Origin of the sequence: Nocardiopsis sp. NPDC058631, assembly GCF_042716955.1 — a bacterium.
Classification (GTDB): Bacteria; Actinomycetota; Actinomycetes; order Streptosporangiales; family Streptosporangiaceae; genus Nocardiopsis.
In genome coordinates, this window is record NZ_JBHXQY010000030.1 from 1 (window position 1) to 57,671 (window position 57,671).

The following is a 57,671-nucleotide window of genomic DNA, read 5'->3' on the forward strand; positions in this document are numbered from 1 at the left end:
CTACCTGTCCGGCCTCGTCCTCATCGCGACCACCGACACCGATGACGAGGGCGGCCTGTCCAGGTACCTCCTCGGGGCGGCGGTCATGCTCATGGCCACCGGTGCGCTTCCCGTCCTGATGAAGCTCATGAGCTCGGGCAGCGTCTGGATGGTGGCCCTCGCAGCGGGTGGAGTCAGCTCCCTCGGTGGAGGAGGCGGCGGGGGCGGGGGCGGTGGTGGCGGCGGGAGCGGCAGTGGTGCCGACGCGTCCCCCTCGTCCGCGTCCGGCCCCTCGCCCGCGAGCACCGCCTCGTCCGCCAACGGCGGCGCCCAGGCCGCCGCGGCCGGGGCCAACGAGCGCGCCGCCGGAGTGGCGCGCAACCTCGACGAGGGCGGCGGAGGGCAGCCCGCCGGGGACGGGGCCTCGGTGGTGGCGGCGAGTGCGGCGGGCACGGGCGCCGTCGACACCGGCACCATGGGCACCCAGGGCGGGCCCAACGCCGGTGCGGGCGGCCTCATGGGCGGCGCGGACGGGTCGACGAGCGTCGACGGTGCGATGGGCGGCGGCCCGGAGGGCGGCGCGCAGGACGGCGCGGCGACGGCCGCCGCGGGCGCGACGGAATCGGTCAGCTCGACGACCGTCAGCGGTTCGGAGCAGGGGTACAGCCAGACGGTGGCGTCGGGCGCGGGTGGCGACGGCGGCTCCGATCCCGGGGCCGTCGGAGACGCACCCGCGGGGGCGGGAGCGGCCGACGCCGGAGCCCTCTCGGGCGGTGCCCCGGGCGCCGGGTACCCGGACGCCGGGTACTCGGGCGGCGCCGGAGCGGTGTCGCCGGAAGGCGCGTCCGGAGCGCAGTTCGCCGACGGAGCCGACGGAAGGATGGTCTAAGTGGTCCGCACGTACGGAGGGTGGCGCCGCCGCCGCAGCATCGGGCTGTTCGGCCTCGGCCTCACCGCGACCCTGATCCTCCTCGGAGGCCTGGTCGTCCTGATGCTGGCGGGCATGTTCGCGCCCGGTCTCGCCCTCTACCTCCTGCCGGTCATGGCGGTGGCCTTCGTGTTCGCCGCGGTACCGGTCCAGGGGGAGTCCCTGCTGAGCTTCCTGCTCACCCGCCTGCGGTGGTGGTGGGCCAAGATGCTCGGGCACACCCGCTACCGCGCGGGCGTCATGGTGGAGCACCCGCGGGCCTTCCAGCTGCCCGGCATCCTCGCCCCCGTCACCCTGCTCTCCTGCGAGGACGGCAAGGGCGGACGGTTCGGCCTCGCCTGGAACCGGCGGCTGGGGCACATGACCGCGACGGTCCTGGTGTCGTCCAACTCGGTGTGGCTCGCGGAACCGGCCGACGTCGACACCTGGGTGGCGAGCTGGCACCAGTGGCTGGCCTCCCTCGGCTACATGCCGTGGGTCCAGTGGGTCACTGTCACCGTCGAGTCGCGCCCCGACCCCGGGAGCGCGCTGCGGACCAACGTCGAGGCGGACATCGACCCGCAGTCCCCCGAGGCCGCCCGCAAGATCATGCGCGACCTCGTCCTCAACGCCCCCACGGTGAGCGCCCAGGTCGAGACCCGGATCAGCATCACCTACGACCCCCGCAAGTTCCCGGTGGCCCCCAAGGACCGCATGCAGGCGGCCGTGGAGATCAGCGGCTACCTCAACCAGATCGAGACGAGCCTCGCCACCACGGGGGTGTCCGTGCTGGGGCGCGCGACGCCCGAACAGCTCGTCGCCATGGTGCGCACCGCCTACGACCCGACCGCGCTCAACGACCTCAGCTCCCTGCTGCACTCGACGCCCGAGGACATCGGGACGCTCGACTGGACGGACGCGACACCCGTCGAGGCCGAGGCGCACCACGACCGCTACACCCACGACAGCGGCACCAGCGTCTCCTGGATCTGGCAGGAGGCGCCCAGGACCCACGTCACGAGCACGGTGCTCGCCGAACTCCTCTCCCCGACCCGCTGGGCCAAGCGGACCACGCTGCTGTTCCGCCCCTGGCCCGCGGCCGCGGCGGCGCGCGCGCTGGAGTCCCAGAACTCGGCGGCCCAGTACAAGAGCGAGCTGTCCTGGCGGGTCCGCCACAGGGTCAGCGCGAGGGACAGCCAGGACCTCGCCTACGCACGGCAGGCGGCCCAGGAGGAGACACGGGGAGCCGGCCTGGTGCAGGTGAGCCTGTACACGACGGCCACCGTCGACGACGAGCAGAGGCTCAAACAGGCCGTCGCGCACACGGAGTCGGCGGCGGAGACCTCCCGGATCCGGTTGCGCCGGGCCTGGGGCAGCCAGGACGTCGCCTTCGCCACGACCCTGCCCCTCGGCGTGTGCCCGCCGTTCCTCGTCCAGCGCGGTATGGGTTAGAAGGGGGCACCGATGGCGATCGTGGACCGGCAGAGCCGGCGGGAGGAGCGCCGCCAACAACGGGCGGAGCGCCAGCGCCTCAAGCAGAGGCAGGAGCAGAAGGAGAGGGCGGAGAGGCCGGACCGGTCGGCGGAGAGGGACAGGGAGGTCATCGCCCCCCTGCTCGGCTGGCGGCACCGCGGGGGCGGGGCCTCTCCGAACATCCCCAACGCGGTCGAGTACCAGGCCACCACCGCCCAGGCGTGCGGTCTGTTCCCGTTCGTCACCAGCAGCAAGCCGCCGTCGATCGGCACGCCGATCGGACGCGACCTGCTGTCGGGAGAGGTCGTGTGCCTGGACCCGATGGCGTGGCTGCGCGCGGGACTGATCACCAACCCCGGGTGCTTCGTACTGGGACAGCCGGGAACGGGCAAGTCCACGTTCGTCAAGCGGCTCGTCACCGGGGCGGTGGCCTTCGGCTCGCAGGCCATCATCCTCGGCGACACCAAGCCCGACTACACCGACCTGATCGGCCACCTCGGCGGGCAGGTGGTGCGGATCGGGCGCGGTCTCGACCGGATCAACCCCCTTGACGCGGGCCCCCTGGGCGGTGTCATGAAACGGCTCACCGAGGTGGAGCGGGAGAAGCTGCGCTGGGAGGTGCGCTCCCGCCGCATCTCCCTGCTGATGGCCCTGTGCACGCTGGTCCGCGAGGACCGGATCGCCAACGCCGAGGAGGTCGTCCTCGGCGCCGCGGTCGACCTCCTGGACGAGCGGCTGGCCGGGACGCGCCAGCCCAACGTCATCGACGTCCTCAAGGTCGTCGAGGAGGGCCCCGAGTCGCTGCGGTCGTTCGCCCGCGCCGACACCAGGGACCAGTACGACAAGCGCGTGGACGACCTCGTCTTCACCCTCCGACTGCTGTGCACCGGCTCCCTGGCCGGGGTCTTCGACGGCGAGACCACGAGCCCGCTCGACATGGAGGCGCCGGGCATCAGCGTCGACATCTCCCGTGTGGGTGCCGCCGGCGACAAGCTGCTGACCGCGGCGATGCTGTGCACGTGGAGCTACGGCTTCGGGATGGTCGACGCCGCGTCCGTACTCGCCGAGCACGGCCTCATCCGGCGCCGGTCCTACATCGGGGTGATGGACGAGCTGTGGCGGGCCCTGCGCGGGGCCCCCGGCCTGGTGGAGTTCGCCGACTCCCTCACCCGGCTCAACCGTTCCAAGGGCATGGCGTCCGTCATGGTGACGCACTCCCTCGGCGACCTGGAGGCGCTGGCAACCGAGGAGGACCGGGCCAAGGCCCGCGGCTTCGTGGACCGCTCCGCGATCACCGTTCTCGCCGGACTGCCACCGCGCGAACTGGCCTCGGTCAACAGGATCACGCCGATGACCGGTCCCGAACAGGGGCTGGTGGCGTCGTGGTCCTCTCCGGACTCCTGGCAGCCGGGCGCGCGCCACCCGGGACGCGGCAAGTACCTGATCAAGACGGGAGCCGAGCGGCTCGGCATCCCGGTGCAGATGACACTCACCCGTGACGAACTCACCCTGTACGACACCGACCAGGCCATCCGGAGGGAGTGAGGACGCCCATGTCACGTGAACGCCCGAAATACCAGGTCAAGGGCGGGGCCGCTGCGGCGGGGGCGCCACCCCTGCTGGTGTTGCTCGCCCTGTGGGGCACGGTGGGACTGTTCTTCCTCTTCTGGCTGGCGGCGCGGATCGTCGCCTCCCTGACCGGGGGGACCGTCGGTGGATTCGACATGACGTGGGTCGTCTCCCTGGTGGTCGGGGACACCGGGACGGTCTGGCCGGGTACGCCGACCCTCCCCGTCGTCCTGCTGTTCAGCGTCTTCGCCGCACTGTCGGCGGCGCTCCTCTGGTGGATCCTCCACCGGGTCCGAAACGCCCTGTACGGGCAGCCGGACGCGATCAGCACACTGAACAAGGACAACGAGACGATCGCCGAGTTGGCCCGGCCCGAGGCCGCAGACAAGGCGGTGCGGCTGCGCAGGAAATCGCTGGCCGGACGCAGGGGCAGAGGGCTCAAGGACGCCGACGTCGGCCTGACCATCGGCGACATGCGCGGCGACGGGAACCGGACGGGCTCCCGGCTGTTCGCGTCATGGGAGGACACCGTCCTCGCCTTCATGGCGCCCCGCGCGGGCAAGACCACCGCGATGGCCATCCCCTACGTCCTGGACGCGCCCGGGCCGGCGCTGGCCACGAGCAACAAGGCCGACGTGTGGTCGGCCACCGCGCGGATCCGCGAGCACACGACCGGCGAGCGCGTGTGGCTGTTCGACCCCCAGCAAGTGACCCACCAGGGCCAGGAGTTCTGGTGGAACCCGCTCACCGACGTCCGCGGCGTCGAGGAGGCCTACCGCCTCGCCGGGCACTTCGTCCTCACCATCGACGACGACTCGAAGAAGGACATGTGGGGCCCCGCGGCCCGCGCGCTGCTCTCCCAGCTCATCCTCGCCGCGGCGCTCGCGGGCAGGTCGCTGTCCGCGGTCGGGGAGTGGCTGCACGACACCAAGCTCCCACAACCGGTGGACATCCTCTTCGAGCACGGCTTCACCGCCTACGCCGAGGCCCTGCGCGAGACCCAGAACATCGTCGCGGAGACCCGCGACGGCATCTACACCACGGCCCGCACAGCCGCGCGCTGCCTCGACGACCCCCAGATCATGGAATGGGTGACCCCTCCGGGCGTCCGCCCGCTCCCCGAGTTCGAGCCGCGGTCGTTCGTGACCAGCAAGCAGACGCTCCACCTGCTCAGCAAGTCCCGCGCCGCCTCCGCGCCGCTCATCGCGGCCCTGACCGACGCGATCTTCCTGGCGGGGGAGGAGGCGTCCGAGGCGCAGGGCGGGCGGCTCGACCCGCCCCTGGTGGCAGTCCTGGACGAGGCCGCGAACATCTGCAAGATCGCCGACCTCCCCGACATGTACTCCCATCTGGGGTCCCGTGGAATCGTCCCGGTCACCATCCTCCAGAGCTACCGGCAGGGCGTGCGCGTCTGGACCGAGAACGGGATGGAGGCGATGTGGTCCGCGGCCACGGTGAAGGTGTTCGGCGCCGGGCTGGACGACCACAAGATCGTGGACGCCCTGTCCAAGCTGATCGGCCAGCACGACGTCTCCACCACGTCGTTCAGCTACGGCGAGGGCAAGGGCAACCACTCCGTGCAGCTCCGCAGGCAGGAGATCATGCAGGGCTCCGACATCCGCCAGATCAGCAAGGGCGAGTGCCTGCTCTTCGCCACGGCCGCCCAGCCCACGATCCTGCGCATGCGCCCCTGGTACAGGACGGACAAGGCCAGACTGGTCACCGCGGCGATCAAGGACGCAGAGGAGCAGATCACCGCCGGGGCCCGCGCGAGCTATGGCGCCTCCCGGGGCGCGTGAACGGGCGTCGACGACCGACGAGCCCCACCTGAACGGCGAGGCCCAGGAGAAGGACCATGGCGGACACCAGTCGTAGGACGAGAGTGCTGAACACGCTGCTACCGCACTCCCTCACCCCCCTCCAGAAGGACATCGCCCACCGGTTGGACGAGATCAGCGCCCATCGGGAGAGGGCGCGTCGCAGATGCGCCGAGGTGTGCGCCTCCGCCGTGCGGTACCAGGGCGACACGGGGAGGAACGGCAAGGCGGTCGCGGGTGCCGCCAGGAACCTGAGCAACCAGGTGATCGCGGAGGTGGAGAAGGCGCACACCCTCTTCTCACTGGATCTCTCCAGGAACCGGAACAGGATCACCGACCTCGAACTCGCGTGGAGGACCGGTCGGCGGGGCGCCGCGGCCGACCTCCACGCCGTCCTCCGAACGGACAGGGCCGAGGGGGAGAAGGCACTCACCGGGTTTCTCACCCTCCTCAGCCAGAAGGAGGGGCTCGTGAAACCGGCGCCGGCCACCGACCGGAGCACGGTGGACCCCCCCGCCGCCCGCGCGGCCGACGTCCCGGGAACGCCTGCCGCGCCCGCCCCCGCGCCCGCCCCCGCGCCGCGCCCCCGCACCGCGTTGCACGACGGGCCCGGCCGGGCATCTCCGGGAACCGCCGGCAGGGCCACCATCCGGCCCGCGACCCGGCGGAATCCGCGGGTTCCGGGCCGGCCCCGACGAGGGAGCGGGCCGAGTGCCTGAGCGCACGCCTTCCGCCGCGCGGACCAGAACCAGCGACCCAGCAGCCCCGACCGGCAAGGAGCGGGACCATGGCCTCCCAGACAGCTACCGCTGAACCCCCGCCCCCTCCACGGGTGGGAAACGAGTCCGCCGCCAAGCAGCCCACCGCCCACGATCGGCGGAACATGGCGGTCGAGTCGCCGGACACGCCCCAGAGCGTGAGCGGGGCGGGCGACGCGGCGTCGGAGACCCAGGCCGCGCTCTCCTCCATCACGAGGTTCGCCGCGTGGGTCCTCGACTACCTCGTGCGGATCTTCCAGGCGCTCCTCCAAGTGGTCCTGCGACCGACGAGGGCGGCGCTCCGTCTGGCGGCGAGGCTCACCGCCCGCTTCGTCCGGTGGCGCATCCGGACGGGCCTCATCCCCACCCGAACGCGGATCAGGTCACGCCTGCGGCAGGCCAGGCGTGCCCGGGCCGGAGCGGACGCACGTCTGAGGGAGGCCATCGTCCGCGCCGACGCGTATGTGGCGAGTGCGCGGTCACGCGGCGATGGCATGGTGCGGTCGGCGGGGCAGACGGGTCTGCTGATGGTCCACCGAGCGATGTCCCAGGCCAAGGCGGACGTGGCGGCCGCCCAGGGGAGGCGGAGCGCACGGATCGCGAACGCCCGGCAGCGGGCGGACCGTCTGGTGGCGCAGGCGCGGCGAACCGGTGAGGTGAACATCCGCAGGGCCACGTGGGAACGCGACAAGCTGGCCAGGGACGCCGCGGGCAAGGGTCCCACCGCTGTCAGGGATGCGCGGTCACAGGGAGACGCCCTCGTCCGGAGGGCCGAGGACCAGCACAACCGAAGGGTGCAGCGCGCCAGGGACCGGGGCAACCAGGCGGTCGCCGCCGCTGTGGGCAGCGGGGACGCGGACGTGCGGGCGACACGCCAGGCAGGCGCGGTGCGGGTCGTCGACGCGGCACGGCAGAGCGCCGTTCTGGTGCGGACAGCCGAACAGCAGCGGGACGGCCTGGTACGAGCAGCCGTCGACCGCAGGGATCGCGCCGTTGACGCCGCGAAGTCGGCGCACACCGCCTACACCTCCGGAATCGACGCCCGCGTGCAGGCACTCCAGAGCGTCGCCAAGGACAGGAAGGTGCCGAAGGCGGACGCGAAGCAGATCCTGCGTTGGGACGGGGCGAAGGCGTCCGGTCAGCGGAAGCAGTTCGAGAAGGAGATGAGGGCTGCCGACCCCGAGAGCCCGAACCTGCGGAGCACCAGGGTGAAACCGGCACAGGGGACCCGCGTGGGACGCCTCACTCCGTCCGCCGGGACGCAGAACTCCGGGGCCGCCCTGCGCGCCCGCAACCTCAGGGGGGTCGGACGAGGGCAGGCCCGTCCCACCGCGGCGGCACGCGCGCCCCACCACCTCCAGAGAGGGCACGCGGCCGGGCGGAACGGCGGGGCGACCCCGTGACCGGACCCGACAGGAGGGGCGTATGAGCCCGAACCGGCCGAAGGGCCAGATCAGCGGCAAGAAGGCCGACGAGCTGCGCCGCAACCGCGCGCGGCTCGCCGAACTCCTCAAGCCCTCGGGCCCGGAGTCCGGTGGTGGCGGTGACGCGGACATCCGCGAGGCCCTGTTCCTCGCCGCCATCAGCTCCTCCGTCGGCCCCGGCGGGATCAGCAACTCGGGGGCCCTCGCCAGGGGCTCCCTGTACCACTCCCTGAGGAAGCGGAGCAGGCAGAGCAGGGGGGAGCAGTTCTTCGCGGAGGGGCACGTCGGGTACTCGCCCGAGGTCGCGATGGGCGGCCTCGGCCTCATCCGGCAGGCCGACGCGCGCCTGGTCGCCGACGTCCTGGGCATCGACGTCCAGCGGGTCCGCGAGGTGCAGCGGAACACGGCGTTCCAGGACGTGGACGTGGTGCTGCGCGCCGACTACCACACCGGGCGGATCGAGCAGGCCGCGCGCGTCAGCGTGCAGAGCCAGCAACCGGACCCGGACACCCCCCCGGAACACCTGTGGCGGCGCGGGCTCGACGAGACCCTGGACACGGGCCGTATGAACCCCCGCGAGCTCGCGCTGCACTGGCTGAGCGCCGCCAACTCCAACGAGCCCGGGGCACGGGAGGCCCAGGAGAGGTTCTTCGGCGAGCTGACGAAGAAGCACAAGCAGCTCGCGGAGGCCATGAAACGTCACATGCTGCGGGACCCCGACTACACGGGCAGTGCCGCGTCCTCCCGGATCGACGCCAACTCCCTCATGGCGGGCGCGTCACCGCAGGCCGACGGGCGCCCGCTGGAGACCATGGAGCAGTACTGGGCGAAGGCGATCCCCTGGTTCAAGGACAACCGGGCCGACCTGAACAAGCTCCGCGACGACGCCGAGTCGCTGTCCGCGGCCGTCCTGAACGGCAGGGTCCCGGGTACCGTCCTGGCCGACGTGCGCGCCAACGCGGCCGCCAACAAGAACCTCCCCGGATTCGGCGAGGACCACGACAGGAACCTGGAGAAGGCGCGGGCGCGCGCGTCCGGGGGCGCGGCGGATGCCTTCCCGCCGGGGGACGCCCTGCTCGACACCTTCGACCAGGCCCGCGGCTTTCCGTCGAACAGCCTGCCCGACCGTGCCGGGTCCATCGCGGCGGGCAACGCGGTCAAGGCTGACCTGCGCGCGCACGACGCCGCCAGGGCCCTGGGGCCGAACCTGGTCCTGGGCGACTCCCGGCTCCCCGTGACCAGCGCCCAGCTGGGCCGGGCGCAGGACACCAACGGGCGCGCCGTCCTGCGCCCCGACGAGGTGCGCGCCCTCGGGGCGCAGGCCGGGGAGGGCGCCGCCCGGGGCCACGGCTCCGGGGCACGAGGACCCGGGGCCCGCGCGGCCGAGCAGAGCGAGCGGCGGCAAAAGCGCGATCGCGTCGCCCGGACCCGCGCGCAGGCCGCGCTGTACAGGCGGGGTGAGGCTGCCCGGGCCGCGGCCCGCGACGCGCCGCAGGGACTCCCCGTGGAACGTGACCAGCAGAAGCGCGCCGCCGGGCGGTTGGCGGCTGTGCACGAGGGGCAGCGCAGGCGCCACTCCGTCACCACCACGCACACACGGACCGCCCGTGCGAGGTGACCGGCGGAGCGGCCCGGCCGCTCCCCACGACCCCGAACGGTCCCACGGGCCCGACACGACCACGAACGCGAAGAGGGACGACGCCGACCATGAGTACCGAACCCGACGACCACGCAGCCGACCTCCGGGAGGAGGAGCCCCGGGAGAACACGCCCGTCGGCTGGAGCCTCACCACCGAGGCCCCTGACGTCACCTCGGCCGTCGCCGGGGTCGACGGCGGCGAGGAGGACGACGGCGAACCGGCGCCGGAACCGGTGTTCAAGAACGTCGAGGAGTTCGTGCGGCTGCGCTTCCTCCCGGTCTACGTGCGACCCGAGGGCGGCCAGTTCCGCTGGTGCAAGGAGTGGTGGCGGCATGCCGAGGCGGTGTCGCGCTTCCAGTCGCTGTGGCACGCCTGGGAGGTCCTGCGGTGGGAGGCGGGCACCGGGATGGCGGTCTGGTACCGGGACCACCTCGACTTCCAGATGAGCATCATCCTCGGCGACAGCGGGCCGTTCCGCGAGTGCACCTCGCGGCGGCACCAGGACCCGCGCCCGCTTCCGGCCGACCCCTCTCCCGAGGGATGGTTCGAGGACGAGTGGTGACCGCCGCCCGAACGTGGTGACGGAGCACGGAGGGGACCCGACCACGGGACCGGCGGGTCCCTCCGCGGAGTCTGCGGGGCACGGCCCCAGCCGTGGCCCCGTCAGAGAACCATGGAGATACCGAGGATCGGGCTGACCACCATCAGCACCGCGCCGATCACCACGAACACGGCATCCGCCACCCGCGCGAAGGACCTCAACCGCTCTTTGCGTGGAAGCTCCCCCCAGACGGCTTCGGCCGCGCGTTCGGCCTCGGCACGGTTGGAGGAGAATTCTGCGTCGATGCGCTTGCGCTCCTCGGCGGCGACCGCCTCCCCTCCCCGGTCCGGGCGCCGCTCCTCCCACGCGTCCAACAGGGCGTCCACGCGTTCCAGCCCGGCCAGTTCCGTACGGGCCCACCCGTGCTCCGCGGCGAGGGCGGTGTTCATGCGCGGTGCGTCGAGCTGGTGCTCCATGACTCTGCGCAGGGACGTCGAGAAGACGAACGCCCCGGCGAAGAAGCAGAGAACGAGAACCATCGTTGTCACCCAACCTGTCTAGGAACCCGTGGCCCGGCCGGGCGAGGGGGGCTGTGGGCGGTTGCCGGGCGCGGGCGCGGTACGGGGCGCGGGAGCCTGGCCCGACCTGTTCTGAAGCGCGGTGGAGATGCCCCGCCCGGGACCGAGTTCGGCCAGGAAGAGGGGAGGCAGGGCGCTCGTGCTGTCGGGATTCGCGAAACCGTGCTCCGTCCTGGCCTTGGCGACCTTGCCGGGGCGGATCTCCAGGCCTTCCCGCAGGGCGTCCTCGACGAAGGAATTGAGGTGGTTCCCCTCCTTGACGAGCCTTTCGAGCGTGGCCAGTTCCACGCCGGAGAGGGGGTTGCCCGGTTTCACCTCGTACTGTTCCACCACGAGCCCGGAGGCGGCTTTCTTCCGCAGTTCCCGGGTGGCCTCGGTGGTGTCGTCCCCCGCGGCGGCCAGCGCGGCGCGCTCGCCGATGGCTGTAGCGATCAGCCCGCTATCGGCGTCGGCTGCGGTCCCCTTGTCGGTGAGGAGGAAACCGATGGTGAGGGCCCCCGATTTCTCCATGAGATCGGCCAGGGGGAGGAATTCGTCCCGCTTGCGTGACGTCTCGTTCGCGTGGAGGTTGGCGCTGTTGACATTGATGGCCTGGTTGTCGAGGATCTCGACCCGCTTGTCGCGCTGGATCTCGGGTTCCCGCTGCAGGTCATCGATTTCTGCCAGCTTCTTCGTCTTCTCCGTCGCGCTCATCCTGGCCTTGAGGTGGTTGCCCCTCTGTTTGACCCGCGCACTCTTGATGGCGTCTCTGATCTGTGTCGAGATTCCCCACATGAGACCGCTGAAAGCGACCGTGAGGATGGAGGCGACCAAAATGGGTACCATGCGTGTTCCTCGCTGCTACCAGTTGAATACGGCGGACAGGGCGATCAGGAGCACCAGGGCGGGCCATATCAGCATGCCGGCCTGGAAGCCGGGCCGCGAGGGGGCCGGGCGGTCCCTGACGAGCGCGGCCCGGGCCCTGGCCTCCCCGAGCCGGGGGTCCCGTTCCCGCGGGGCGGTCGGCCGGTCTCCGGGCGCCCTCCCGGGAACGGGTCCGTCGCCGGGGGGCCCGCCGTCCCCGGTGAAGAGGCGGTGGAACCTCTCCCGGAGGAGGGACCGGTACTCCAGCAGAGCCCTCCGGTCGTCGGATGAATCCGGCTCCGGCTGAGCGCGGTCGGACAGGTACACCCCGGCCGCGGTCAGGAAGAGGTGGATCAGGCCTTGGGCGATCAGGATGAGAACCGCGACACCGGCGATGGCCAGCACCCGCTCATCGATCATGGGAAGAACCTTTTCTTCGGAATTGCGGTGGTCACGACATTCCTAGAGGGAGGGGCCTGAGCTCCTGTTCGGGGGGCGGTTTCTTCGTTCGCTGCGCACCACGACCAAGCCGGACGGGTGGGCCCTCGTCTGCCCGGCCGACGGTGTCGCGGCGCCTTCCGGGATGCTCGCGGATTCCTTGTCGCCGTCCACCCCCAGGGCCTTCAAAACCAGTCGCGAGTCCTTGAGTAGTCCGTCATACCTTTTCGAGGTCCCGTCGAGGAAGGTGGCGAGGCTCTTGGCCCTGTCGCCGTGGACCCCCATCTGGCGGGTCTCCTCCTGGGTCGCCCGCAGGCCGTCCCTGAGGTCGGCGCTCCGGATGTCGAGCGCGTTCAGTTCCTCCCTGGACGCGATGTTCAGTTCGCCGATTTTCTCCTTCGTCGACGGGAAGTTCTGATTCTCCTCGCCCGGAAGCGGTCCGCTCTGGAGCAGTCGATCGCTCTTCGTGTTGTTGATGTTCAGGCGCGACCGAATGGAATAGCTGAGCGTGAGCCCCATTCCTGCGATGACCCCGTAGGACCAGATCATGAGTTGCAGAAATATCGGGAGGAGGCTCATAAAAGATCCGGTGGGCACGAAAGGATCTCCGCTCTTTATCCTTGGTCTGGGCTTCTGTGGCTCATGGGGTCCAAGCGTATGGTTTCCCAGGCGGGCTCGTTGTGTGACTTGCATCACAATCAGATGAATTCAGAAATTCCGTGGCTGGGCGGTCGGCGGCGGGTTCGGTAGGTGTCGTCCTGAGTGCGGAACATCGGCGGGGGAGGGGCGGTCCTCGCCGACTCGCCGTTCCGTGTCACGGACGCCAGGATTCCGCGCCGGAAGCAGGAGCGGAATGCCTCTGTTTCTGCGGCCGACAGGCGAGGAAGGGGAGCGGCGACTCCGTTGAATATGAACGGATAAGTTTCCGTCTCACCTATGGACAATGGTGTCGACGCTCCGTGTCCGGTCGTCGCGGTCCGTCCGCCGCCGCGTCCAGTCCCCCCGGGGACCGCATCCGTCCGCCGACAGGCCGTTCGGAGGAGCCGCTGTCCCGGGTCCCCGGCTCCGCGCGCGCCACGATCAGGGCGGCACGCGGCCGGGGCCGGGGAGCGTGAGGGGGCGGCCCGCTCTCACGGAGCGGTCCGCCCCGTGGGCGGAACCCGAGGGTCAGCCGCCCGCCGCGCCCCGGGCCGTGCAGACCTCCTCGGAGGGCGCCATCACGTCCGTCGACTGCACGGCCACGACCCGGAAGCAGTACTCGACCTCGGGGTTGAGACCGCTGACGTCGACGGTGGAGGCCCCTGCCGAGACGTTCGCCATCGACGTGGTGCGGGCGCCGACCGGCCCGCCGACCACGAAGTGCGGTGTGGCGCCGCCGGTGTTGTCCGTCCAGGACAGCGAGACACCGACGAGGTCGTCGGAGACCTCCACCCCCGTCGGGGCGATGTCCGTGGCCGCCCCTGCCGAAGGAGCGTCCCCGCCCGCGCCCGCCGTACCCCCGGGAACCTCCGGAGCGCCCTCCCCGCTCTCGGCCGGGTCCGACGCCTCCGCGGAGGGGGCGCCGGAGCCCCGGCCGGTGATCAGGAGCGCGCCGACGGCCACGACCGTGACGAGGACGAGGCCGATCAGGACGGGTATGAGCACCGCGGTCCGGTTGCGCTCCGCCGCAGCGGGCGGGGCCCATGACGAGGCGTGCGCGTGTGCGTGCCGCTGGTCGGTCCAGGCGGAGCCGACGTCACCGGTCCGAGGCGAAGCCCGGGGAGCGCTCCGGGGACTCTGTGCCTCAGGTCCGCTCCACGTCTGGGACGGGACCGAGGGGTGGTTGGTCAGAGGCGGTGCGCCCCGATCGACCGCCTCGAACGAGAAGGGTGAAGGCGTCGCCCTCTCCGCCGACGGTGGACGGCTCGTCGGGGACGTGGGCCCCGTGTTCGAGGGGGTTCCGGGGCGGTCGGAAACCGGTGGCGAGGGGGTGAGGGACGAGGACTCTGACGTGGAGGACGCGAGCGGGGCCGGGAGTCCGGCCGAGGGCGCCCCGGAACCATCGAAGCGCCCGCCGGTCGGGGCGGCCGCGGCGGCGGGCTCGCCCGTCCCGGGCAACTCGGCCGTCGCGTCCGTAGTGTCCGTCCCGGGCGGGCTGTCCGCCGGGACCGGGTCCTTCGCCTCGGAGGGATCGTCGGCCGGCACCGGTTCGCCGGATTCGGCCCGGTCGTCGTCGACCTCGTACCAGGCGTTGTCCTCATCGTCGTCGTCGTACCAGGCGCCGTCGGTGTACCCGTCATCGTCCGGTCCGTCGCGGGTGTCCCCGTCGAGTTCGGTGGTCTCCCCGACGGATGCCTCCGGTACGGGCTCTTCGGTGGGGGTCTCGGGCTCCGGCTCGGGCCCTTGCGCCTCGTTTCCTTCCGAGGCCGAGCCCGCTCCGGTGTCCGCCTCCACGGAGGCCGGAGCAGCCAGGGCGGGCACGGACCCGACGGATGCCTCCGGCTCGGGCTCGGCGTCCTCGGATCCCACCGCTGCGGCGGCCCGGTCCCGGCCCGCGTCGGGGGTGTCCTGCGCGACCGCCCCCGACTCCAGCGCCTCGCCGAAGTCCGCGGCGGTCGGTGTCCGCAGCCCGGGATCCGCGGCCAATGCCTGGAGGAGGACGTCGCGCAGCCAGTCCGGGACGTCCTCGCGGTGCATCTCCGGCGGCGTACCCGACAGCACACGGGAGCGGTACTCCGCCAGATCGACCTGCCCGTTGTCCGGATCAGCGAACGGGGCGTGCCCGGCCAGGAGGGTCCAGAGGGTCGAGGCCAGCCGGTAGACGTCCGAGGCGGGGGTGGGGCGGGAACCACCGACCTCCTCGGGAGGAGCGTGGTCCAGGGTCGCCCGCGTGTAGTACACGGGCGGGAACGGGTGGCCCAAGGGCAGGGCCGAGCCGAAGTCGGTCAGGGTCGGCCCCGGGTCCCCGCGGAGGATGTTGCCCGGGGACACCGCGTGGTGGAGCAGACCGAGCTCGTGCATGCCCTCCAGGGCCCGCGCCACGGTCCTGCCGACGGTGAGCACCTCGTCCACCATGAGCGGTTCGCCCTCGGCCAGGGCACGGGCGTAGTCGCCCCCGCCCCGGTACTCCGTGACGGCGAACGCACGGCCTGCTCCGGTGACGCCGGAGGACAGGAGCGGCTGGATACCGGTCACGGGGGTGAGCCGGTCCCAGAGCCCCGCCTCGTCGGGTCCGGCCGTGCCGGGGGCCCGCCCGAGCAGCTTGACCACCACCGGAGCACGGTCGGACTCGCGTTCGGCACGGTAGAGGAGTGCGCTCCTGCCGCAGTAGAGCGTTGTCAGGTTACGCATGCCCGGGAACGGCGACGGTTCGCGGCGGCTGGTCCTTCTCATGGCGTCCCTCCTGGTGGAGCCCGTGCCCTCCGGTCGCCGCCCGGTGCCTCGGCTCTTGGGCATCCGGCTCGGGGGCTCTCGCGGGTCAGGGGACGCTTGCCCCGGGTCTGCGGCCGTCGGTCCGGCCGGACAACACCAGGTGGTTCGGCCGTCGGGGCACCGGGCAGCGGCGAAACGGTCACCTCTGACGCGATCTTCCCGCACTCGGCGGAACCAGGGGGTTTCTCCAGTCCCGACGCGATCGCACCGGGCCGAGGACGGAGACGATTCCTGAGTCGCCTCGGGAGCGTAGCGCATACGGGGGACGGCTGAGAAGGGACCGAGGTCCGGGCCCTCCGCACGCGGGCCGAACGCCGGGAACGAGGCGGGCCGCGACCGGGACGAGACGCCCGACCTCAGCCGTTTCGGCGGCGTCTCACGGCTTTGTGGGACTCACCCATCCGGCGGCCGGTCACCCGGGGCTCAGCCGCGGGCGTCGGGTTCTGGGGCACCTTCCCCTGGAGTCTGCTTCGCAGGCGCCCGGTGGTCTTGTCCGGGTCGCTCGTGCTGGAGTCGTTGCCCGAGGATCCCGGTGTCGGGTTCTGGGGATGTGGCTGCGGTTTGAAAGGGTTCGGCATGTCGTGGTTCCTCCGTGTTCTTGGCGTTGTGGAGGGGGATCCGAGGCCGACAGTGCCTCGATTTGAGCGGGATGCTAACACGCCCACCGGTCCCATGGGGGCGCGGTAGGTCCGACGGCGTGCCGACTGCCTCCGCCGCCCCGACGGCGGTGCCGCGGCCACGGCGGCTTCCGGGGAGCCACCCGCCGTCCCGCCCGGGTGGGTCTGTCGCGGGCGGCCTCGGCTGTGGTCGAATCATGGGGATCCATTGCCCATGGCCGAGAAAACCAGCGGAAGGCCGCCTGTGAACGTACACCACGCGTGGTGGGTGAACCCGGTGAACGCCCTGATGGATCCGTTCGAGAGACGGTTCGGGGCGGCGGCGGAGGAGGTCTTCGACGACGCACTGCGGGCGGCCTCCTTCCGCAGCGGGCTCCCCTGGCCCTCCGACGAACCCTTCCTCTCCGGCATACGGGTGCTCAGTGACGCCTGGCAGGCGGTGCCCGGCGTGACCCCGCTCGGCCGGATCGGCCTCCGGAGCGAGATCCGGCGGCGACTGGAGACGCGTCTGCGCATGCTCCACCTGCTCGACGCCAACCCGGAGGTCGAGGAGGAGCCCGTCGACCGGCCGGTGTTCATCACCGGCCTGCCCCGGACGGGCACGACGTTCGGGCACGGACTCCTCGCCCAACACGTCCGGGGCCGTGCCCCGATGCTGTGGGAGATGCTGAGCCCGGTCCCCGACACGGGCAGGCCCGAGGAGCGCACGGTGAGCAGGCGCGAGCGCCTCGGTTCGGCGCGGACGCAGATGCGGGGCATGAACGCCATGGGGCCGGGGTTCCAGGCGATCCACCCCATGCACCCGCTCGAACCGGAGGAGTGCGTGTTCCTCCTGCCGCACGGGGTGTTCTTCCACGTCCGTGCCGCCGTCCCCGGCTACCGCGCCTGGGTCGAGCAGCGTGACGCCACCCCCGACTACGTCTACCTCAAGCAGCAGCTCCAGGCGTTGCAGTGGAAGCGGCCCGCACGGCGCTGGGTGCTCAAGTCGCCGCTGCACCTGCCCAACCTGGACGCCTTGCTGGCGGTCTTCCCCGACGCGGTGATCGTCATGACCGACCGCGATCCGGCGCGGGCGATGGCGTCGTGGGGGAGTCTGACCGAGGCGGGGATGCGCCTGCACAACCGCGAGGTGGATCCGCACTGGATCGGCCGCGAGTGGCTGGAGATCTGGTCGGGCGCCGCCGAGCGGGCCCGCCGCGTGCGCCGCGAGCACGGCCCCGAACGCTTCCTCGACCTGCCCTACGAGGAGCTGACGTCCGACCCGGTCAAGGCGGCCGAACGCGTCTGGCACCACCTCGGCGAGGAGTTCGACCCCGCCACCCGCGCCCACACGCTCGCCTACACGCGGCGGGACCGGAGGAAGGACCCCGGCGGCCACAGGTACAGCCTCGACCGCTACGGGCTCACCGCCGAGGAGGTGTACGCGGCGTTCGGCCCGGACCTGACCGGGGCGGCGGCCGCCCGCGCCGAGGGGGACGGGGCCTGACCGGACCCCTGTTCGGCGGCCGGGGACCGGGCCGGACGGCGCGAACGGGCGCCGGTCCCGGCCGTGGGCGGAGAGCGGCTCGCCCGCACGGGTCCGGGCGACGACGTCGGCGGCGAAGGGAAGCGTGTTCGCAGGGAGGCCGTCGAGATCCTCCCAGGTCGGGCGGAGACGCAGGTACGGCTCCTGGTCGACCGGCGTGCCCCCGGAGACGGGACGGCCCCGTGTGAGGGGTCATCCCCGTGTCAGGGGCCCTTCGCCCGAGCTCCGGGTACGAGTCGTCCCCACCACGCGGCCGTCCACACGGTGAGACCGAGCGCGGTGCCCGTGACCGCGCCGACGAGCAGGCAGCGCACAAGGTCGTAGCCGCTCACGGTGGCTCGCTCGGACAGGCCGTTCAGCACGGCGCCCGCCACCGCGCACACGGCGACGGCGGCCAGTGCGGTGGCGCGCACGCCCGGAGCCGGTACTCCGCGAAGGGTGTCCGTGCCGTTCGGGTCTGGGTTCCGAAACCCGGAGGAGGCAGATTCCCGCGTCGGACGAGGGGGGTTCGTTCCCGGGCGTCCGCGCGAACGCCGCACCCACCACGCCAGCGCGGCCAGGCCGAGTGCCGAACTCGCGTACATGAGCACGTTGTAGAGCAGGTGGGGCCCCACGACCTGTGTGCTCAGCAGCGGCCAGGCCCGGACCAGGGCGCCTCCGGTCTGGGTGAAGGAGTCCCACGCCAGGTGAGTGACCGAGCCCGCCGCGAGTGCCACGACGGTGAGCACCGCCGCGCGCACCGGCCGCCGTCCCGAACCGGGTTCACCGGGGCACGGCTCGTACACCCGACCGGCCAGGGCGTGCACCGGGTCCCGGATCGCGTACACGTACACCGTCAGCACGATGCCGCCGAGAAGCACGTCCAGCCACAGCCCGGCGGGACCGTGCGTGGTCGCCGAAGCCACGGGCAGCGGAAGGTAGTACGGCAGGTCGGGTGCGACCGATCCGACCACCAGGGCGGACAGTGGGAGCCGCGTGCGTGCGAGGGGCAGCACCGCTGCGGCGTGGCTCAGGGTGAAGGGCACGGCGGCAGGCTACCGGCCTCCGCACAGACCCCTGGTCCGTGCCCGGGTACCGGTACGTGTACATCGAACCCCCGTCGAGGACGTACACCTCGTGAGGCTCCGCCCGAAGCGGGTGAGGCCCGACCTGCTGTTCCTTCCCGCGTACGGCTGGTCCCGGCTTCGACATCGATGGCCCCGGGTCACTTCGTCGAGTACGGACCGCGCCGACCCGCGCTGGCGGCGGCCCCGGTCAGAGTTCCACGTCCTCGCCGAACCACGGCTCGACGATCCCGTCCCAGGTGCCGTCGTTGAGGGCGATGTTCAGCCACTGGTCGACGTAGTGCTTCAGGGCCTCGTCGCCGAGGGGCAGCATGAAGGCCTTCTCGAAGTAGTCGAAGGGCTCGTCGGGGTGGACCGCGCACAGCTCCTCGTACTCGTTGGCGACCCAGAGCGTCTCCGATGCGTCGGTGGTCATGACGTCGGCGTTGCCCGCGATGATCTCGTCGAAGACGGTGTTGTTGTCGTGGCGGATGAGCTCCCCCTCGGGGTAGTGCTCCTCGGCGAAGATCTCGTTGGTCCCCCCGCTGGGCATGATCGAACGCACGCCCGGCTGGTTGATCTGCTCGATCGTCCGGTAGTCGTCGACGTTCTCGCACAGGGTGATGGGCGTCTTGCCGTCCTCCATGAGAGCCGAGGAGAAGTAGACCTGCTCGGAACGTGCCGTGCTGATCGAGATGCCGCCCGCCGCGATGTCGCAGTCGGCGAGGAAGTCCTCCATCAGGTCGTCCCAGCTGGTCCGGACCCACGCGATCTCCACCCCCATGTCGTCGGCGAGGTCGCGCGCCATGTCGACGTCGATCCCGGTGAACTCCTCGGTTCCGGGGTCGAGGTAGGTGAAGGGCCGGTAGTCGCCCGTGGTGCACACGCGCAGCGTGCCGCTGTCGAGGATCTCATCGAGCCTGCTGTCGGCGAGGGCGTCCCCCTCGGGGGAGCCGTCGGCCCCGTCGGAGGGTTCCGCGTCCGTGCAGCCCGTGGCGAGTGCCAGGGCGGAGAGGGCGACGAGGGCGGTGGCACGGGTCTTCACTGGGTCTTCTCCACGGGGCTCTCGGCGTTCTGTCCCGCCGCCGGACGTCGTCCCGGCGCGGGAACCGGTGTGACGCGCGTCATGGTACCGACGGCGTTCTCCTCCCGTTCGGCCGCCCGCCGCCTCGCGGGCGGGGGTCCCGTCCGAAGGCCTCCCCGCGGGTCCGACCTGCTCGCCGACCCCTGCCGCGCGGCAGAGTGACCTGCATCATGTTCCCGGCGGCTTGGGTGTGCCGTGACGGCAGGGCTTCTCCTGGTGCGCAGGCCATCCGGTACCACCGGACACGAACGGGAGGGACGACATGGCACTGCCCGACCTGATCTCCGTCGAGGACCTCTTCGGCCCGCCGGAGCACTCCGGGGCGTCGATTTCGCCGGACGGCACCCGGCTCGCCTTCCTGGCGCCGTGGAGGAACCGGCTCAACGTCTGGATCCAGGACCTGGACCCCGGCCCCGGTACCGGCGGCGAGCTCCGGTGCGTGACCGCCGACCGGACCCGCAGCGTGTTGAGCACCGCTACGTCGGCGACCCCGACATCCCCGAGCAGAGGGCCGACATGCTGGCCCGCTCGCCGATCAGCCGCGTGGACGACATCACCAGCCCGCTGATGGTCGTGCAGGGCGCCAACGACGCCCGCGTCGTGCGGGCCGAGTCCGACCAGATCGTCGACGCGCTCCGCACACGCGGTGTGGACGTCCAGTACCTCGTCTTCGACGACGAGGGACACGGCTTCACGAACCCCGAGAACAGGACCACCTTCCACCGCGCGGCCGAGCGGTTCCTCGCCCGACACCTCGGCGGGCGCGAGCACCACGGCTGACCGTGACCGGGCAGACGGCACCCGGGGGCGCCGTCGGCCCGTGGCGGGCAGGGCTCGGACCAGCGAGCCCGTCCGCGCGTCGCCTGACCCCGTACTGCGCCGACGCGCGGACACGCCCGCCCCGAGCCACCCCGGGCACCCATAACCGAACGCGATTCCCTACCATCCGGTATATGGACGTCCCTGAGAGCGGGGCCGCCGGAACCGGCGCCCCGAACCTGGCCGAAGGGTTTCCCGAGGCCACCCCACAAAGGTGGCGGGAACTCGTCGCGGGGGTGCTGCGCAAGAGCGGTGTCCCCGAGGAGAAGCTCGCCGACGCACCCGAGTCGGCGCTGGCCACACACACCTACGACGGGTTCGACATCGAACCCCTCTACACCGCGGAGCCCCCGGCGGCGGACCCGGGCTTCCCGGGCCTGCCCCCGTTCATCCGCGGCTACCGGCCGGGCGGGGGCGTCACCGAGGGGTGGGACATCCGCGCCCGCCACACCGACGCCGACCCGGCCGTCCTGCGCCGCCGCATGCACGCCGACCTCATGAACGGTGTGGGTTCGCTGTGGATCGCCGTCGGCGGCGCGGGCCTGCCCCCCTCCGCGCTCGGTGAGGCCCTCACCGACGTCTACCTCGACCTGGCCCCCGTGGTCCTGGACCCCGGTGCCGACCACGCCGGCGCCGCCACCGCGCTGCTCGCCGCCCACGCGGACGCGGGGGTTCCCGACGGCCGGGTCGTCTCCCACCTCGGCATCGACCCGCTCTCCGTCGCCGCGCGTGCGGGCGGGCGGCCCGACGTCATGGACCCGGCCCGGTTCGCCGCCGAACTCGCCGAGAACCGGCCCGGCCTGGGCCTGTTCGTCGCGGACGGCACCCTCGTCCACAACGCGGGCGGCTCGGAGGCCCAGGAGCTGGGCTTCGCGATCGCGGCCGGGACCGCCTACCTGCGGGCCCTGCACGCCGCCGGCCTGGACGTCGCCGGAGCGGCGTCCCGCATCGGGTTCCGTCTGGCGGCGAACGCCGACCAGTTCAGCGTGATCGCCAAACTGCGGGCGGTCCGCGGCATGTGGAACCAGGTGCTCGCCGCCAGCGGGGTGCCCGCCGACCAGCGCACCATGAACCTGCACGCCGCCACCTCGGAGGCGATGACGACCCGCCGCGACGCGCACGTGAACATGCTGCGCACCACCGTCGCGTGCTTCGCGGCGGGCGTCGGCGGCGCCGACGCGGTCACGGTCGCCCCGTTCGACTCGGCGGTGGGCCTGCCCGACGACTTCGCGCGCCGTATCGCCCGCAACACCCAGTCCCTCCTGATCGAGGAGGCGCACCTGGCGCGGGTCGTCGACCCGGCCGGCGGCTCGTTCTACGTGGAGGCCCTGACCCGGGACCTCTACCGGACGGGCTGGGAGTTCTTCCAGGAACTGGAGGCGGCGGGTGGTGCGGCCGAGGCCGTGGGGGACGGGCTGCTGCGCGAGCGCGTCGACCAGGTGTGGGAGCGCCGCCGACGCGACCTGGCCCACCGGGTGTCCCCGCTGACCGGAGTCAGCGAGTACCCCGCACTGGCCGAGAGGCGACTGGTCCGCGAGGCCGACCCGGCCGCGGTGACCGGGACCTGGTTCCCGGTGCGCCGGTACGCCGGGGACTTCGAGGACCTGCGGGACCGCAGTGACGCCCAGGAGGACGCGACGGGGTCGCGTCCGACTGCGTTCCTCGCCACGCTCGGGCCGGTCGCGGGGCACACCGCGCGCGCGTCGTTCGCCGCCAACCTCCTCGCCGCCGGCGGTGTGGCGGTGGCGGAGCCGGGACCGCTGGCCGACGCCCGCGCCGCGGCCGAGGCGTTCGCGGCCTCCGGGTGCGGGGTCGCGGTGATCTGTTCTTCGGACAAGGTCTACGCCGAGCACGCCGAGGCCGCCGCGCGGGCGCTGAAGGAGGCCGGGGCCCGCCGGGTGCTGCTCGCGGGTGCGCCGCGCGACTCCTACCGCGAGGCCGGGGTGGACGCCTTCGCCCACCGGGGCTGCGACGCGGTCGCCCTGCTGACCGACCTGGTCGACGTCCTGGCCACCGAACCGGCGGCTCCATCCGCGAATGCCCAGGGGGCGCACGCATGATCCCCGACTTCTCCGCCGTCGCCCCGCAGCTGTCCGGGGTCGTCACCGAGACTCCCACCAGTGCCGCGGACTGGCGGGCGGCCGTCGAGGCCGCCACGGGCAAGGCCGCGGACGCACTGGAGTGGGAGACCCCCGAGGGCATCGCCGTCAAACCCCTCTACACGCCGGCCGACCGCGCGGGCCTGGACTTCGTGGACGGCCTCCCGGGCATACCGCCGTACCTGCGCGGCCCCTACCCGACCATGTACGTCAACCAGCCCTGGACCATCCGCCAGTACGCGGGGTTCTCCACCGCGCAGGAATCCAACGCCTTCTACCGGCGCAACCTCGCCGCCGGACAGAAGGGGCTCTCCGTCGCCTTCGACCTGGCCACCCACCGCGGCTACGACTCCGACCACCCGCGGGTGGCGGGCGACGTCGGCATGGCCGGGGTGGCCATCGACTCCATCTACGACATGCGCCAGCTGTTCGACGGCATCCCGCTGGACCGGATGAGCGTGTCCATGACCATGAACGGGGCGGTCCTGCCCGTCCTGGCGCTGTACATCGTCGCCGCCGAGGAACAGGGTGTCCCCCCGGAGAAGCTGTCCGGGACCATCCAGAACGACATCCTCAAGGAGTTCATGGTCCGCAACACCTACATCTACCCGCCGCAGCCGTCGATGCGGATCATCTCCGACATCTTCGCGTTCACCTCGCAGAGGATGCCGCGCTTCAACTCCATCTCCATCTCCGGCTACCACATGCAGGAGGCCGGGGCCACGGCCGACCTGGAGCTGGCGTACACCCTGGCGGACGGCGTCGAATACATCCGCGCGGGTCGAAAGTCCGGGCTGGAGGTCGACGCGTTCGCGCCGCGCCTGTCGTTCTTCTGGGCGATCGGCATGAACTTCTTCATGGAGGTCGCCAAGCTCCGCGCCGCACGGCTGCTGTGGGCGCGCCTGGTCAAGGACCTCGGCGCGACCAGGGACAAGTCGTTGAGCCTGCGCACCCACTCCCAGACCTCGGGCTGGTCCCTCACCGCCCAGGACGTGTTCAACAACGTGGCCCGCACCTGCGTGGAGGCCATGGCCGCCACGCAGGGGCACACCCAGTCGCTGCACACCAACGCCCTGGACGAGGCCCTGGCCCTGCCCACGGACTTCTCCGCGCGTATCGCCCGCAACACCCAGCTGCTCCTCCAACAGGAGTCCGGGACGACGCGGGTCGTGGATCCGTGGGGCGGCAGCTACTACGTCGAACGCCTCACCCAGGAGCTGGCCGCGAAGGCGTGGGAGCACATCCGGGAGGTCGAGGGGGCGGGCGGCATGGCCGCCGCGATCGACGCGGGGCTGCCCAAGATGCGTATCGAGGAGGCCGCCGCCCGCACCCAGGCGCGCATCGACTCCGGACGCCAGCCGGTGATCGGCGTCAACAAGTACCGTCCCGACTCGGCCGACGAGATCGACGTCCTCAAGGTCGACAACTCCAGTGTGCGGACCCAGCAGCTGGACAAGCTGCGCCGTCTGCGCGAGGAGCGGGACGAGGGTGAGGTGCGCCGCGCGCTCGCCGCCCTCACGGAGGCCGCGGGGCGCGAGTCGAAGGCGGACGAGGGCCTGACGAACAACCTCCTCGCCGCGGCCGTGGACGCGGCCCGGGCCAAGGCCACCGTCGGCGAGATCTCCGACGCCATGGAGAAGGTCTTCGACCGCCACTCCGGGCAGATCCGTACGATTCAGGGTGTGTACAGGAACGAGGCGGCGGGCAGCGCCGACGCGGCCGGGCTCATGGAACGCGTCAGCCGGCGCGTGGACGACTTCACGGAGGCGGAGGGCCGCCGCCCCCGCATCCTGGTCGCCAAGATGGGGCAGGACGGCCACGACCGGGGCCAGAAGGTCATCGCGACCGCGTTCGCCGACCTGGGTTTCGACGTCGACGTCGGCCCGTTGTTCCAGACCCCGGCCGAGGTCGCCGTCCAGGCCGTGGAGGCCGACGTGCACGTGGTCGGGGTGTCCTCTCTGGCGGCCGGGCACCTCACCCTGGTGCCCGCCCTCCGCGAGGAGTTGGCCGGGCTGGACCGCGGGGACATCATGATCGTGGTCGGCGGGGTCGTGCCCCCGCAGGACTTCGACGCCCTGCGGGCGGCGGGGGCCGCGGCGATCTTCCCGCCGGGGACGGTCATCGCGGAGGCCGCCGTCGACCTGCTCGACCAGTTGGAGGAGCGGCTGGGCGTTCACGGGGAAGGGCTGTAGCGGGCCGCCGGCCGCCCGGCCGGGACCGGTGGGGGCGCGCCGGGGACACGTAGCGGACGCGGCCCGGGCCGACCGGTGAAACGGCCGGGCCGCACGGCGACACGGGCCGAGGCAGCAGAAGGGGAGCAGGCGTGGGCGACGAGGGTTCCGTACCGAGGACGCGGGCCGGCGGGAGGCGTCCGGTCGACGTGGGCGCCCTCTCCGAGGGGGTCCTGTCCGGGCACCGCCCGACGCTGGCACGGGCGATCACGCTGGTGGAGTCCCGTCGGCCGGACCACGCCGAGGCCGCCCAGGAACTCCTCGTCCGCCTGCTCCCGCACACGGGGAAGGCCCACCGCGTGGGGATCACGGGGGTGCCGGGCGTCGGCAAGTCCACGTTCGTCGACACGCTGGGCACCCGGCTGACCGGGGCCGGGCACCGTGTCGCCGTCCTGGCCGTGGACCCCTCGTCCACGCGGACCGGCGGGAGCATCCTGGGCGACAAGACCCGGATGGCCCGCCTGGCGGTCGACCCGGCCGCCTTCATCCGGCCCTCGCCCACCGCCGGGACCCTGGGCGGAGTCGCGCGGGCCACCCGGGAGACCATGCTGCTGATGGAGGCGGCCGGGTTCGACGTGGTGCTGGTCGAGACGGTGGGCGTCGGCCAGTCCGAGGTGACCGTGGCCGCCATGGTGGACTGCTTCCTGTTCCTCACCCTGGCCCGCACGGGGGACCAGCTCCAGGGCATCAAGAAGGGCGTGCTCGAACTGGTCGACGTGGTCGCGGTCAACAAGGCCGACGGTCCCCACGCCGACGACGCGCGCAAGGCGGCCCGCGAGCTGTCGCGGGCGCTGCGGCTGCTCCAGCCGGTGCACCCGGAGTGGCGTCCGCCGGTGCTCACGTGCAGCGGGCTCACCGGCGACGGGTTGGACGAGGTGTGGGGCGCGGTCCTGCGGCACCGCGGGGTGATGGAGGCCGACGGCGCCTTCGCCGAGCGCCGCCGGAGCCAGGGCGTCAGCTGGATGTGGGACCAGGTCCGGGACATGCTGATGGACTCGTTCCTGCGCGATCCGGGAGTGAGTTCCCTCATCCCGCGGATGGAGGAGGGGGTGCGCTCGGGGGAGACGACGGCGACCCTCGCAGCACGGACCCTGCTGGAGTCCTTCACACAGGGTGACCCTCCCGAGGAGGGGTGAACCCACCGTGACTGAACCCGGGGCCGGAGCGCCGAGCCCTGTTGCGAGGGGTTCACAGCGGGTTCCATGTCGTGAAATGACCCAGAGTAAACGGGTCATAACGGCAGTTCAGGGGGAGGTTCGTGCCCACGAGGCGAAAATTTCTTGCCCTATGCCATTCCCGAACGGGCGGTTCGCTTATACCGTGTGTGTCCAACGACTTACCGGACTCGCGGACGCGTAGGCGTCATCCCTTCGGTGGTCCGGTTCCGTGGGAGTGGTCCGGGCCAGGTGGGCGCGGCCCGCCTGTCTGCGTATGGTTAAGCGAGGGACCCCTCACCATCTCAATGTGGGGCCGGGAGGAGTGAACGTGCACAGGCTTGGGCTGAGCACGCGGGTAGAGAGCCGCAGCGTCATCGTCGCGATCGAGGGGGAACTCGACATCGCGACCGCCGCCGACCTCCAGGAACACGTCCAGTCCGCCGTCAAGGACCACGGTCCCTGGCTGATCCTGGACCTGTCCGGTCTGGACTTCATGGATTCGAGCGGTCTGAACGTCATCATCAACGCCTACCGAACCGTCCGTGAACTCGGCGGATCGCTGGCGCTGGCCGCCCTCAACGAACGCGTCACCAAGGTCGTCCGCCTGGTCGGCCTGCACCGCCAGGTCCCGGTCCACCAGACCGTGGCCACCGCCGTCGCGGCCATGGAGGCGCTGGAGGCCAAGCGGCAGGCCGGGTAGCCTCCGGTCGCATGAGCCGATCCCTCCCCGGCAGCCTCCTCGACGTGTCGTGGGACCACAACAGCCACTACCACGGCCACCTGCTGCGCCAGGCGCTCCCGTACGGTCCGGCCGTCGACCGCCGGGCCCTTGCGGGGCCGCCACGCGGGGGACCGGCGGACGCGCGCCCCCCGCGCCCCCGTGCTCTCGACGTCGGGTGCGGTGGCGGCAGGTTCGCCCGCCTCCTCGCGACCCGGGGCTTCATCGTCGACGCCATCGATCCGGAGAACCGGATGATCGAGACGGCGCGGGCCCTGACTCCGCCCCGGCTGCCGGTCGACTACAGGGTGGCCTCCCTGGAGGAGGCCGAGCTGGATCCGGAGGGGTACGGGTTCGTCAGCGCGGTCTCCAGCATCCACCACATGCCGTTCGGGCCGTCCCTCGAACGGATGGCGTCCGCCCTCGCACCCGGCGGGACCCTGGCCGTCCTCGGCCACTACAGGGAGCGCGGCTGGGCCGACGCGGCCGTGGCCCTGGCCGCCCTCGGCCCGCAGTGGACGATCGGGGCGGGACTGCGCGTGGCGCGCGCCCTCACCAAAACCCCCGATCTGCACAGGTCCGGCCCCACGGCGGACATGCCCGTGCGCGAGCCCGACATGGGCCTGGACGAGATCGCCGAGGCCGTCCGCGCACATCTGCCCGGCGCACGGCTGCGCAGGCTGCTGTTCTGGCGCTACTCCCTGGTCTACACCCGTCCGGCCCGGTCCCGGACCGGCGCCGACCGCAGGAGGGCCGGCACTCCCTTGCCTTGACGCGGACGTCAAGGTCTAGCGTGGCGTCCATGCGCATCGGAGAGCTGGCGGAGCGGGCCGGGGTCAGCACGAGGACCCTGCGGTACTACGAGTCCCGCGGGCTGCTCCCCACCCGCCGCGCGGTCAACGGATACCGCGTCTACAACGACGACGACCTGCGGCTGGTGGAGCAGATCCGAACGCTCCAGGACTTCGGTTTCGGACTGGAGGAGACCCGGCCGTTCGTGGAGTGCCTGCGGGAGGGAAACCCCACGGGGGACTCCTGCCCCGCCTCGCTCGACGTCTACCGGGACAAACTGGTCGAGCTCGACGCGCTGATCGGACGGCTGGGAGCGGTACGCGCCCAGGTGAGCGCGCAGTTGGCCCGGGCCGAGGCGGACCCGCCCGCCGCTCCCGAGCCGCTGTGCCAGATGAGGGGGTACCCATGAACGGTACGGCCGGACCGGACGAGGTCACGGATGCGACCTTCGACGAGGAGGTGCTGGGGGCGGATCGGCCGGTCCTGGTGGAGTTCACCTCCGACCACTGCCCGCCTTGCAAGCAGATGGTGCCCGTGCTGGACGCGGTCGCCGCCGAGACGGACGGACGGATGAGGGTCGTCCAGCTGGACGTCGGCGCCAACCCCGGGACCACGCGTGCCTACCAGGTGATGGGGACGCCCACGATGCTCGTCTTCCGGGACGGCGTACGGGTGAAGTCGATGGTCGGGGCCCGCTCCAGGCGCCGCCTCCTCCAAGAGCTGGAGGACGTGCTGTGAGACCGGGGCCGCCCGTTCCGCACGGAGCGGTCGGCCCCGGCCCCCCGGCCGGACCTGCGGGTCCTCCGCGTCCTGGCCCCGGGGACACGTCCTGTCCGCGCCCCGGCCGGCCTCCCGTCCGTCGCCGTGCCGACGGAGCCTTCCCCGCCCCCGCCCTCCCCCCGTCCCCGCCCTCTGCCTCCTGCCTTCCGTCAGGGCGGTCCGGCAGTCCTTCCGGCAGCGCGGCAACCCGAATCTCCCCTGTGGACAACCCGGTGGGCCCCGCCCCGGCGGGGAAGTATGGAGGAGGACGGGAAGACGGAGGTGACCGCCGTGCTGGTGATTCCACTCGATCGGATCGACACGGACTCGGCCGCGCTGGTCGGTGGCAAGGCCGCCGGGCTCGGCGAGGCGATCAGGGCCGGGGAGCGAGTTCCCCCGGGCTTTTGCGTGACCACCGGGGCGCACCGCTCCGGGACGGTCCCCGAGGACGAGGTGGCCGCCGCGTACACGGCACTCGGCGGCGGACCCGTCGCCGTGCGGTCGAGCTCCACCGCCGAGGACCTGCCCGACGCCTCCTTCGCCGGCCAGCAGGAGACCTACCTCGACGTCGAAGGGATCGACGACCTGGTCGCCGCCGTCAGGCGGTGCTGGGACTCCCTGTGGACGGACCGCGCCGTCGCCTACCGGCGGGACCGGGACATCGACGACGCCTCCGTGTCCATGGCCGTCGTCGTCCAGCGCATGGTCCACCCCCGTGCGGCCGGGGTGCTGTTCACCGCCAACCCCGTCACCGGGACCCGTGGGGAGACCGTCGTGGACGCCGTGCGGGGGCTCGGCACCGCGGTCGTCGACGGCACCGCCCGCCCCGACCACTACGTGGTCCACCCCGGCGGGAGCACCGACGGGCCCGACGACGGCTGCCTCTCCTCCGAGGAGGTGGGCGCGCTCCTCGCGGCGGGAGCCCGGCTCCAGTCACACTTCGGCGCCCCGCAGGACGTCGAGTGGGCCATCGACCACGACGGTGCCCTCTGGATCCTCCAGTCCCGCCCGATCACCACCCTGTTCCCGCTCCCGCCCCCGTCCCCCGGCCCCCGCGCCTACTTCGAGGCCGGGCACATGCAGGGCATGCTGCGGCCGTTCACCCCCATGGGGTTCGCCGGGCTACGGGCCGCCGCCTCCGCGTGGTTCCGCGACGTGGGAGGGGAGAGGGGCGGCGCGTGGGACCGGATGATGGTCGACGTGGGCGGGCGGTTCTACCTCGACCTCACACCCCTCCTGCGCAACCGCGTGCTCCGCGGCTCCCTGCCGGGGGCGATGAGCCTCTACGGGCCCCGGGCGGCCGCGTCGATCCGCGCGCTTCTCGCAGACCCCCGCTTCGCACCCCGGCGGGGCGGCCGCGTCGACCCGCGCGCCGTGGCCAAGGTCGTGGCCGGGGTCCTGCCCCTCACCCGCGACTTCGTGGCGGAGACGGTGACAGCGCTGGCCTTCCCCGACGACGCCCGACGTCGGGCCTTCCGGGCCGGTCCGGAGATCCGGCGGCAGATCGCCGAGTCCTCCCGGGGCATCGAGACGGCCGGGGAGCGGCTGGCGTACGCCGAGGAGGTCCAGACCCCGGTGATGACGGGCAGCATGACCCCCATGCTGGGAGCCCTGTACGTCGGCATCCTCTCCGCCAGGGCCCCCGCACTCCTGCTTCGGGGCGTGGCGAGCCCGGGGGAGGTCGCCACGGTCCTCGGGGGCATGCCGCACAACGTCACCACGGAGATGGACCTGGCGCTGTGGCACCTCGCGGAGGAGGCCCGGCCGCACCGCGACCTGCTCCAGGAGACGCCGCCGGGCCGACTGGCCGAGCTGTACCGCGCCGGGGAGCTACCCGAGTTCGGTCTCGGAGGCTTCCTCGAACGCTACGGGCACCGGGGCGCGGCCGAGATCGACGTCGGCGTGCCGCGCTGGGCGGAGGACCCCGCGCCGCTCTTCGGCGCCATCGCCAACTACCTGCGGGTGGACGACCCCGACCAGGCGCCCGACCGCCGCTTCGCCCGCGCGGCGGCGGAGGCCGAACGCATGCGGGACGAGCTGGTACGGCGGGCGACGGAGTCCAGACCGGTGCGGGCGCGGTTGGCGTCGTTCTTCTTCGGTCGGGCGCGCGCCCTGTCCGGCCTGCGCGAGTACCCCAAGTTCGCGTGGCTGTTCGCGATCGCCGAGATGCGCCGCCAGCTCCTCCTGGTCGGGGAGGCGCTGGCGGCCGAGGGGCGGTTGGACGCCGCCGACGACATCATGTTCCTCGACCTGGGTGAGGCCCGGGCCGCGGTGGACGGCGCGGATCAGCGTCCGCTGGTCGCCGAGCGCCGGGCGGTCCACGCGAGGGAGCGCCGACGCCGCAGGGTGCCCCAGGTGCTGCTGTCGGACGGGACGGACGTGGAGACGACCCTGCCCGTACCACCCGCCGGCGAGGCCGGGTCCGGTGGGCTGGTCGGGGTGGCCGCGTCCGCGGGGACCGCGACGGGTGTGGCGAGGGTGGTCCACGACCCGGACGGGGCCTCACTGGGACCCGGGGAGATCCTGGTCGCGCAGACCACCGACCCGGGGTGGACACCGCTGTTCATGACCGCCGGAGGGGTGGTCGTGGAGACCGGTTCGACGGTGGCGCACGGGCCGACCGTCGCCCGTGAGTACGGGATCCCCTGCGTGATCTGCGTGCCCGGCGCCACCGAGCTGATCCGCGACGGCCAGACCATCACGATCGACGGGGGCGCGGGCACGATCCGGCTTGAGGACTGAGGACTGAGGACTGAGGACTGAGGACTGAGGACTGAGGACTGAGGACTGAGGGCTGAGGGTCGCGAGCGGCGGCGGCCATCTCTCACCGGCGCGGGGCCGTACGCATCGCGGCCGAGCACGGCTGGGCCCGAACGACGTCGCCGCTCCGGCAACCCGGGAGGAGCTCGCCCGGGGTTTCGCCCATACGCACTCCGAGGCCGGTGACACGCGAGGTCCGGCTCACGCGGGTGTGTCCTCCGGGGCCCCGGGCACCGGGGTTCCGGCAGCCAAGGTCCCCGTCGGTGCAAGCAGCGTGCTCAGGGCGACGGCGCTGTCGAGGAGAGCTCTCGACCGGGCATCGATGCTCACGTCCCGCGCGGCCAGCGCGCTCGTCACCTCCTCCCACCGGCGGGTGCGCCGCAGCTCGGGCATCAGGGCCCGGAGTGTGGCGACCCGGTAGCCGGACAGGCGCAACTGGTGGACGATCCTCGCGTCCCGGACATCGTCGGGGAGGTACCGTCGCGGGCCCCGCGGAGAGGACCGAGGGGGCGTCACGAGGCCCTCGTCCTCCCAGTGCCGCAGTGTCGAGGGCCGCACCCCGAGCGCGCCGGCGAGTTCGGAGATGCCCATGGCATCCGAGGGGCGCACATCGCCGATCAGTTCGCCGGAGATCAACCCGGCGGCCTTCCTGGCCAGCGCGAGTTCCCGCCGCTCGGTGTGGAGCCGCGCGTGGGCCGCGTCGAGCAGCGCGAGCGGGTCCGCGCCGGAGCGTGTGTGTACCGCCCGCATGATCCTCTTGGCCTCGACCGGTCCCGTGCCGCTCGCGAGAGCCCGGTAGGCCAGAGCGGAACCCAGATGCGACGCGTCGTAGGCCCGGTAGCCCGTTCCGGTGCGCGGCACCGGAGGCAGCACGCCGTCCCGTTCGAGGTTGCGCACCTGCTGGACGGAGTACCCGGTGCGGCGCGCCACATCTATGGTCCGCAGAACAGGTGACTTGCGACTTCTCACCGGTCTGTCCCGGGGTTTTCGGCCCAAAGCCTCCACAAGCACATGAAGGAAATACTAGAAGGCATGACCATCGAAGAGATCATGGGGTTCGTCGGCGACCTCGACGGGGTTCTGACCCTCCGACCCGGCCCCGGGGACGGCTCACCCGAGATCAGCTGGGGTGACACGTTCTTCTACTACGCCCCTGACGGCAGGGTCCCGCAGACGACCCAGCCGTTCGCGACGATCGTGACGAAGGACTATCCGGAGGACGCGTCGTCACGCCTGGACCGCCCCGACACCTTCCGCCTGAACCTCTCCGTCGGCAGGGACGCGTTCACCGGTTGGACGGGTCGACAGCCGCGCGAGGCGGCCACGGACGGGGCGGACCCGAGCGAGAGCGACGCCCTGGTCGCGCACCCCGTCTACGGAACACTGGGCTGGCTGGCCGTGGTCAACCCGGGACCGCGAACGGAGGCGGCGGTCCGTGAGCTGCTGGGCACGGCCCACCACCTGGCCCGCTCGCGCCACGAGCGGCGTGCCGGGTCGGATTCACCCTGACCGGCCGTCTCCGGTTGCGGGGTCGGCGGACCGTGTCAGGCGCCGCCCCCGCCATCACCGCCTCCTCCACCGTCACCACCGCCCCAGCCACCCCAACCGGAGCCGCTGTCGCCTCCGCCGGAGCCGCCGCTGCCATGACCGCTGTTGCCGGGACCAGTGTCGTGGTCGCCGTACACCGGCTGTGAACCGTCCCCGGGCGGCGTCGTGTGACCCGCAGGGTTCGAATACCCCTGATGACCCGGATACGGGAGACGCCTCGGTGCCGCTGCTCCCGGAAAACCGGCGCTCCGGGGCGACCCCGGCGGCCTCACCTGTGCCAGGGCGGCGAGCAGGAGGACGACTGCTGCGCAGATCAGCAGCGTGTCCAGGACCGTGAGGACCATCGGCACGACGCTGTTGACCACAAGGTACTGATCGGGCGGCACACCCATGGTGACAAGTGCCAAGGGGAGGGCGGTACCGGTCGCCTGGAGGAGCGCCGCCACGAGGAACAGGACGGCGGCGGTCCGCACCGTGCCAGGGGAGCGCGGGGACCTGCGGGCACGCACGAGGGCGATGACTCCGACCGCCGCGACCGGCCCCGCGACGACCACCACGGTGAGGAGGATGCTCAGGAAGTGCACGGCGGTCTCCTCAGGATGCCTGGTGTGGTCGGGGGCCGGAACCGGGGGGAGGGGGTACCCCGGGAGAGCCTTCGGTGTCCGGGGCCCGCCTGGTCGCCGCGACCACCAGGAGGGCCAGCCCCGTCGCGAACACGAGGCCGACCACGAGGCCGACCAGGGTGTACACGAACGGCGGTGGGCCCCCGTGCCCGAAGCCGGCGAAGGCGTAGTGGCCGGCGACCCTGACGAGGCCGCCCAGGAGGGCACCGACGGCGATGAGCGAACCGGCCGCGGCAACCAGCCCTCTGCGTCCGGGCGGCGCGGCGAAGGCGAGGACCAGGACCACGAGGCCGACGACCACGAACAGGAGGACGGACAGAGTGGAGACGACGATGGGGAGGGGGGACATACCGACCACGGGAGCCTCCGAGGGGTGGGACCACGACCCTAACGAGGCATTCGCCCCTGGGCCCGGTTCTGGCTGATTCCGGCCACGGGGAGCCGGAGGTGGTCCGCGCGGCCCTCCCGCACCCGTACCGCCCCTGCCGGGGCCGGTGGCACCGTGCCATCATGTGAGGGCGTTGCGCCAGGCAGGTGCGGTGCGTAACATCTTTTCGAATCGGTTCGACAATGGACGGGACGGCACTTGCGGATCTCCGATGTGGCCAGGCACGCCGGAGTGTCTCCCAGCACGGTCTCCTACGTCCTCAGCGGCAAGCGCTCGATCTCCGAGGCCACCACGCGCCGGGTCCGGGAGAGCATCGAGGCGCTCGGATACCAGCCCCACGCGGGCGCCCGCTCGCTCGCCAGCCGCCGCAGCAACGTGATCGCCCTGGTCATCCCCCTGCGTGAGGACGTCCACGTCCCCGTCGCGATGCGCTTCGCCGTCTCGGTGGTCACCGCTGCCCGCGCCTTCGACCACGACGTCCTCCTCCTCACCCAGGGGGAGGGGCCCGACGGGCTGCGCAGGGTCGCCGGTAGCGCGATGGTGGACGGCGTGATCGTCATGGACGTGGAGGCCGACGACGCGCGCGTGCCCGTCCTGCGCTCCCTCGACCTGCCGTCGGTCCTGATCGGGGTCCCGGAGGACACCGAGGGCCTGACCTGTGTGGACCTGGACTTCGCGACGGCCGGTGCGGCGTGCGTGCACCACCTCGCGGATCTGGGGCACACCGAGGTGGCGTTCGTCGGCCAGCCCCCGTCGGTGTACGAGCGGCGCACGGGGTTCGCCGAGCGCACCGTCGCCGGGTTCGAGGAGGCGGCTGTCGCGCGCGGTGTCCGCGCCACCTCGCACCCCTGCTCACCCGACACCGTTCGCGAGGTCGCGGGCACCCTGGTCAGGGAACGCCCCGGCCTCACCGGTCTCATCGTGCACAACGAACCCTGCGTGGGACCGCTGCTCGACGTGTTCGCTGAGCACGGGCTCGCCGTACCGGCCCTGTCCGTGGTCGCGATCGGCCCCGTCCCGCCCGGCGTGCCCCCGCTCACCTCGGTGGACCTCCCCGCGGAGGAGGTCGGGGCCCGCGCCGTCGGCCTGCTCATGGACAAGATCGACGGGCCCGCTCACTCGGGGGTCACCCTGTTGGCGCCGAGGCTGACCGCGAGGGAGAGCGCCACCACCCGGCCCTGACGGGCCCGGGAGCACACGGTCGCCTGCGCCACGCCCCTGCACCTTCCTCCCCGCCCGCTTCCGTTCCCGGACCGGAGCAGGACGACTACGCGGCCACCGCCGCACGCTGTTCCCACGTCCGGACCCGGACCCGGGCCCAGGTCTGCTTGCGGCGGCGTTCCTGCTGTTCGAGCCACACGCGGACGAGGCGGGTGAGGGTGCGCCAGTCGTCGGGGGCCTTGCGGGCGGGTGCTGTGACCTGCGGGGGCGCCACGTGCAGGACGGGTGCTCCGACGTGCGCGGGGGTGGTGCTCGGAACGGGATCGGGGGCGAGGAGGTCGCCGGAGGGCGGCACGTCGCGGTGGGCCCAGCCGTACATGCGGGCGGTGGCCTCGGCCTGGATACGGTCGAGTTCGCGCTCGTGCGCGGCGTAGTAGGTCCTGACCAGGGCGAGTTCGTCGACGGGCAGCCGGTCGGGGACGGGAGCCGCGCGGGGCGTCGGGACGCGGACAAGCGCGGGTGCGGGCGAGGGGGGCACCGGTGCCGGCTCCGGAACCCGGGGCGGCGAGGTCCGCTCGGGAGCCGCGCTGATCGGCGCGGTGGCGGGTTCCGGGACGTAGCGGCGTACCCGGGCCGAACGGCGCCATCCCGCTGCGGAGGAGTGGCGTCCGCCCGGAGGGGAGAACAGGTTCAGGAGCGGTCCGAAGACGCGGTCCAGGACCTTGGCGCTAAACTGGCGCATGCTGGCAGTTCCTTTGGTTAAAGGTCGGATGTTGCTGGCCACGGCCCCGGACGGCAATCAACCGTCGCGGGGTCGCCGTATGGATGGAGGTGTGTGATCGGTGCCAGAGTAGAGCAGAATTCTGGGCGGGGGAGAGTCTTTTCGTGAAGGGGGCGAAAAAAATTTCGGCGGACCTTGTTTGCGCAGATCAGGTCGTCCGAAAAAGACGATTCTGTCCTTCCGATCCTGTCTGGACAATCCCTGATGTCTGCCTTGGCGGCCTTTGTTCAGGGGGAGGAAGGGGGGAAACGGAAGGGTGCTGCTCTTTCCAGGAACGGGGCATCCCAAACCTCCAGCCCTGGATCCGGGCGGTCCGCGCTTCCGTTCGGTCGTCGGGACGCAGGGTCGTGACGAGGAGTTCGATGCGGTGGGCATCGCGCTCCGCACCGGGGCCAGTAGTTCTTCGAGGCGGTCCGTCAGGTGGGCCGGGGCAGCGGGGGCGGGCCGGCCGGCGAGTGGAGAGAGGAGCCACTGGGGCGGCCGGGACGTCAGGGGCTGACAGGACGGATCCGGCGGCCAGGAGGCCGGGTGCGCGGTGCACCCGGGCGGGCTGGGAAGCCCCCGACCCCGGTCCGTGGTGCGGTGCGACGGCGGAACCCCCTCCGTGTCCGGGGGCGCGTCACCGCCGCACCGGTCTCAGGGGGTCTCGATCACCGCGCGGATCGTGAGTGGTCCCATCGTGGTGCCCCTCCACTCCCACTCCCAGTCCCAGTACACGGTCAGCTCCTCCACCAGGCGCAGGCCGGAGAGCGGGCCCCGTCCGGGCTCGCCCAGGCGCGGGTAGGGGATGCGCGCACCGGGCCTGGGGCCGTTGTCCGTCACCCGCAGGGCCAGCAGGAACGGGTTCTGGTCGATCACGACGTGCACGTTCCCGCCCGGTTCCCCGCTGAGCGTGTGGCGGTGGGCGTTGGACACGAGGGCGTCCGCGACCCGCGTGACGCAGTCCGCCGCAGGGCCGAGGACGGTTCCGCGTACCCACGCGCGGAGGACGGTGTGGTCCCGCTCGTGGCCGAGGACGATGCCGCTCCGGTGGCGTTCTTCGAAGCGGAGGCGGTGCGGGTACGGGACGGGTTCGGGTTCCGGGTCCGGCCCCGGAACGGATGGGGGCGCGGCGGTGGGCTGCATTCGTCTCACCTCGTGGTCTCTGTCATCCGGGTGGCTTCCTCGCCCCGGCGGGCGCCTGCGGCTCCGACCGCCGGACCGCCCTCGTGTCGGGTGGCCGCCCCTCCCGGTCCCTCGACGGACGAGGCGGCCCCACGCGGCCCCGGGTCCCTCCAGGGTCCGGGCGCGTCCTTTCGACCTGTGGTCAGGAGGCCGGGGAGCAGCCCCGTTCCGCCGTGTCGCAGCGGGCCAGGACCCCTCCCGGAGGGAACTCTTCCACTCACACCATTTGCTGGTCTACATTCATTAGGAAAGACGGTGCTTTTCGTATGCCGTGCGATGACAACCGATAATCCAGCGATATGAGCGATGAGGTGTGGAGAAGTGGATTCCGCACGCGAGCGGTTTGGTCTTCTGGTGCGGAAGTACCGCCTGCAGGCAGGTATGACGCAGCAGGAGCTGGCGCAGGCGGCCGTGATCGCGCAGAGCACGGTGAGCGAGTTGGAGCGCGGCATGAAAGGGACGCGCCGTGAGCAAGTGGTACGCATCGACAGGGCGCTTATCGCACACGACGTCCTTCTGAATTCGTGGGATACGGCCTTCTCGCCGTCTGGGATGAACACCTACTTCCGTGACGTGGCGGAGGCCGAACAGACGGCGGTGGAGATCCGTGAATACGCCTTGGGGCTGGTACCGGGCCTGTTCCAGGTGGCGGAGTACGCCCGTGCTGTCAGCCGGATCGGCTCGCCGCACGCCTCCCCGGACGCCATCGAGCAGATCGTCTCGGCGCGACTGAAGCGGCAGAAGATCCTCAGGAGACCCCATCCTCCCAGGGTGACGGTCCTCCTGGACGAGACCGTGCTGCTCCGGCGCTTCTCGGACCCCGACGTGATGCCCACCCAGATCGGCCACCTCATCGCGGAGTCGCACCGGCCCCGGGTGACCATCCAGGTTGTTCCGATGCGCACGGAAGGCCACGCCGGTCTGGGCGGCGCGTTTATGCTTAGTTCCGCCCCTGACCGTGGCGCTTTCGCCTACGTCGAGGGTCACGAAACGGGGATGTCCCTCAAGCAACCGGAGATCGTGGCCAGTTATGACCGGACCTTCGCGGAACTGAGGAGCGCCGCCCTGCCGGTTCCCGCGTCACGGTCTCTGATGGAACAGATTCGAGGCGAGAACGCATGATGGGCGAGAGTTGGAAGAAGTCCGGTCACAGCAGTGGGAACCGTGTGGAGGTACGGGTCCACGTGATGGGTGAGAGTTGGAAGAAGTCCAGCTACAGCAACGGCACCGGTGGCAACTGCGTGGAGGCGCGGGCCGACACGGCCGCGTCCCGCGTGCACCTGCGTGACACGCAGAACCGCGAACTCGGCCACCTGTCGGTGCCCGTTCGCGAGTGGGACGCCCTGCGTCTCGCGCTCCGCGGCCAGTAGCCCCCGCGCACAGTTCCGCCCCCTGCCAGGGCTGTTGGCAGGGGGCGGTCGTGTTCTGCCTGACCAGGATACCCGCAGGTCACCGCCTGCGCCGGTGACCAAAGTCCCCTCGCGGAGCGTCAGAGGACACTCGCGTCCCGTACTCGCCCACGGCCAAGCCGCTACGGGTCCCGCTCCCACGTCCCGACCGGCACCGGACGCCCCACGCCTGGGTCGCGTGTTCGGCGTGGAGGGGTCCGGGCCGGGAGGAACACGGATCAGCGGACACCGAGGAGGTGTTCCAGGGCGAGCTGGTCCAGGCGCTCGAAGTGGTAGCCGCGCTCGCCCACGTCGGCGAGGTCGATCTCCTCCGCCAGGACGTCCGCCAGGCTCTCCCCCTCGCCCAGCGTGGGCAGGGACAGCTCGGGTACGCGCGATGCCTCCAGCGCGGCCAGGACCTCCGGGTCGGCGCGGAACGCCGCCGCCTTCTCCTTGAGGATGAGGTAGTTGCGCATGCACGCCGAGGCCGACTCCCACACCCCGCTCATGTCCTCGGTCCGGGGCGGCTTGAAGTCGAAGTGCAAAGGCCCCTGGTATCCGGCACTCTCCAACAGGTCCACGAGGAAGAACGCCTCCTTCACGTCCCCCGCGCCGAACCTCAGGTCCTGGTCGTACTTCACGCCGCGCTGGCCGTTGAGGTCGATGTGGAACAGCTTCCCCGCCCACAGGGCCTGGGCCACGCCGTGCGCGAAGTTCAGCCCGGCCATCTGCTCGTGCCCGACCTCCGGGTTCACCCCCACCATCTCCGGGTGCGCCAGTTCGTTGATGAACGCCAGCGCGTGCCCGACCGTTGGCAGCAGCACGTCGCCGCGCGGCTCGTTGGGCTTGGGCTCGATGGCGAACCGCAGGTCGTAGCCCTGCTCGATGACGTATCCGCACAGGATGTCGAACGCCTCGCGCAGCCGGTCCAGGGCGGCGTGGTCGTTCTTGCCCGCCTCCGACTCGGCGCCGTCCTGGCCGCCCCAGCACACGTAGGTCCGCGCACCGAGCGACACCGCCAGGTCGATGTTGCGGATGACCTTGCGGATGGCGTACCGGCGCACGTCACGGCTGTTGGAGGTGAACCCGCCGTCCCGGAACACCGGGTGCGTGAACAGGTTCGTGGTCACCATGGGCACGGCCAGCCCGGTCTCGTCCAGGGCCGCACGGAAGCGCTTGAGGATCGCCTCCCGGTCGGAGCCCGAGCTCCCCGGGGGGATGAGGTCGTCGTCGTGGAACGTGATCCCGTGGGCGCCGAGTCCGGCGAGGGCGCGTACCGCCTCGGCCCCGTCGAGGGGCGGGCGCACGGCGTCGCCGAAGGTGTTGACCCCGCGCCAGCCCACCGTCCACAGGCCGAAGGTGAACCTGTCCGCGGGCACGGGCTGGTAGTCGCTCATGTCGTGTCTCCTGGGGTTAGGGGCCTCCGATTAGTTTGTCTAGACCGACAACTAATTGTCAACGGTGTGTCGGGCAGGTGTCGGGACAGGTGGGGGAGGGGCGCCGGCCCCGCCCGGGGCCTCGGCGTCGTGCCGTCCCGGGGACGGCGCGACGCCCCCGCCCGGGCGGGGGCGCACCGCACCGGGCCCGCCGCGGTCGGGTCAACCGGTGACCGGGTGCCCGCGCAGGACCGCGACCCCGCCTCCCGGCAGGGTCAACCCCTTGGCCGACGCACCCGACAGCAGGTCCACGGCGTCCGGCCCCAACCCCCACCGGGCCGGATCGATGTGGCGGGCCCGGTCGTCGTGGTTGGTCACGAACAGCCACGCACCGTCCGAGCCCACCCGGCGCACCACGTCCAGCCCCTCCTCCGGGAACGGCCCCGACCCCGCGGCCTCCGAGATCACCCGGCCCAGCCCCCGGTCCGACAGCCGAGCCGACACGTACCAGGCCTCACCCGCCCCGTACCGCCGCCGCGTCACCGCCGGAAACCCGTCCAGCGCGCCGCCCGCGTAGCGCGACACGGCCTCGGCCCCGGCCAGGTGGACGTGCTCGCTCCACGTCGTCACCTCCTCCCGGACCATCCCCAGGTCCATGCCGACCGACTCCCCGGGGAACAGCGGGTACATCTCCTCCACCCGCACCCCCAGCAGGTCCCGCAGCGCCCCCGGGTACCCGCCGGTCCGCACCGTCCCGGTCCGGTCGGCGAGCCCGCTCAGGTAGGTCACCACCAGGGTTCCGCCGTCCTCGGTGTACCGGGCCAACCGCTCGGCCGCCGCGTCCGACAGCAGGTACAGGGCGGGCACCACCAGCAGCGGAACCCGTGGCAGGTCCCGGTCCGGGCGCACGAAGTCCACCGTGCGACCCGACCGCCACAGCACCCGGTGCACCTGCCGCACCGACTCCAGGTAGTCCACGCTCCGGGCGGGCAGCGACGGACTCCCCAGCGCCCACCAGCACTCCGGGTCCCAGGTGACGGCGGCGTCCGCGACCACCTCCGCGTCGCGAACCTCCGCCACACGGGGTAGCAGGCTCCCCAGCTCGCACATCTCACGGAAGATCCGCGAGTCGGGACCGGCGTGCGGCACCATCCCCGAGTGCCACTGCTCCGCGCCGCCCCTGGACGCCCGCCACTGGAAGAACATCGCCCCCTGCGACCCCCGCGCCACGTGCGCCAGACTGTGCCGCACGGTCTCCCCGGGATTCTTCGGACGGGTGAGTTCACCCGTGTACGTCACGCCCGCCGCCTGCTCCATCAGCAGCCACGGCCGCCCCTTGCCCGGCACCCGGTCCGCCCACGAACGTGCCAGGTCGGCCGCGAACGCGGTCTGTTCCGCGCCGCCGGGCCCCGTCAGGTTCGGGTAGTCGTCCACGGCCACCAGGTCCAGGTGCTCCGCCCACCGCCACGGATCCACCGGCACCCAGTCGCCGAACGCCAGGTTCGTGGTCACCGGTACGTCCGGGCGCACCTCGTGCAGCACGTCGCGCTGGTCCAGGAAGTGGTCGAGCATCTCGTCGGACAGGAACCGGCGGAAGTCCAGCACGTGCGCCGGGTTCGGCAGGTACTGGGTGGCGCGCGGGGGCAGGATCTGTTCCCACTCCGAGTAGTGCTGGCTCCAGAACGACGTCGTCCACGCCTCGTTGAGCCGTCCCAGGTCGTCGTGGTGCCTGCGCAGCCAGTCGCGGAACGCCCGCGCGGTGTGGTCCGAGTGCGACCACGATCCGTACTCGTTGTGGACGTGCCACATCCGCAGCGCCGGGTGGTGCGCGTACCTCTCCGCCAGGGCGCGGGCGATCCGGGCCGAGGCCTCCCGGTAGGCCGGGGCGCACACGTCGTAGGTGTCGCGGCTGCCGTGCGTGAGCCGGGTGCCGTCCGCGGTCACCGGCATCGCGTCGGGGTACGCGAGGGTGAACCACGGCGGAGGCGACGCGGTCGGGGTGGCCAGTGCGACGCCGATCCCGGCCGCACCGAGCCGGTCCATGGTCCTGTCCAGCCACTCGAACCGGTACTCGCCCTCGCGGGGTTCGAGGAGGCCCCAGGAGAACACGCCCACCGTCACCAGGTTGACCCCGGCACGCAGCATCAGGTCGACGTCCTCCTCCTGGACCTTCTCCGGCCACTGCTCCGGGTTGTAGTCACCGCCGAACCACAGCGAGGGCGATGGTGGGACGGACGCGGGCGAGGGGGCGCGGGAGGCGGCGGGCGACGTGGCGGACGGCGGCGTCGCAGGTGTCACCGGAGGTGTGGAGGGGGGCGCCGCCGGTGGCTTCGCGGCGGACGCGGTGCGGCCCGGGGGAGACGGCGGCGAGGAGGGCATGGAGGACTCCTTCTAGGGTTGGCGCGGGCCGATTCGGTGCGTGAGCCAACAAAGTATGGCGAGACCGCACCCCGGCGACACCCCCACGCGAGGAGCCCGCATGTTCGCAGCCCGCCACGTCCGCACCCGCCACCCGGTCACGGACTGGGAGGACGCGCTGGTCACCGGCAGCGGGCGCCTGGGCGCGCTCGTGCACTCGACCGCCGACCGCATCCGCGTCACCCTCGGCCACGAGAGGCTGTTCCTGCCGGTCACGGAGGCCCTGCCCGCCCCGGAGACCTCCCGCGTCCTGCCCGAGGTCCGGCGGCTCCTGCTCCGGGGGCACTCGCGCGCCGCCGCCGAGCTCATCGCCGGGACGGCGGCCGAGGACCACCCCGGGTACGCGCAGACCCGGTGGATCGACCCGCTGGTGGGAGCGGCCGTACTGTCGTTCGCCCCGCTCCGCCCCCGCCGGGGCACGGTGGAACGCCGGTGCGACCTGGACACGGGCGTGGTCACCGAGGACCTGCCGGGCGGTGTGGCGCACCGCGTCCTCGCCTCCCGTCCCGACGACGCCGTGGCCGTCGAGATCACCGCGGACGGGGACGGGCGCGGCGTCGGCGGCAGTACCGGTGAGGGCGGTGGTGGCCTGGACGGGCTGCTGCGTCTCACCCTCCTGGAGGAGAGCCCGCCGGTCCCCCTGTCGGTGGAGGCCGAGACCGCGCCGGGGCTCATGGCGCTGCGCGTCACCTTCCCCGAACGCCCGCCCGGAACCCTGCCGGGGTACACGGTGACCTGCCACGTCAGCGCCGAGGGCGGAAGCGTCCGCGTCGCGGCGGACGGACTGGAGCTGCGGGGCCTCACCCGGCTCCGCCTCCTCGCACGCGTCCACGTGTCCGCGTCCCGTGCTGCCTCCGTCTCCGAACCCCCCGCCCGCACCGCGGGCCCCGCCTCCGCCGCTCCCGCCCCGGTCGTGGACTTCGACGGGATGCTCGCCCGCCACCGGGACGTGCACGGCGAGCTGATGGCCAGGTTCCGGCTCCGGCTCGGGGGACCCGTTTCCCCGGCCGCCTCCACCGCCCCGGGTGCCCCGGGGAGCAACGACCCCGCCCCGCTCGGCGAGTACCTGCTGTCGGCCGGGCCCACCCCCGACCTGGTCACCCGGCTGGTCGACGCCGGCCGGTACGCCGTCATCTCCAGCTGCGGCGACCTCCCGCCCACCCTCCAAGGGGTGTGGAGCGGCACCTACGACCCGCCCTGGCGATCGGGGTACACCTTCGACGGCAACCTCCCCTCCGCCGTCGCCGCCCTCCACACCACCGGCACACCGGAACTGATGACCGGCCTGTTCGACCTCCTCGACGGCATGGCGGGCGACCTCGCGGAGAACGCCCGCCGCCTCCACGGCTGCCGGGGCGTGCTGCTGCCCGCGCACGCCTCCACCTCCGGACGGCACAACCACTTCGGCCCCGAGTGGTGCCTCACCTGCTGGACCGCGGGCGCCGCGTGGATGTCCCGCCTCTACTGGGACCACTACTCCCACACCCGCGACCGCGCCTTCCTGCGCGACCGGGCCCTGCCCTTCCTCGTCGCCGCAGGGGAGTTCTACGAGGACTTCCTCACCGCCGACGGCTTCGTCCCCTCCTACTCCCCGGAGAACACCCCCGGCGACGGTGACGGGCAGGCCGCCGCCAACGCCACCATGGACGTCGCCGCCGTCCGCGACCTGGTCCGCAACCTCGTCCGGTCCCACCACGCCCTCGGCGTTCCCGGAGCCCGCCGCTGGGTGGAACTCGGGGCCCGCCTCCCCGGCTACCGGGTCGCCAGGGGCGGCGAACTCGCCGAGTGGGCCGGACCGGCCGGCCCCGTCGAGCAGACCGAGAACCACGCCCACCGCCACGCCTCCCACCTCTACCCCCTCTGGTACGAGGCCGATCCCGCGTTCTCCTCACCCCGTCTGCGCACGGCGGCGGTCCGCGCGGTCCGCGCCCGGCTCGGGTGGTGGCGCGGCCAGGAGTCCGACGAGATGGCCTTCGGCCTGGCCCAGTTGGGACTGGCCGCGGCCGGCCTCGGGCTGGCCGAGGAGGCGCACGAGGCCCTCGGGCTGCTCGCCACCCGCTACTGGCGGCCCACACTGGTGCCCACCCACAACCGGGGGTCCCTGTTCAACGTGGACATCGGCGGCGGCTTCCCGGCGGTCGTCGCGGCGATGCTCGCCCGGTCCGGCGAAGGCCGTCTGGACCTGCTGCCCGCCCTGCCCGGTGAGTGGCGCTCCGGGCGGGTCGACGGGTTGCGGGCGCGCGGCGGAATCATCGTCGACTCCCTCGCCTGGGAGGACGGCGAGGCACACGCCGCACTGCGCTCGGTGGAACCCCGCACCACCGTGGTCGGCTTCCCCGACGGAACCCGGCGCACGGTCAGCCTCGGACCGGACCGGGTGGCCGGGGTCGCCTTCCGGACGGGGAGCGCCCGCGACCCCGCAGCCCCCTTCCCGGGCTGACCCGGGCCCTCCCGCCGCGGGGTGTCGGGGCGGCCCGGGGAGGCGGTGTACCGGACGGAGCCGCCGGCTCAGCCCGCGTCGGGGTCGGCGAACCTGTCGCGGACGTCCGCGAGGACGCGGCGCTGCGCCTCGTTCAGGAGGTCGTGCCAGTGGTCCTCGAACAGGAAGGTCGCGGTGCCGAGGTCGAGCGGGGGCTCCGTCGCCGCGAGCCGGCGGACGAGGGGGGTCATCGCCGCGACGACCTCCTCGGCGAGGGCGTCGGTCTCCTCGTGGCCGCTGTCGGGGAGGAGCCGGTCGAAGCGCTCGGTGAGCGACGAGACGGAGCGGCGCAGCTCCGGTGTGCTGCTCTCCTCGTAGACCCGGGTGACGCCCGCCAGGCCCGCTTCGCCGATGACGTGGGCGAGGAGGATCGACTGCTCGTGCTCGATCCTCCGGATGGCGGGGAACCTGTCCGCCGTCCCCGAGGCTCTGATGAACCGCGCGAGCGCGGGGGAGAGGTCGGGGGCGGCCTGCTCCGCCCGGAGTTCGGCGATCATCCGGCGCCGTCCGGCGATGCGGTCCATCTCGGCGGCGAGCTCGTCGTCGAGCTCGGAGAGGACCGCGCCGGCGTCACCGCCGTCACGGAGCAGTCCGGGCATCCGCTCCAGGGCGATCCCGAGGGCGGCGAGCCGCCTGATCCGGAGCACCCGGACCAGGTGGTGGACGTCGTAGCGCCGGTAGCCGTTGGCCTCCCGGGGAGGTTCGTCGAGGAGGCCGATGTGGTGGTAGTGCCGGAGGGCGCGGACGGTCACCCCGGCGAGCGACGCGAGTTCACCGCTGTTCACAGCTGCTGTCTCTTCCGGCCGGTTCCAGGACGCGCACCGCACGGACACGGGGGACGGTGAGGGCGGCGGTCACACCACGACACTACCTCCGGGCGGAATCCGGGGGGACGCCGCCGGGGCGCCCCGGCCCGCTTGACCCCGACGCGGCGTCAGGCTTTTCCATGGAGGCATGCACCCCACCCGATCCCGAGGAGGGACCTCCGTGTCCACACCGCTGTCCGAACGCTACGCCGTCGCCGAGGGACTGCTGCCCGACGTCTGGAGCTCGCTGGTCACGGGGGGCCGGGTGGTCCCGCGGTGGATCGGCGGCGGCCCCGACTTCTGGTGCGCCCTGGACTCGGGGGCGGGCTCGCGGTACGTCCGCGTCGACGGCCTGACCGGCCGGGTCTTCCCGGCCTTCGACCACGACGCGGTCGCCGCCGGCCTGTCGGAGGCGCTCGCGACCCCGCTGGAGCCCGGTGGCCTGCCGGTCTCCGACCTGGTCTTCGGGGCGGACGGGGTCCGCATCTGCGCCGGGCCGGTCGAGCTCGCCTACGACGGGGCCACCGCGACCTGCACCGCGATCGCCGGGGAGGGGGCGGCGATGGACGAGTCGCCCTCCCCCGACGGAAAGCTCATCGCGTTCGTGCGCGACCACGACCTGTGGCTGCGGGAGCGGAACACCGGAGAGGAGCGCAGGCTCACCACCGACGGCGGGCCCGACCACTCCTACGCCACACCGCCCGACATCACCGCGTTCCGGCACGTGCTCGAACCGCTCGGCATCCGCACCCCGCCGCTGCTGGCCTGGTCCGCGGACTCCACCCGCATCGCCACGCACCGGATCGACCAGCGCCGGGTGGAGCGGATGCACCTGACACAGGCACGCCCTCCCGGCGGCGGCCGGCCCGTGCTGCACTCCTACCGCTACGCCATGGTCGGTGACGAGCACGTCCCGACCGCCCTGATGGTGGCGGTCGACGTCGCCGCAGGCACCCTCACCACCGCCGACTGCGGTCCGCAGGTGGCCGGGTACCTCTCCGAGTTCCAGTCCGGCCACGCCTGGTGGGGCCACCGGGACGAGGAATTGTTCTGGACCACCGGAGACCGCGGGAACCGGGCCCTCACCCTGTGGGCGATGGACCCCGGAACCGGCCGCACCCGCACCGTCCACCGGGAGGAGGGCGAATCGCCGGTCCAGTCGCACCCCGTCTTCGGAACCCGCCCCAACATCCGCGTCCTGCCCAACGGAGACGTCGTCCGGTGGTCCGACCGCTCCGGCTGGGGGCACCTCCACCTCGTCGGCGCCGACGGCTCCGACCGTGCGCTGACCTCGGGGGAGTGGCTCGTGGTCGACCTCGTCTCCGCCGACCCGGAGTACGCCTACTTCACCGCGACGGGCCGTGACGCCGCGGCCGATCCCTATGCCCGCGCCTTCTGCCGTGTGGACCTGGCCACCGGCCGCGTGGACACCCTCCTGGAGGACGGCCGCGACCACGAGGTCACGGCCTCCCCCGACGGCAGGTGCTTCGTCGACGTCGTCTCCTGGATCGACGAGCCCGCCCGCACCCTGCTCCTGGACCGCGACGGGAACACCACCGCGACACTGGACACCGCCGACGCCTCCGCCCTGGTCGAGGCCGGGTTCGAGCCTCCCGAGCGGTTCACCGTGAAGGCCGCGGACGGGGTGACCGACCTCTGGGGCCTGCTCTACCGGCCCCACGGCCTCGACCCGGACCGCAAGTACCCGGTCCTCGACGAGACCTACCCCGGCCCCCAGACCAGCGTGGTCAGCGTCCGCTACCCCCGCTCCTGCGGCCCCGCCCACGACCACGCGGTGTCCATGGCGGCACTGGGGTTCGCCGTGGTCGTCGTCGACACCCGCGGCACCCCCCGCAGGAGCAAGGCGTTCCAGACGGCGACCCGCGGGGAGGGCGACACGGTCGGCCTCGACGACCACGTCGCCGTGATCACCCAGCTCGGGCAGCTCCACCCCTGGATGGACCTCGACCGGGTCGGCATCTACGGCCACTCGGGCGGGGGATACGAGTCGGCCAGGGCCCTGATGCTGCACCCGGAGTTCTTCAAGGCGGCGGTCTCCAGCGCCGGCGGCCACGACGCCCTCGTCTACCACGCGGCCTGGGGGGAGACCTACGTGGCCGACCCCGGCGACGACCTGTACGCCGCGCACGCCACCGAGGCCCACGCGGGCAACCTCGTCGGCAAGCTGCTGCTCGTCCACGGCGAGCTCGACGACAACGTCACGCCCCACGTCACGATGCGCCTCGTCGACGCGCTCATCGACGCGGACAGGGACTTCGACCTGCTGATCGTCCCCAACGCCGACCACTCGCTGCTGGCGAGGCAGCGCTACTGGTGGCGGCGGCGCTGGGACTACTTCGTCCGGCACCTCATGGGGGAGACCCCACCGGAGTACGCGCTCACCCCGAGGCCCGTCGACGCCGCGACGGTGGCGGACATGGCGTAGCGGGACGGTTCCGCCCGCCGCGTGGGAGGCCCGCCCCGGCACGGCGGAGGAGCCGCCGCCGGGAGCGGGGCCCTCCGGCGCGGTCGGCGGCCGGTCGGAGGGCGGGGCCCGCGGGCCCTCCGACCGCGTGTGCGCAGGACCGGCGGGGCGGGAGGGGAAGAGCGCGAAGGTGGCGCCGCGCCACAGTCGAAGCGCTTCGAAATTAGTGTCCCAATACCCCTTGCCGCCACTTAGTCGCCTCATCAGACTAATCATGAATTCGCGCCTGCCCCCGGGTTCCGGATTTACCGGCGGCGGACGTGTCCCCCACCGAGGAGCCCGCCCATGCCTCCGCACCCGCCCGGCCCCGCCGGATCCCCCGAACCCCCCGAACTCTCCGAACTCTCCGCCCGGTCACGGCGGTTCCTGGCCGCCACCGCCGCGACGGTGTTCGCCGCGACGGCCGTCGCTGCCGCCGGGACCACCGCCGACGCCGCCCCCGCCGAACCGTCCCCCGCACCGGACGCGTACACGTGGGACAACGCCCAGATCGCCGGCGGCGGGTTCGTGCCCGGCATCGTCTTCAGCGAGACCGAACCCGGCCTGGCCTACGCCCGCACCGACATCGGCGGCGCCTACCGCTGGGACACCGCCACCGAGCGCTGGGACCCCCTGCTCGACTGGGTGGGCTGGGACGACTGGGGCTGGACGGGTGTGGTGAGCATCGCCACCGACCCGGTCGACCCCGACCGCGTCTACGCCGCCGCGGGCACCTACACCAACGACTGGGACCCGAACAACGGGGCCATCCTGCGCTCCGACGACCGGGGTGAGACCTGGGAGGCCACCGAGCTGCCGTTCAAGCTCGGCGGCAACATGCCCGGACGCGGCCTGGGTGAACGCCTCGCCGTGGACCCCAACGACAACAGCATCGTGTACTTCGGGGCGCGGGGCGGCCACGGGCTGTAGCGCAGCACCGACTCCGGTGAGACCTGGGCCGAGGTGGAGGAGTTCCCCAACCCCGGCGACTACGTCCAGGACCCCGGCGACGACACGGGGATGATGAGCGACATCACCGGCGTCACCTGGGTGGCCCTCGACCCCTCCAGCGGCACCCCCGGCGAACCCACCCAGGACGTCTACGCGGGCGTCGGCGACCTCGACGACCCCCTCTACAGGAGCCAGGACGGCGGTCTGACCTGGGAACCCGTTCCCGGGGCGCCCACCGGGTTCCTGCCCGCGCACGCGGTCGTGGACCACGAGGGCGGCCAGCTCTACCTCGCCACCACCAGCACCCCCGGCCCCTACGACGGCGACTCCGGCGACGTGTGGCGGCTCGACACCGCCAGCGGCGAGTGGACGCGCATCAGTCCCGTGCCCTCCGACTCCGCGGACAACTACTTCGGCTACGGCGGACTCACCCTCGACCGCCAGGACCCGGACACGCTGATGGTCGCCACCCAGATCTCCTGGTGGCCGGACATCCAGATCTACCGCAGCACCGACCGGGGCCAGACCTGGACGCAGGCCTGGGAGTACAGCTCCTACCCCGAGCGCGAGACCCGCTACGACATGGACATCTCCACGGCGCCCTGGCTCGACTGGGGCGGCACCGGCACACCCCCCGAGACCCAGCCCAAGCTCGGCTGGATGACCCAGGCCATGGCCATCGACCCGTTCGACTCCGACAGGTTCATGTACGGCACCGGCGCCACCGTCTACGGCAGCGACAACCTCACCAACTGGGACACCGACACCACCTTCGACATCGGGGTGAGGGCCCACGGCATCGAGGAGACCGCCGTCAACGACCTGATCAGCCCGCCCGAGGGCGCGCCCCTCCACTCGGCGATGCTCGACCTCGGCGGCTTCACCCACGAGGACCTGGACACCGTCCCCGACCGCATGTTCCACGAGCCCCACTGGGGGGCCGGGACCAGCCTCGACTTCGCCGAGCTGGCGCCCGCCACCCTCGCGCGGGTCGGCGGGGGAGCGGACGACGCCGCCATCGGGCTGTCCACCAACGGCGGTGACAGCTGGTGGGCCGGGCAGGAACCCGCCGGGGTGACCGGCGGCGGCACCGTCGCGGTCGGCGCCGACGGCGCCGCGATCGTGTGGAGCCCGGACGGCACAGGGGTGCACGTGTCCACCACCACCGGGTCGTCGTGGACGGCGTCCACCGGGGTCCCCCAGGGGGCCAGGGTCGAGGCCGACAGGGTGGACCCGGACGTCTTCTACGCCGTCTCGGGAGGGACCTTCTACACCAGCACGGACGGCGGGGCCGGCTTCACGGCGGGCTTCGACGGTCTGCCCGCCGAGGGCAACATCCGCTTCGGCGCGGTACCCGGCCACACCGGGGACGTGTGGGTCGCCGGGGGAACCGGGGACGACTACGGGATGTGGCGCACCACCGACGCGGGCGCGTCCTTCGAGCGCGTCGAGGCGGTGGACGAGGGCGACGCGGTCGGCTTCGGCGCCCCCGCGCCGGGCTCCGACTACCCGGCGGTCTACACCAGTTCGCGGATCGACGGTGTGCGGGGGATCTTCCGCTCCGACGACGCGGGCGGGTCCTGGGTCCGGATCAACGACGACCAGCACCAGTGGGGCTGGACCGGCGCCGTGGTGACCGGTGACCCGAACGTCTACGGCCGGGTCTACATCGGCACCAACGGTCGGGGCATCGTCTACGGGGATCCGGCCTAGGAGGGGGACGCGGGGGCCGGGGAACGCGTTCCGGCACCCGCTCCCGGCGGCCCGCCCGGCCCGCCCGGTCCGGGCGGGCCGCCGGTCCCGCCTATCCCTTGACCGCGCCGATGATGACGCCCTTCGTGAAGTGCTTCTGCACCAGGGGGTAGATGAAGGTGACCGGCACCAGGGCCACCACGACGATGGCCATCTGGATGGCCAGGTTGGGCGCCGACGCCGTCCCCTGGGCCGCGTCGCCGATCACCGAACTCGAACTGAGCTGCTGCCCCTGCTGGACGTACTGCCGCAGCACCAGCTGCAACGGCCACTTGGCGTTGTCGTTGATGTAGAGGATCGCGTTGAAGAAGGCGTTCCAGTAGCCCACCGCGTAGAACAGCCCGACGACCGCGGTGACCCCCTTCGACATCGGCAGGACCAGCCGGGTCAGGATGGTCCACTCGTTGGCGCCGTCCACCCGGGCGCTGTCGGCGATCTCCCCCGGCAGGTTCATGAAGAACGCCCGCATCACCACCAGGTTGAACGCGTTGACCGCCGTCGGCAGGATCAGCGACCAGTAGCTGTCGATCAGGCCCAGGTCGCTGACCAGCAGGTACAGCGGAATCATGCCGGGTGCGAACAGGAACGTCAGCAGGACCGCGAACAGCAGCGGCCGGTGCCACAACGAACCCGGCTGGGACAGTCCGTACGCGGCCAGGACCGTGGCGGCCAGGCTGACGGCCGTGCCGACCGCCGTCACCCCCAGGCTGACCAGCACGGCCCGGGTCACCACGCCGCCGCCGAACAGGTCGGCGTAGGCCTGGAGGGAGAAGCCCTGCGGCACCAGGACGAGGCCGCCCGCGCTGTTGACCGCGGAGGCGGGGGACACGCTGGTCAGGATCACGACGTAGAGGGGGAGGACGATGACGGCCGCGATCGCCGCCAGCATGGTGTTCTTCGCTGTGCGGACGGGGAGGCTCGGGCGTTCCGCCCACACGGGGCGGTCCTTGAACAGTGTGCTCATGCGCGTCGGTAGATTCCGTTTTCGCCCATCTTGTGGGCCAGCTTGTTGGCCAGCAGGATCAGGACCAGGCCGACGACGCCCTTCACCAGGCCCGCGACCGCTCCCGCACCGAAGTTCCCCGTGACCAGGGTCTGGTGGTAGATGAAGGTGTCCAGTACCTCGGAGACCTGGGCTCCGAAGGCGTCCCGTTGCAGGTAGAACTGCTCGAACCCGACGTTGAGGATGTCGCCGATCTTCAGGATCAGCAGCAGGACGATGACGGGCCGCAGGCCGGGCAGGGTGATGTGCCACATGCGCTGCCAGCGGTTGGCGCCGTCCACGGCCGCCGACTCGTAGAGGTTCTGGTTGATGGCCGCCAGCGCGGCGAGGAAGATGATCGTCCCCCACCCGGCGTCCTTCCAGATCATCTGGGAGGTGACCACGAACAGGAACGCGTCGGGGTTGCTCATGATCTCCAGCGGCGCGTACCCGTTCTGCCGCAACATCTGGGAGAACAGCCCGGCCCCGCCCAGGATCTGCTGGAACAGGGTGACGACCAGGACCCAGGAGAAGAAGTGCGGCATGTAGACGATGCTCTGGAGGAGCAGCCGCAGCCTCGGGGTCATGACGCTGTCCAGCAGGATCGCCAGGGCGATCGGGACCGGGAAGAAGAACACCAGTTGGACGGCGGCGATGACCAGGGTGTTGCCCGCCGCGCTCCAGAAACGCTGGTCGGTGAACAACCGCTCGAACTGGGCGAAACCCACCCAGGGGCTGCCCAGGACCCCGTCCCAGGGGTTGTACTCCTGGAAGGCGATGACGTTGCCGAGGGTCGGCGCGTAGTGGAAGACCGCCAGCAGGCCGAGCGCCGGGGCCGTCATCAGCAGCAGTTGCCAGTCCCGGCGCAGCCGGGAGCGCAGCGGGGCGCGGGACGGGCGCCGGACGTCGGGGACGGTCCGTGGCCGGGCCCGGCCCCCGCGTCTGCGGGACGCGGGGGCCGGGCGCGGTGCGTGCGGGATCCGGCCCGCGCCGAGCCCGGCCCCGGACCCTTGCGGGGGTCCGGAACCGGAGGCGCCGCCGACGGGTGCGTCGGTCCGCTCAGTCACGGCCGTGCTCCTGGAGGACCTCCATGTAGAACTCCCGGCCCTCGTCGCCGCCGTCGCGCCGCCAGTCCGCGAGGGCCTGGTCCAGTTGGCCGAGCTCCTCGCGCCCGCGGATGATGTCCTCGACCCTGTCGGTCATGGGTGTCTCCGCGCCGGAGAAGCGCTCGGGGCGCTGGATACGGATGCCCGCGAACGGGTCGTCCTCGCTGAACTGGGTGGCGTGGTTGAACCAGGTCGTCTTCCACTCGACGAAGTCCGGGTACTGGCTCTCGGTGATCGCCTGGGGGCGCCCGCTCAGGAAGTAGTAGCCGTCGTTGACCTCGCTGTTGCCCAGGTCGGTCAGCTGGGGCGCGCCCTGGTCGGAGCGCTCGTGGTGGACCCCCTCCTCGCCGTACCGGTAGTCCATGTACTCCCGGGTGCCGAACGGCGCCGCGCAGAAGTCGAGGACGCCGAGGATCTCCTCCACCTGCTCGGGCTCCATCCCCTTGCGCACGAACACGGACTGCGCGGAGGGGTCCCCGCTGTGCATGACGGGGTCCCGTCCGGAGTCGCCGAACACCGGCATCAGGTCCAGGCGGAAGTCGGGGTTGTCGCCGAGCATCGCCGCGTACGCCTCATGCCAGGCGCCGATGCCGTCCTGGTTGAAGACGATCTGGCCGGAGTTGAGCAGCTCCTTGGAGTTGTCCGCCTTGGCGACGACGTCGGGGTGGACGAGCCCGGCGTCGAACAGCCTGCGCATGTACTCGACGCTCGCCCGCCACTCCTCCGTCTCGAACATGTGGGTGAGCTCGCCGTTCTGGTAGCGCCACTGCTTGGGGGCGCCGAACACCTGGCGGATGCTGAGGTTGAAGTCGCCGAACGCCCACCGGTTGCCGTCCGGGTCGTTGATCTCCTCGCCGATCGCGAACAGGTCGTCCGGGCTGGTGGGCGGCTCCAGGCCGTACTCCTCCAGGAGGTCGCGCCGGTACAGGACCCAGTTGCTGAACGGTTCGGACGGCCAGGGCACGCCCTGGAGCTGCCCGTTGAAGACGTTCCAGCGCCAGGCGTCACTGTCCAGGTTGGCCAGCAGGGGGTAGGCGGCGGCCGCGTCGCCGGCCAGGTGCGGGGTCAGGTCCTCGAAGAGTTCGCCCACGGCCCGGTTGAACTGGGGGATCAGGTTGATGACCCAGTCGGGGAACATCGTGATGTCGGCGACGTCGCGCCCGGCGATCACCGCGTTCATCTTGTCGATGATCGTGTTGCCGTCCTGGAAGTTGAACCTGACCGTGGAGCCCAGCCGCTCGTTGACGTAGTCGAAGAACGAGTTGTTGCCCAGACCCGGCGGGATCGGGCCCCACATGGGGGTCATCGCCGTGTACTCGCCGCCGCGTCCCCGCGGCTCGGACACCGCTTGGAGGAACGTGTCGGGGTAGGACGTGAACCCGGAGGGCGCGCCGTGCAGCCCCTCGATGTCGGGGGTGACGCCCTCGAAGGGGACGTACGTGGGGATCAGGTCGTCCAGCGAGGTGGCGGCGGAGGCGGAGCCGCCGCCACCGCTGCCCGGGTCCGACGAGCAGCCGGAGAGCGCGCCCGCCGAGAGGGCGGCGGCGGTGGAGGCTCCCATCAGGCCGAGGAAGCGCCGACGGCCGGGCATGGGTAGCAGGGGGGTGGGGGGCATAGCGTCGTTCCTTCGGTCGAACAGGCCGAAGCCCGGGGGGGTAGGAAACGAAGGGCCATTTTGCTATGAATTAGTTGGCCGTTTAGACAAACAAATTACTGCACTGTGATGTAGCACACAAGGTCCCTTCGATGTCGGAGTCGAAGCGGTTCGATTTCGAGGGGCATTGGCCCCGCCCACGAGAGACGGAACCCCCATGACCACGCACGCGACCGCCCCGCCCCACCGGGACCCGGGCCTCCCCGACGAACGCCGCCTGGACGACCTGCTCGGCCGCCTCACCACCGACGAGAAGATCGGGCTCCTGCACCAGCACCAGGCACCCGTCGAACGCGTCGGACTCGGCCCCTTCCGCACCGGTACCGAGGCGCTGCACGGACTGGCCTGGCTCGGCCGGGCCACCGTCTACCCGCAGGCCGTCGGCCTCGCCAGCACCTGGGACCCCGAACTGCTCCGCCGTGTGGGCGAGGCGACCGCCGACGCGGTCCTCGCGAGCCTGGACCGGGGAGCCGGACGCAACGTCTGGGCCCCCGTGGTCAACCCGCTGCGCGACCCCCGCTGGGGGCGCAACGAGGAGGGGTACTCCGAGGACCCGTGGCTGACGGGCCTCCTCGCGACGGCCCACGCGCGCGGCCTCGCCGGGAACGGCGCCCGGCTGCGCACCGCTCCGACCCTCAAGCACTTCCTCGGCTACAACAACGAGAAGGACCGCTGCGTCACCTCCAGCGACCTGCCGCCCAGGGTCCTGCACGAGTACGAGCTGCCCGCCTACCTGCCCGCGCTCGCGGACGGGGCGGCCGTCGCCGTCATGCCCTCCTACAACCTGGTCAACGGGCGCCCCGCGCACCTGAGCCCGCTCATCGGCGAAGTCCTGCGCACGGCCGCCCCCGACCACCTGATGGTGGTCAGCGACGCCTACGCACCCGCCAACCTGGCCGAGCTCCAGAACTTCCACCCCGACCCGCCCACCGCCTACGCGCACGCCGTCCGCGCCGGGGTCGACAGCCTCACCCAGGACGACGACCGCCCCGAAGCCCCCCTCGGGCACCTCCGGGAGGCGCTGCGGCGGGGCCTGCTCACCGAGGCCGACATCGACCGGGCCGCACGCCGCGTGCTGTCCGTCCGCCTGAGGCTCGGCGAGTTCGACCCCGTGCCCGTGGAGGGGCGCGACACCGGCGGCACCCCGGCACCGGCAACCCGGGCAACCGGGACAGGTGCGCCGGGAACCCTCGGCGGGGCCGACCCCGCCGGCGCGTACGCCGACGACACCCCCGGGCACCGGGCGCTCGCCCGGGAAGCAGCCACCCGCTCACTCGTCCTGCTCCGCAACGACGGGCTGCTGCCGCTGCGCGACGTGCGCCGGGTCGCCGTCATCGGCCAGCTAGGCGACACCGTGATGGAGGACTGGTACAGCGGCACACTGCCCTACGCCGTCACCGCTCGCGCGGGGATCGCCGGCCGCGTCGAGACCGTGTTCTGCGAGGGCGCCGACCGCGTCCGGCTGGAGGCGCACGGCCACGGGCTCGTCGTCTCCCCGTCCGGCGGGGGACCGCTGGAGACGACCGGGCACAGCCCCGGGCCCGACCAGGGGCAGGACCCCGGGGCGGGCGGCTTCGACCTCCTGGACTGGGGCGGTGGAGCCTTCGCCCTGCGCTCCGCCGGATCCGGACTCCACGTGGACGAGCAGCCCGACGGCACCCTCGCCTGCACCGCCCCCGGACCCGGAACCTGGGAGGTCCGCCAGACCTTCCGGTTCGAAAAGCGCCACGACGGCCTGGCCGGCCTCGTCCAGATCCACACCGGACGGCACGTCGCCGCCGGGCACGAGGGCGTCCTCCGGCTGACCGACGACCCCGCCTCGGCCGCCGGCTTCCGGATCACCGGACTCGGATCGGGGGCCGCGGAGGCCGCACGGGCCGCCACGACCGCCGACGTCGCCGTCGTCGTCGCGGGCGACCACCCCATGGTCAACGGACGCGAGACCGAGGACCGGACCGACCTCGACCTGCCCACCGCGCAGGAGCGGGTGCTGCGCGCCGTCCACGCGGCCAACCCGGCCACCGTCCTGGTCCTCACCAGCGGCTACCCGTTCGCCGTCACCTGGGCCGACGACCACGTCCCCGCGATCCTCTGGTCGGCCCACGGCGGCCAGGAGTACGGGAACGCCCTCGCGGACGTCCTGTTCGGGGACACCGAACCCTCCGGACGGCTCACCCAGACCTGGTACCGGTCCGCCGACGACCTCCCCGACATCCTCGACTACGACATCATCGGCGCGCGCGGCACCTACCTCTACTTCGAGGGCGACCCGCTCTACCCGTTCGGGCACGGTCTCGGCTACACGCGGGTCGAGTACGCGGCCCCCGTCGTCACCGTCGACCGCGGTCGGGTCACCGTCACGGTCATGGTGGCCAACACCGGGAGCCGCCCCGCCGACGAGGTCGTGCAGGTGTACACCCGCCAGCTGTCCTCCCGGGTGCGGACCCCGCTGCGCGCGCTGCGCGGCTTCACCCGGATCCGTGTCGAACCAGGCGGGGGCGCCGTGGCCGAGGTGTCGTTCGACGTGAAGGACCTCGCCCTGTGGGACACCACCCGCGACCGGTTCGTCGTGGAGGAGGCTCCGCGCGAGGTGCTCGTCGGCCGCTCCGCCACGGACGTGCGCGCCACCGCCGCCCTGAACGTCCCCGGGGAGGTCATCCCGCCCCGCGAGGCGTACACACCGTGGTCCGCCACGGGGTACGACCAGGCACGGGGCACCTCCCTGTGCCCGCTCACCCCCGAACACGGCGACGCCGTGCGCGCCCGGACCGACGGTGCGTGGGCGGCGTTCCACGACGTGGACCTGGGCGGAGGGGCCGCCGCCTGCCACCTGTCGGCCAACGCCGAACACGCCACCACCCTGCGCCTGCGGCTGGACGACCCCGACAACGGGCCGACCCTCGCCCTCGTCGACGTCCCGGCGGGGAAGGGCCGCTACGACTTCACCGGAGTCCGCGCACCCGTGGCCCCCGGCGGCGTACCCGTGCACGGCACCCGCGACGTCTACCTGGTGTTCGAGAGCGCGGGCACGGCGGTGGGCACCCTCGGGTTCACCCGCGACTGACCGGAGGCCGCGGCAGCGGTCCCCGCGTCCGGCGGGCTACATTTCTCCCGGGACCACCGTGCCCCGCGCGGACCTCGGCGCGGGGAGCGGCAGCAGGCCGCCGTCCAACGCGTGGATCATCGCCGCGGCCCCGCCCCGGGCCGCGGCGCTCAGCCCCAGGGCCGACAGCTCGATCCGGCAGCCGCCCGCCCCCGGCGCGAACACGTTCGCCCCGATCTCCTCCCGGCAGTTGGGCAGCAGCCACGGCCCCATCGGCACGAAGTACCCGCCCAGCACCACCACGCTCGGGTTGGTGACGTTGACGAGCGTCGCCAACCCCCGGCCCAGCCACGTGCCCGCCCGCTCCAACGCGCCCACGGCCACACCGTCACCGCTCGCGGCCCGCTCCACCGCCACCGCCACCAGCCCGGCGACGTCGCTGCCCGACAGGGCGCGGTCGGGGACCCGGTCCGGCACGGCGCCGCGCACGATCGCGCCGATCCCCGCCAGCGCCTCCAGACAGCCCCGGCGCCCGCACGCGCACTGGGGGCCGTCCGGGGCGAGCGCCAGGTGGCCCACCTCGCCGGCGAATCCGCCCGCGCCCC

At 72.4% G+C, this 57,671-nt stretch carries 42 protein-coding genes and 3 pseudogenes (1 of these 45 running past the window's edge); 26 read left to right on the top strand and 19 right to left on the bottom strand.

What is annotated here, in order from left to right:
• The 8 genes and pseudogenes from ACFWTE_RS12565 to ACFWTE_RS12600 all read left to right on the top strand — a co-directional run.
• Nucleotides 1-868: pseudogene (locus ACFWTE_RS12565) on the top strand (hypothetical protein); the annotation flags it as partial.
• Nucleotides 869-2,338, top strand: a complete 1,470-nt coding sequence (locus ACFWTE_RS12570; RefSeq protein WP_378779464.1) for an SCO6880 family protein — start codon at nucleotides 869-871, stop codon at nucleotides 2,336-2,338.
• Nucleotides 2,339-2,350: 12 nt separating this feature from the next.
• The gene (locus ACFWTE_RS12575; protein ID WP_378779465.1) at nucleotides 2,351-3,904 is read left to right on the top strand and encodes a hypothetical protein; all 1,554 of its coding nucleotides are present in this window, start codon (nucleotides 2,351-2,353) and stop codon (nucleotides 3,902-3,904) included.
• Nucleotides 3,905-3,912: 8 nt separating this feature from the next.
• A complete protein-coding gene (locus ACFWTE_RS12580) occupies nucleotides 3,913-5,727 on the top strand; it encodes a type IV secretory system conjugative DNA transfer family protein (RefSeq protein WP_378779466.1) in 1,815 nt (604 codons plus the stop codon).
• A 56-nt stretch (nucleotides 5,728-5,783) separates the two neighbouring features.
• The gene (locus tag ACFWTE_RS12585; RefSeq protein ID WP_378779467.1) at nucleotides 5,784-6,464 is read left to right on the top strand and encodes a hypothetical protein; all 681 of its coding nucleotides are present in this window, start codon (nucleotides 5,784-5,786) and stop codon (nucleotides 6,462-6,464) included.
• A 68-nt stretch (nucleotides 6,465-6,532) separates the two neighbouring features.
• On the top strand, nucleotides 6,533-7,906 hold the full coding sequence (locus tag ACFWTE_RS12590) for a hypothetical protein (protein ID WP_378779468.1): 1,374 nt from the start codon (nucleotides 6,533-6,535) through the stop codon (nucleotides 7,904-7,906).
• Between the two features lie 22 nt (nucleotides 7,907-7,928).
• Nucleotides 7,929-9,545, top strand: a complete 1,617-nt coding sequence (locus tag ACFWTE_RS12595; RefSeq protein WP_378779469.1) for a hypothetical protein — start codon at nucleotides 7,929-7,931, stop codon at nucleotides 9,543-9,545.
• An 89-nt stretch (nucleotides 9,546-9,634) separates the two neighbouring features.
• Nucleotides 9,635-10,129, top strand: coding sequence for a DUF4913 domain-containing protein (locus ACFWTE_RS12600; RefSeq protein ID WP_378779470.1), 495 nt, complete (start codon nucleotides 9,635-9,637; stop codon nucleotides 10,127-10,129).
• A 101-nt stretch (nucleotides 10,130-10,230) separates the two neighbouring features.
• On the opposite strand, the gene ACFWTE_RS12605 is transcribed toward ACFWTE_RS12600, so the two are convergent.
• The 5 genes from ACFWTE_RS12605 to ACFWTE_RS12625 all read right to left on the bottom strand — a co-directional run bounded on the left by ACFWTE_RS12605 (nucleotide 10,231) and on the right by ACFWTE_RS12625 (nucleotide 15,339).
• Nucleotides 10,231-10,656 (bottom strand): hypothetical protein, encoded by a 426-nt coding sequence (locus tag ACFWTE_RS12605; protein ID WP_378779472.1) that lies wholly within the window; start codon nucleotides 10,654-10,656, stop codon nucleotides 10,231-10,233.
• Between the two features lie 9 nt (nucleotides 10,657-10,665).
• Nucleotides 10,666-11,499, bottom strand: coding sequence for a hypothetical protein (locus ACFWTE_RS12610; protein WP_378779473.1), 834 nt, complete (start codon nucleotides 11,497-11,499; stop codon nucleotides 10,666-10,668).
• 27 nt (nucleotides 11,500-11,526) lie between these two features.
• Nucleotides 11,527-11,949: a hypothetical protein gene (locus ACFWTE_RS12615; RefSeq protein WP_378779474.1), complete on the bottom strand. Its 423-nt coding sequence runs from the start codon at nucleotides 11,947-11,949 to the stop codon at nucleotides 11,527-11,529.
• A gap of 42 nt (nucleotides 11,950-11,991) precedes the next feature.
• Nucleotides 11,992-12,546, bottom strand: coding sequence for a hypothetical protein (locus tag ACFWTE_RS12620; protein ID WP_378779475.1), 555 nt, complete (start codon nucleotides 12,544-12,546; stop codon nucleotides 11,992-11,994).
• A 588-nt stretch (nucleotides 12,547-13,134) separates the two neighbouring features.
• Nucleotides 13,135-15,339 carry a protein kinase gene (locus ACFWTE_RS12625; protein WP_378779476.1) on the bottom strand — a complete coding sequence of 735 codons (2,205 nt, stop codon included), beginning with the start codon at nucleotides 15,337-15,339 and terminating at the stop codon, nucleotides 13,135-13,137.
• Between the two features lie 900 nt (nucleotides 15,340-16,239).
• Between ACFWTE_RS12625 and ACFWTE_RS12630 the strand changes: the two genes are divergently transcribed.
• The gene (locus ACFWTE_RS12630) at nucleotides 16,240-17,481 is read left to right on the top strand and encodes a sulfotransferase family protein (protein ID WP_378779477.1); all 1,242 of its coding nucleotides are present in this window, start codon (nucleotides 16,240-16,242) and stop codon (nucleotides 17,479-17,481) included.
• Nucleotides 17,482-17,723: 242 nt separating this feature from the next.
• On the opposite strand, the gene ACFWTE_RS12635 is transcribed toward ACFWTE_RS12630, so the two are convergent.
• On the bottom strand, nucleotides 17,724-18,545 hold the full coding sequence (locus ACFWTE_RS12635; RefSeq protein WP_378779478.1) for a DUF4184 family protein: 822 nt from the start codon (nucleotides 18,543-18,545) through the stop codon (nucleotides 17,724-17,726).
• Between the two features lie 229 nt (nucleotides 18,546-18,774).
• Complete coding sequence (locus tag ACFWTE_RS12640; protein ID WP_378779479.1) at nucleotides 18,775-19,608, bottom strand: transporter substrate-binding domain-containing protein; 834 nt, start codon at nucleotides 19,606-19,608, stop codon at nucleotides 18,775-18,777.
• A gap of 510 nt (nucleotides 19,609-20,118) precedes the next feature.
• Here ACFWTE_RS12640 and ACFWTE_RS12645 point away from each other — a divergent pair.
• From ACFWTE_RS12645 to ACFWTE_RS12685, 9 genes and pseudogenes are all read left to right on the top strand, one after another.
• Nucleotides 20,119-20,427 (top strand): annotated as a pseudogene (locus ACFWTE_RS12645) (alpha/beta hydrolase family protein); the annotation flags it as partial.
• A 173-nt stretch (nucleotides 20,428-20,600) separates the two neighbouring features.
• On the top strand, nucleotides 20,601-22,526 hold the full coding sequence (locus ACFWTE_RS12650; protein WP_378779480.1) for a methylmalonyl-CoA mutase family protein: 1,926 nt from the start codon (nucleotides 20,601-20,603) through the stop codon (nucleotides 22,524-22,526).
• Entirely contained in the window at nucleotides 22,523-24,757 is a 2,235-nt protein-coding gene (scpA, locus tag ACFWTE_RS12655) for a methylmalonyl-CoA mutase (protein ID WP_378779481.1), read from the top strand. Before ACFWTE_RS12650 ends, scpA begins: the two co-directional genes overlap by 4 nt.
• Nucleotides 24,758-24,888: 131 nt before the next feature.
• Nucleotides 24,889-25,932 carry a methylmalonyl Co-A mutase-associated GTPase MeaB gene (gene meaB / locus ACFWTE_RS12660; RefSeq protein ID WP_378779482.1) on the top strand — a complete coding sequence of 348 codons (1,044 nt, stop codon included), beginning with the start codon at nucleotides 24,889-24,891 and terminating at the stop codon, nucleotides 25,930-25,932.
• 349 nt (nucleotides 25,933-26,281) lie between these two features.
• The gene (locus tag ACFWTE_RS12665) at nucleotides 26,282-26,653 is read left to right on the top strand and encodes an STAS domain-containing protein (RefSeq protein WP_378779483.1); all 372 of its coding nucleotides are present in this window, start codon (nucleotides 26,282-26,284) and stop codon (nucleotides 26,651-26,653) included.
• Between the two features lie 11 nt (nucleotides 26,654-26,664).
• The gene (locus ACFWTE_RS12670; protein WP_378779484.1) at nucleotides 26,665-27,444 is read left to right on the top strand and encodes a class I SAM-dependent methyltransferase; all 780 of its coding nucleotides are present in this window, start codon (nucleotides 26,665-26,667) and stop codon (nucleotides 27,442-27,444) included.
• A 29-nt stretch (nucleotides 27,445-27,473) separates the two neighbouring features.
• A complete protein-coding gene (locus ACFWTE_RS12675; RefSeq protein ID WP_378779485.1) occupies nucleotides 27,474-27,872 on the top strand; it encodes a MerR family transcriptional regulator in 399 nt (132 codons plus the stop codon).
• The gene (locus tag ACFWTE_RS12680; protein WP_378779487.1) at nucleotides 27,869-28,201 is read left to right on the top strand and encodes a thioredoxin family protein; all 333 of its coding nucleotides are present in this window, start codon (nucleotides 27,869-27,871) and stop codon (nucleotides 28,199-28,201) included. The genes ACFWTE_RS12675 and ACFWTE_RS12680 overlap by 4 nt, the downstream gene beginning before the upstream one ends.
• 312 nt (nucleotides 28,202-28,513) lie before the next feature.
• A complete protein-coding gene (locus ACFWTE_RS12685; RefSeq protein WP_378779488.1) occupies nucleotides 28,514-30,964 on the top strand; it encodes a PEP/pyruvate-binding domain-containing protein in 2,451 nt (816 codons plus the stop codon).
• A 219-nt stretch (nucleotides 30,965-31,183) separates the two neighbouring features.
• On the opposite strand, the gene ACFWTE_RS12690 is transcribed toward ACFWTE_RS12685, so the two are convergent.
• Entirely contained in the window at nucleotides 31,184-31,951 is a 768-nt protein-coding gene (locus ACFWTE_RS12690) for a MerR family transcriptional regulator (RefSeq protein ID WP_378779490.1), read from the bottom strand.
• Nucleotides 31,952-32,014: 63 nt separating this feature from the next.
• Between ACFWTE_RS12690 and ACFWTE_RS12695 the strand changes: the two genes are divergently transcribed.
• The gene (locus ACFWTE_RS12695) at nucleotides 32,015-32,491 is read left to right on the top strand and encodes a DUF6194 family protein (protein ID WP_378779491.1); all 477 of its coding nucleotides are present in this window, start codon (nucleotides 32,015-32,017) and stop codon (nucleotides 32,489-32,491) included.
• Between the two features lie 35 nt (nucleotides 32,492-32,526).
• Here the strand turns inward: ACFWTE_RS12695 and ACFWTE_RS12700 are convergent, their stop codons facing one another.
• Nucleotides 32,527-33,114, bottom strand: a complete 588-nt coding sequence (locus ACFWTE_RS12700; protein ID WP_378779492.1) for a hypothetical protein — start codon at nucleotides 33,112-33,114, stop codon at nucleotides 32,527-32,529.
• A 10-nt stretch (nucleotides 33,115-33,124) separates the two neighbouring features.
• Nucleotides 33,125-33,502, bottom strand: coding sequence for a hypothetical protein (locus tag ACFWTE_RS12705; RefSeq protein ID WP_378779493.1), 378 nt, complete (start codon nucleotides 33,500-33,502; stop codon nucleotides 33,125-33,127).
• Nucleotides 33,503-33,739: 237 nt separating this feature from the next.
• Here ACFWTE_RS12705 and ACFWTE_RS12710 point away from each other — a divergent pair, with 237 nt between their 5' ends.
• Nucleotides 33,740-34,723 (top strand): LacI family DNA-binding transcriptional regulator, encoded by a 984-nt coding sequence (locus ACFWTE_RS12710; protein ID WP_378779494.1) that lies wholly within the window; start codon nucleotides 33,740-33,742, stop codon nucleotides 34,721-34,723.
• An 85-nt stretch (nucleotides 34,724-34,808) separates the two neighbouring features.
• Here ACFWTE_RS12710 and ACFWTE_RS12715 read toward each other — a convergent pair whose 3' ends face one another.
• Entirely contained in the window at nucleotides 34,809-35,444 is a 636-nt protein-coding gene (locus tag ACFWTE_RS12715) for a hypothetical protein (protein WP_378779495.1), read from the bottom strand.
• A gap of 675 nt (nucleotides 35,445-36,119) precedes the next feature.
• Nucleotides 36,120-36,608 (bottom strand): ATP-binding protein, encoded by a 489-nt coding sequence (locus ACFWTE_RS12720; protein WP_378779496.1) that lies wholly within the window; start codon nucleotides 36,606-36,608, stop codon nucleotides 36,120-36,122.
• 360 nt (nucleotides 36,609-36,968) lie between these two features.
• On the opposite strand from ACFWTE_RS12720, the gene ACFWTE_RS12725 reads away from it, so the two are divergent.
• Both ACFWTE_RS12725 and ACFWTE_RS12730 read left to right on the top strand, forming a co-directional pair.
• Nucleotides 36,969-37,769 carry a helix-turn-helix domain-containing protein gene (locus ACFWTE_RS12725; RefSeq protein ID WP_378779497.1) on the top strand — a complete coding sequence of 267 codons (801 nt, stop codon included), beginning with the start codon at nucleotides 36,969-36,971 and terminating at the stop codon, nucleotides 37,767-37,769.
• A 62-nt stretch (nucleotides 37,770-37,831) separates the two neighbouring features.
• Nucleotides 37,832-38,017, top strand: a complete 186-nt coding sequence (locus tag ACFWTE_RS12730; protein ID WP_378779509.1) for a DUF397 domain-containing protein — start codon at nucleotides 37,832-37,834, stop codon at nucleotides 38,015-38,017.
• A gap of 257 nt (nucleotides 38,018-38,274) precedes the next feature.
• Here the strand turns inward: ACFWTE_RS12730 and xylA are convergent, their stop codons facing one another.
• Nucleotides 38,275-39,432, bottom strand: coding sequence for a xylose isomerase (gene xylA, locus ACFWTE_RS12735; RefSeq protein ID WP_378779498.1), 1,158 nt, complete (start codon nucleotides 39,430-39,432; stop codon nucleotides 38,275-38,277).
• Between the two features lie 201 nt (nucleotides 39,433-39,633).
• Nucleotides 39,634-41,625: a beta-galactosidase gene (locus ACFWTE_RS12740; RefSeq protein WP_378779510.1), complete on the bottom strand. Its 1,992-nt coding sequence runs from the start codon at nucleotides 41,623-41,625 to the stop codon at nucleotides 39,634-39,636.
• Nucleotides 41,626-41,890: 265 nt separating this feature from the next.
• On the opposite strand from ACFWTE_RS12740, the gene ACFWTE_RS12745 reads away from it, so the two are divergent.
• Nucleotides 41,891-44,269 (top strand): glycoside hydrolase N-terminal domain-containing protein, encoded by a 2,379-nt coding sequence (locus tag ACFWTE_RS12745; protein ID WP_378779499.1) that lies wholly within the window; start codon nucleotides 41,891-41,893, stop codon nucleotides 44,267-44,269.
• A 68-nt stretch (nucleotides 44,270-44,337) separates the two neighbouring features.
• Here ACFWTE_RS12745 and ACFWTE_RS12750 read toward each other — a convergent pair whose 3' ends face one another.
• Nucleotides 44,338-45,093 carry a MerR family transcriptional regulator gene (locus ACFWTE_RS12750; RefSeq protein ID WP_378779500.1) on the bottom strand — a complete coding sequence of 252 codons (756 nt, stop codon included), beginning with the start codon at nucleotides 45,091-45,093 and terminating at the stop codon, nucleotides 44,338-44,340.
• A 202-nt stretch (nucleotides 45,094-45,295) separates the two neighbouring features.
• On the opposite strand from ACFWTE_RS12750, the gene ACFWTE_RS12755 reads away from it, so the two are divergent.
• Nucleotides 45,296-47,560: a DPP IV N-terminal domain-containing protein gene (locus tag ACFWTE_RS12755; RefSeq protein ID WP_378779501.1), complete on the top strand. Its 2,265-nt coding sequence runs from the start codon at nucleotides 45,296-45,298 to the stop codon at nucleotides 47,558-47,560.
• A gap of 324 nt (nucleotides 47,561-47,884) precedes the next feature.
• A pseudogene (locus ACFWTE_RS12760) lies at nucleotides 47,885-50,332 on the top strand (WD40/YVTN/BNR-like repeat-containing protein); the annotation flags it as partial.
• A 1-nt stretch (nucleotide 50,333) separates the two neighbouring features.
• On the opposite strand, the gene ACFWTE_RS12765 reads toward ACFWTE_RS12760, so the two are convergent.
• The 3 genes from ACFWTE_RS12765 to ACFWTE_RS12775 all read right to left on the bottom strand — a co-directional run bounded on the left by ACFWTE_RS12765 (nucleotide 50,334) and on the right by ACFWTE_RS12775 (nucleotide 53,984).
• The gene (locus tag ACFWTE_RS12765) at nucleotides 50,334-51,245 is read right to left on the bottom strand and encodes a carbohydrate ABC transporter permease (protein ID WP_378779502.1); all 912 of its coding nucleotides are present in this window, start codon (nucleotides 51,243-51,245) and stop codon (nucleotides 50,334-50,336) included.
• Entirely contained in the window at nucleotides 51,242-52,243 is a 1,002-nt protein-coding gene (locus tag ACFWTE_RS12770) for an ABC transporter permease (protein ID WP_378779511.1), read from the bottom strand. The genes ACFWTE_RS12765 and ACFWTE_RS12770 overlap by 4 nt, the downstream gene beginning before the upstream one ends.
• 79 nt (nucleotides 52,244-52,322) lie before the next feature.
• The gene (locus tag ACFWTE_RS12775; protein WP_378779503.1) at nucleotides 52,323-53,984 is read right to left on the bottom strand and encodes an extracellular solute-binding protein; all 1,662 of its coding nucleotides are present in this window, start codon (nucleotides 53,982-53,984) and stop codon (nucleotides 52,323-52,325) included.
• Between the two features lie 196 nt (nucleotides 53,985-54,180).
• Between ACFWTE_RS12775 and ACFWTE_RS12780 the strand changes: the two genes are divergently transcribed.
• Nucleotides 54,181-57,087 (top strand): glycoside hydrolase family 3 C-terminal domain-containing protein, encoded by a 2,907-nt coding sequence (locus ACFWTE_RS12780; RefSeq protein ID WP_378779505.1) that lies wholly within the window; start codon nucleotides 54,181-54,183, stop codon nucleotides 57,085-57,087.
• A gap of 36 nt (nucleotides 57,088-57,123) precedes the next feature.
• Here ACFWTE_RS12780 and ACFWTE_RS12785 read toward each other — a convergent pair whose 3' ends face one another.
• A protein-coding gene (locus ACFWTE_RS12785; RefSeq protein WP_378779506.1) for an ROK family protein crosses the window boundary here: on the bottom strand, nucleotides 57,124-57,671 show its end. 727 nt of this gene lie beyond the right edge of the window; only the last 548 of its 1,275 coding nucleotides appear in the window; its start codon lies off the right edge, out of view; the stop codon is at nucleotides 57,124-57,126.

Bases quoted from the DNA above. Each gene is read 5' to 3' on its own strand.
- ACFWTE_RS12575 (WP_378779465.1), top strand. From the start codon at position 2,351: ATGGCGATCGTGGACCGGCAGAGCCGGCGGGAGGAGCGCCGCCAACAA.
- ACFWTE_RS12580 (WP_378779466.1), top strand. From the start codon at position 3,913: ATGTCACGTGAACGCCCGAAATACCAGGTCAAGGGCGGGGCCGCTGCG.
- ACFWTE_RS12585 (WP_378779467.1), top strand. From the start codon at position 5,784: ATGGCGGACACCAGTCGTAGGACGAGAGTGCTGAACACGCTGCTACCG.
- ACFWTE_RS12590 (WP_378779468.1), top strand. From the start codon at position 6,533: ATGGCCTCCCAGACAGCTACCGCTGAACCCCCGCCCCCTCCACGGGTG.
- ACFWTE_RS12595 (WP_378779469.1), top strand. From the start codon at position 7,929: ATGAGCCCGAACCGGCCGAAGGGCCAGATCAGCGGCAAGAAGGCCGAC.
- ACFWTE_RS12600 (WP_378779470.1), top strand. From the start codon at position 9,635: ATGAGTACCGAACCCGACGACCACGCAGCCGACCTCCGGGAGGAGGAG.
- ACFWTE_RS12615 (WP_378779474.1), bottom strand. From the start codon at position 11,949: ATGATCGATGAGCGGGTGCTGGCCATCGCCGGTGTCGCGGTTCTCATC.
- ACFWTE_RS12620 (WP_378779475.1), bottom strand. From the start codon at position 12,546: ATGAGCCTCCTCCCGATATTTCTGCAACTCATGATCTGGTCCTACGGG.
- ACFWTE_RS12625 (WP_378779476.1), bottom strand. From the start codon at position 15,339: ATGAGAAGGACCAGCCGCCGCGAACCGTCGCCGTTCCCGGGCATGCGT.
- ACFWTE_RS12650 (WP_378779480.1), top strand. From the start codon at position 20,601: ATGGACGTCCCTGAGAGCGGGGCCGCCGGAACCGGCGCCCCGAACCTG.
- scpA (WP_378779481.1), top strand. From the start codon at position 22,523: ATGATCCCCGACTTCTCCGCCGTCGCCCCGCAGCTGTCCGGGGTCGTC.
- ACFWTE_RS12670 (WP_378779484.1), top strand. From the start codon at position 26,665: ATGAGCCGATCCCTCCCCGGCAGCCTCCTCGACGTGTCGTGGGACCAC.
- ACFWTE_RS12675 (WP_378779485.1), top strand. From the start codon at position 27,474: ATGCGCATCGGAGAGCTGGCGGAGCGGGCCGGGGTCAGCACGAGGACC.
- ACFWTE_RS12680 (WP_378779487.1), top strand. From the start codon at position 27,869: ATGAACGGTACGGCCGGACCGGACGAGGTCACGGATGCGACCTTCGAC.
- ACFWTE_RS12695 (WP_378779491.1), top strand. From the start codon at position 32,015: ATGACCATCGAAGAGATCATGGGGTTCGTCGGCGACCTCGACGGGGTT.
- ACFWTE_RS12705 (WP_378779493.1), bottom strand. From the start codon at position 33,502: ATGTCCCCCCTCCCCATCGTCGTCTCCACTCTGTCCGTCCTCCTGTTC.
- ACFWTE_RS12715 (WP_378779495.1), bottom strand. From the start codon at position 35,444: ATGCGCCAGTTTAGCGCCAAGGTCCTGGACCGCGTCTTCGGACCGCTC.
- ACFWTE_RS12720 (WP_378779496.1), bottom strand. From the start codon at position 36,608: ATGCAGCCCACCGCCGCGCCCCCATCCGTTCCGGGGCCGGACCCGGAA.
- xylA (WP_378779498.1), bottom strand. From the start codon at position 39,432: ATGAGCGACTACCAGCCCGTGCCCGCGGACAGGTTCACCTTCGGCCTG.
- ACFWTE_RS12745 (WP_378779499.1), top strand. From the start codon at position 41,891: ATGTTCGCAGCCCGCCACGTCCGCACCCGCCACCCGGTCACGGACTGG.
- ACFWTE_RS12765 (WP_378779502.1), bottom strand. From the start codon at position 51,245: ATGAGCACACTGTTCAAGGACCGCCCCGTGTGGGCGGAACGCCCGAGC.
- ACFWTE_RS12775 (WP_378779503.1), bottom strand. From the start codon at position 53,984: ATGCCCCCCACCCCCCTGCTACCCATGCCCGGCCGTCGGCGCTTCCTC.
- ACFWTE_RS12780 (WP_378779505.1), top strand. From the start codon at position 54,181: ATGACCACGCACGCGACCGCCCCGCCCCACCGGGACCCGGGCCTCCCC.